This window comes from Micromonospora sp. LZ34 (assembly GCF_052981855.1).
The window spans coordinates 1-55,029 of record NZ_JBRIQN010000012.1; the positions used below are offsets into that span (position 1 = coordinate 1).

The 55,029-nt window shown below is 73.8% G+C and carries 54 protein-coding genes, 1 pseudogene and 1 riboswitch (1 of these 56 only partly in view); of the genes and pseudogenes, 25 read left to right on the forward strand and 30 right to left on the reverse strand.

Features of this window, described 5'->3' with window-relative positions; all coding sequences use genetic code 11:
• The 3 genes from ACVCAH_RS15320 to ACVCAH_RS15330 all read left to right on the forward strand — a co-directional run.
• A partial coding sequence (locus ACVCAH_RS15320; protein WP_447136793.1) for a hypothetical protein occupies nt 1-811 on the forward strand: 811 nt, incomplete at its 5' end.
• Between the two features lie 440 nt (nt 812-1,251).
• Nucleotides 1,252-1,635, forward strand: a complete 384-nt coding sequence (locus ACVCAH_RS15325) for a hypothetical protein (RefSeq protein ID WP_447136794.1) — start codon at nt 1,252-1,254, stop codon at nt 1,633-1,635.
• A gap of 219 nt (nt 1,636-1,854) precedes the next feature.
• A complete protein-coding gene (locus ACVCAH_RS15330; RefSeq protein WP_447136795.1) occupies nt 1,855-2,163 on the forward strand; it encodes a hypothetical protein in 309 nt (102 codons plus the stop codon).
• A gap of 323 nt (nt 2,164-2,486) precedes the next feature.
• On the opposite strand, the gene ACVCAH_RS15335 is transcribed toward ACVCAH_RS15330, so the two are convergent.
• From ACVCAH_RS15335 to ACVCAH_RS15345, 3 genes are all read right to left on the reverse strand, one after another.
• A complete protein-coding gene (locus ACVCAH_RS15335) occupies nt 2,487-3,497 on the reverse strand; it encodes a CU044_5270 family protein (protein ID WP_447136796.1) in 1,011 nt (336 codons plus the stop codon).
• Entirely contained in the window at nt 3,494-4,114 is a 621-nt protein-coding gene (locus ACVCAH_RS15340; RefSeq protein ID WP_447136797.1) for an RNA polymerase sigma factor, read from the reverse strand. Before ACVCAH_RS15340 ends, ACVCAH_RS15335 begins: the two co-directional genes overlap by 4 nt.
• 178 nt (nt 4,115-4,292) lie before the next feature.
• On the reverse strand, nt 4,293-5,210 hold the full coding sequence (locus tag ACVCAH_RS15345; RefSeq protein WP_447136798.1) for a DMT family transporter: 918 nt from the start codon (nt 5,208-5,210) through the stop codon (nt 4,293-4,295).
• A gap of 118 nt (nt 5,211-5,328) precedes the next feature.
• Between ACVCAH_RS15345 and ACVCAH_RS15350 the strand changes: the two genes are divergently transcribed.
• Together ACVCAH_RS15350 and ACVCAH_RS15355 are read left to right on the forward strand one after the other, a co-directional pair.
• Nucleotides 5,329-6,267 (forward strand): LysR family transcriptional regulator, encoded by a 939-nt coding sequence (locus ACVCAH_RS15350; protein ID WP_447136799.1) that lies wholly within the window; start codon nt 5,329-5,331, stop codon nt 6,265-6,267.
• A 169-nt stretch (nt 6,268-6,436) separates the two neighbouring features.
• Nucleotides 6,437-6,973 carry a DinB family protein gene (locus ACVCAH_RS15355; RefSeq protein ID WP_447136800.1) on the forward strand — a complete coding sequence of 179 codons (537 nt, stop codon included), beginning with the start codon at nt 6,437-6,439 and terminating at the stop codon, nt 6,971-6,973.
• Between the two features lie 18 nt (nt 6,974-6,991).
• On the opposite strand, the gene ACVCAH_RS15360 is transcribed toward ACVCAH_RS15355, so the two are convergent.
• Nucleotides 6,992-7,423 (reverse strand): GNAT family N-acetyltransferase, encoded by a 432-nt coding sequence (locus tag ACVCAH_RS15360; protein WP_447136801.1) that lies wholly within the window; start codon nt 7,421-7,423, stop codon nt 6,992-6,994.
• Nucleotides 7,424-7,588: 165 nt separating this feature from the next.
• Between ACVCAH_RS15360 and ACVCAH_RS15365 the strand changes: the two genes are divergently transcribed.
• From ACVCAH_RS15365 to ACVCAH_RS15375, 3 genes are all read left to right on the forward strand, one after another.
• On the forward strand, nt 7,589-7,993 hold the full coding sequence (locus tag ACVCAH_RS15365; protein WP_447136951.1) for a Fur family transcriptional regulator: 405 nt from the start codon (nt 7,589-7,591) through the stop codon (nt 7,991-7,993).
• A gap of 30 nt (nt 7,994-8,023) precedes the next feature.
• Nucleotides 8,024-10,255 carry a catalase/peroxidase HPI gene (gene katG, locus ACVCAH_RS15370; RefSeq protein ID WP_447136802.1) on the forward strand — a complete coding sequence of 744 codons (2,232 nt, stop codon included), beginning with the start codon at nt 8,024-8,026 and terminating at the stop codon, nt 10,253-10,255.
• A gap of 132 nt (nt 10,256-10,387) precedes the next feature.
• Nucleotides 10,388-11,182 (forward strand): class I SAM-dependent methyltransferase, encoded by a 795-nt coding sequence (locus tag ACVCAH_RS15375; protein WP_447136803.1) that lies wholly within the window; start codon nt 10,388-10,390, stop codon nt 11,180-11,182.
• A gap of 122 nt (nt 11,183-11,304) precedes the next feature.
• On the opposite strand, the gene ACVCAH_RS15380 is transcribed toward ACVCAH_RS15375, so the two are convergent.
• On the reverse strand, nt 11,305-12,540 hold the full coding sequence (locus ACVCAH_RS15380; protein WP_447136804.1) for a hypothetical protein: 1,236 nt from the start codon (nt 12,538-12,540) through the stop codon (nt 11,305-11,307).
• Nucleotides 12,541-13,035: 495 nt separating this feature from the next.
• On the opposite strand from ACVCAH_RS15380, the gene ACVCAH_RS15385 reads away from it, so the two are divergent.
• Nucleotides 13,036-13,317, forward strand: coding sequence for a hypothetical protein (locus tag ACVCAH_RS15385; RefSeq protein ID WP_447136805.1), 282 nt, complete (start codon nt 13,036-13,038; stop codon nt 13,315-13,317).
• A complete protein-coding gene (locus tag ACVCAH_RS15390; protein ID WP_447136806.1) occupies nt 13,305-14,342 on the forward strand; it encodes a hypothetical protein in 1,038 nt (345 codons plus the stop codon). The genes ACVCAH_RS15385 and ACVCAH_RS15390 overlap by 13 nt, the downstream gene beginning before the upstream one ends.
• Before the next feature lie 145 nt (nt 14,343-14,487).
• On the opposite strand, the gene ACVCAH_RS15395 is transcribed toward ACVCAH_RS15390, so the two are convergent.
• From ACVCAH_RS15395 to ACVCAH_RS15405, 3 genes are all read right to left on the reverse strand, one after another.
• Complete coding sequence (locus ACVCAH_RS15395) at nt 14,488-15,030, reverse strand: hypothetical protein (RefSeq protein WP_447136807.1); 543 nt, start codon at nt 15,028-15,030, stop codon at nt 14,488-14,490.
• A gap of 81 nt (nt 15,031-15,111) precedes the next feature.
• Nucleotides 15,112-15,642, reverse strand: a complete 531-nt coding sequence (locus tag ACVCAH_RS15400; protein ID WP_447136808.1) for an SRPBCC family protein — start codon at nt 15,640-15,642, stop codon at nt 15,112-15,114.
• Nucleotides 15,642-15,953 carry an ArsR/SmtB family transcription factor gene (locus ACVCAH_RS15405; RefSeq protein WP_447136809.1) on the reverse strand — a complete coding sequence of 104 codons (312 nt, stop codon included), beginning with the start codon at nt 15,951-15,953 and terminating at the stop codon, nt 15,642-15,644. Before ACVCAH_RS15405 ends, ACVCAH_RS15400 begins: the two co-directional genes overlap by 1 nt.
• An 87-nt stretch (nt 15,954-16,040) precedes the next feature.
• On the opposite strand from ACVCAH_RS15405, the gene ACVCAH_RS15410 reads away from it, so the two are divergent.
• A complete protein-coding gene (locus tag ACVCAH_RS15410; RefSeq protein ID WP_447136810.1) occupies nt 16,041-16,970 on the forward strand; it encodes an LLM class F420-dependent oxidoreductase in 930 nt (309 codons plus the stop codon).
• Nucleotides 16,971-16,980: 10 nt separating this feature from the next.
• On the opposite strand, the gene ACVCAH_RS15415 is transcribed toward ACVCAH_RS15410, so the two are convergent.
• Entirely contained in the window at nt 16,981-17,379 is a 399-nt protein-coding gene (locus ACVCAH_RS15415) for a hypothetical protein (RefSeq protein WP_447136811.1), read from the reverse strand.
• A 79-nt stretch (nt 17,380-17,458) separates the two neighbouring features.
• Here ACVCAH_RS15415 and ACVCAH_RS15420 point away from each other — a divergent pair, with 79 nt between their 5' ends.
• Together ACVCAH_RS15420 and ACVCAH_RS15425 are read left to right on the forward strand one after the other, a co-directional pair.
• Complete coding sequence (locus ACVCAH_RS15420; protein ID WP_447136812.1) at nt 17,459-18,247, forward strand: hypothetical protein; 789 nt, start codon at nt 17,459-17,461, stop codon at nt 18,245-18,247.
• 14 nt (nt 18,248-18,261) lie between these two features.
• Entirely contained in the window at nt 18,262-19,494 is a 1,233-nt protein-coding gene (locus ACVCAH_RS15425; RefSeq protein ID WP_447136952.1) for an FAD-binding protein, read from the forward strand.
• Nucleotides 19,495-19,580: 86 nt separating this feature from the next.
• Here the strand turns inward: ACVCAH_RS15425 and ACVCAH_RS15430 are convergent, their stop codons facing one another.
• Complete coding sequence (locus ACVCAH_RS15430; protein WP_447136813.1) at nt 19,581-20,717, reverse strand: site-2 protease family protein; 1,137 nt, start codon at nt 20,715-20,717, stop codon at nt 19,581-19,583.
• 156 nt (nt 20,718-20,873) lie between these two features.
• Complete coding sequence (locus ACVCAH_RS15435) at nt 20,874-21,740, reverse strand: SDR family oxidoreductase (RefSeq protein WP_447136814.1); 867 nt, start codon at nt 21,738-21,740, stop codon at nt 20,874-20,876.
• 119 nt (nt 21,741-21,859) lie between these two features.
• Between ACVCAH_RS15435 and ACVCAH_RS15440 the strand changes: the two genes are divergently transcribed.
• The gene (locus ACVCAH_RS15440) at nt 21,860-22,477 is read left to right on the forward strand and encodes a TetR/AcrR family transcriptional regulator (protein WP_447136815.1); all 618 of its coding nucleotides are present in this window, start codon (nt 21,860-21,862) and stop codon (nt 22,475-22,477) included.
• A gap of 57 nt (nt 22,478-22,534) precedes the next feature.
• On the opposite strand, the gene ACVCAH_RS15445 is transcribed toward ACVCAH_RS15440, so the two are convergent.
• The 3 genes from ACVCAH_RS15445 to ACVCAH_RS15455 all read right to left on the reverse strand — a co-directional run bounded on the left by ACVCAH_RS15445 (nt 22,535) and on the right by ACVCAH_RS15455 (nt 25,914).
• Nucleotides 22,535-23,389: an alpha/beta hydrolase gene (locus ACVCAH_RS15445; protein ID WP_447136816.1), complete on the reverse strand. Its 855-nt coding sequence runs from the start codon at nt 23,387-23,389 to the stop codon at nt 22,535-22,537.
• A 73-nt stretch (nt 23,390-23,462) separates the two neighbouring features.
• Nucleotides 23,463-24,392, reverse strand: coding sequence for a L,D-transpeptidase family protein (locus ACVCAH_RS15450; protein WP_447136817.1), 930 nt, complete (start codon nt 24,390-24,392; stop codon nt 23,463-23,465).
• Nucleotides 24,393-24,465: 73 nt separating this feature from the next.
• Complete coding sequence (locus ACVCAH_RS15455; RefSeq protein ID WP_447136818.1) at nt 24,466-25,914, reverse strand: alpha-amylase family glycosyl hydrolase; 1,449 nt, start codon at nt 25,912-25,914, stop codon at nt 24,466-24,468.
• Between the two features lie 266 nt (nt 25,915-26,180).
• On the opposite strand from ACVCAH_RS15455, the gene ACVCAH_RS15460 reads away from it, so the two are divergent.
• From ACVCAH_RS15460 to ACVCAH_RS15475, 4 genes are read left to right on the forward strand one after another with little or no spacing between them, the layout of a single operon-like run.
• The gene (locus ACVCAH_RS15460) at nt 26,181-27,821 is read left to right on the forward strand and encodes a hypothetical protein (RefSeq protein ID WP_447136819.1); all 1,641 of its coding nucleotides are present in this window, start codon (nt 26,181-26,183) and stop codon (nt 27,819-27,821) included.
• Complete coding sequence (locus tag ACVCAH_RS15465) at nt 27,818-29,284, forward strand: NADH-ubiquinone oxidoreductase-F iron-sulfur binding region domain-containing protein (protein WP_447136820.1); 1,467 nt, start codon at nt 27,818-27,820, stop codon at nt 29,282-29,284. Before ACVCAH_RS15460 ends, ACVCAH_RS15465 begins: the two co-directional genes overlap by 4 nt.
• A 19-nt stretch (nt 29,285-29,303) precedes the next feature.
• The gene (locus tag ACVCAH_RS15470; RefSeq protein ID WP_447136821.1) at nt 29,304-29,915 is read left to right on the forward strand and encodes a redoxin domain-containing protein; all 612 of its coding nucleotides are present in this window, start codon (nt 29,304-29,306) and stop codon (nt 29,913-29,915) included.
• Complete coding sequence (locus tag ACVCAH_RS15475; protein ID WP_447136953.1) at nt 29,915-30,772, forward strand: cytochrome c biogenesis CcdA family protein; 858 nt, start codon at nt 29,915-29,917, stop codon at nt 30,770-30,772. The genes ACVCAH_RS15470 and ACVCAH_RS15475 overlap by 1 nt, the downstream gene beginning before the upstream one ends.
• Before the next feature lie 268 nt (nt 30,773-31,040).
• On the opposite strand, the gene serS is transcribed toward ACVCAH_RS15475, so the two are convergent.
• The 5 genes from serS to ACVCAH_RS15500 form a co-directional block, all read right to left on the reverse strand.
• Complete coding sequence (gene serS, locus ACVCAH_RS15480; RefSeq protein ID WP_447136822.1) at nt 31,041-32,327, reverse strand: serine--tRNA ligase; 1,287 nt, start codon at nt 32,325-32,327, stop codon at nt 31,041-31,043.
• A gap of 89 nt (nt 32,328-32,416) precedes the next feature.
• Nucleotides 32,417-33,493 (reverse strand): DNA polymerase III subunit beta family protein, encoded by a 1,077-nt coding sequence (locus ACVCAH_RS15485; RefSeq protein WP_447136954.1) that lies wholly within the window; start codon nt 33,491-33,493, stop codon nt 32,417-32,419.
• A 47-nt stretch (nt 33,494-33,540) separates the two neighbouring features.
• Nucleotides 33,541-34,734, reverse strand: coding sequence for a saccharopine dehydrogenase family protein (locus ACVCAH_RS15490; RefSeq protein WP_447136823.1), 1,194 nt, complete (start codon nt 34,732-34,734; stop codon nt 33,541-33,543).
• Nucleotides 34,735-34,848: 114 nt separating this feature from the next.
• Nucleotides 34,849-35,997 carry an alcohol dehydrogenase catalytic domain-containing protein gene (locus ACVCAH_RS15495; protein ID WP_447136824.1) on the reverse strand — a complete coding sequence of 383 codons (1,149 nt, stop codon included), beginning with the start codon at nt 35,995-35,997 and terminating at the stop codon, nt 34,849-34,851.
• On the reverse strand, nt 35,994-36,434 hold the full coding sequence (locus tag ACVCAH_RS15500; RefSeq protein ID WP_447136955.1) for a hypothetical protein: 441 nt from the start codon (nt 36,432-36,434) through the stop codon (nt 35,994-35,996). The genes ACVCAH_RS15495 and ACVCAH_RS15500 overlap by 4 nt, the downstream gene beginning before the upstream one ends.
• A gap of 148 nt (nt 36,435-36,582) precedes the next feature.
• On the opposite strand from ACVCAH_RS15500, the pseudogene ACVCAH_RS15505 reads away from it, so the two are divergent.
• Nucleotides 36,583-39,506, forward strand: a pseudogene (locus tag ACVCAH_RS15505) (LuxR C-terminal-related transcriptional regulator).
• Between the two features lie 89 nt (nt 39,507-39,595).
• Here ACVCAH_RS15505 and ACVCAH_RS15510 read toward each other — a convergent pair.
• Together ACVCAH_RS15510 and ACVCAH_RS15515 are read right to left on the reverse strand one after the other, a co-directional pair.
• The gene (locus ACVCAH_RS15510) at nt 39,596-40,144 is read right to left on the reverse strand and encodes a DsbA family protein (protein ID WP_447136825.1); all 549 of its coding nucleotides are present in this window, start codon (nt 40,142-40,144) and stop codon (nt 39,596-39,598) included.
• A gap of 189 nt (nt 40,145-40,333) precedes the next feature.
• A complete protein-coding gene (locus ACVCAH_RS15515) occupies nt 40,334-41,020 on the reverse strand; it encodes a BON domain-containing protein (protein WP_447136826.1) in 687 nt (228 codons plus the stop codon).
• A gap of 281 nt (nt 41,021-41,301) precedes the next feature.
• Here ACVCAH_RS15515 and ACVCAH_RS15520 point away from each other — a divergent pair, with 281 nt between their 5' ends.
• From ACVCAH_RS15520 to ACVCAH_RS15535, 4 genes are all read left to right on the forward strand, one after another.
• Nucleotides 41,302-41,940, forward strand: coding sequence for a maleylpyruvate isomerase N-terminal domain-containing protein (locus ACVCAH_RS15520; RefSeq protein WP_447136827.1), 639 nt, complete (start codon nt 41,302-41,304; stop codon nt 41,938-41,940).
• A gap of 124 nt (nt 41,941-42,064) precedes the next feature.
• Nucleotides 42,065-43,024 (forward strand): LysR family transcriptional regulator, encoded by a 960-nt coding sequence (locus tag ACVCAH_RS15525; protein WP_447136828.1) that lies wholly within the window; start codon nt 42,065-42,067, stop codon nt 43,022-43,024.
• A gap of 75 nt (nt 43,025-43,099) precedes the next feature.
• Complete coding sequence (locus ACVCAH_RS15530; protein WP_447136829.1) at nt 43,100-44,365, forward strand: MFS transporter; 1,266 nt, start codon at nt 43,100-43,102, stop codon at nt 44,363-44,365.
• 27 nt (nt 44,366-44,392) lie between these two features.
• Complete coding sequence (locus ACVCAH_RS15535; RefSeq protein ID WP_447136830.1) at nt 44,393-44,926, forward strand: MarR family winged helix-turn-helix transcriptional regulator; 534 nt, start codon at nt 44,393-44,395, stop codon at nt 44,924-44,926.
• 144 nt (nt 44,927-45,070) lie between these two features.
• Here the strand turns inward: ACVCAH_RS15535 and ACVCAH_RS15540 are convergent, their stop codons facing one another.
• The gene (locus tag ACVCAH_RS15540) at nt 45,071-45,472 is read right to left on the reverse strand and encodes a hypothetical protein (RefSeq protein WP_447136831.1); all 402 of its coding nucleotides are present in this window, start codon (nt 45,470-45,472) and stop codon (nt 45,071-45,073) included.
• Between the two features lie 154 nt (nt 45,473-45,626).
• Nucleotides 45,627-45,773, reverse strand: coding sequence for a hypothetical protein (locus tag ACVCAH_RS15545; protein WP_447136832.1), 147 nt, complete (start codon nt 45,771-45,773; stop codon nt 45,627-45,629).
• Between the two features lie 366 nt (nt 45,774-46,139).
• On the opposite strand from ACVCAH_RS15545, the gene ACVCAH_RS15550 reads away from it, so the two are divergent.
• On the forward strand, nt 46,140-46,502 hold the full coding sequence (locus ACVCAH_RS15550; protein WP_447136833.1) for an STAS domain-containing protein: 363 nt from the start codon (nt 46,140-46,142) through the stop codon (nt 46,500-46,502).
• A 105-nt stretch (nt 46,503-46,607) separates the two neighbouring features.
• Here the strand turns inward: ACVCAH_RS15550 and surE are convergent, their stop codons facing one another.
• Together surE and ACVCAH_RS15560 are read right to left on the reverse strand one after the other, a co-directional pair.
• Nucleotides 46,608-47,444, reverse strand: coding sequence for a 5'/3'-nucleotidase SurE (surE, locus tag ACVCAH_RS15555; protein WP_447136834.1), 837 nt, complete (start codon nt 47,442-47,444; stop codon nt 46,608-46,610).
• Entirely contained in the window at nt 47,441-48,418 is a 978-nt protein-coding gene (locus ACVCAH_RS15560; RefSeq protein WP_447136835.1) for a 1-phosphofructokinase family hexose kinase, read from the reverse strand. Before ACVCAH_RS15560 ends, surE begins: the two co-directional genes overlap by 4 nt.
• Nucleotides 48,419-48,598: 180 nt before the next feature.
• Between ACVCAH_RS15560 and ACVCAH_RS15565 the strand changes: the two genes are divergently transcribed.
• Nucleotides 48,599-49,066 carry an SRPBCC family protein gene (locus ACVCAH_RS15565; RefSeq protein ID WP_447136836.1) on the forward strand — a complete coding sequence of 156 codons (468 nt, stop codon included), beginning with the start codon at nt 48,599-48,601 and terminating at the stop codon, nt 49,064-49,066.
• Between the two features lie 31 nt (nt 49,067-49,097).
• On the opposite strand, the gene ACVCAH_RS15570 is transcribed toward ACVCAH_RS15565, so the two are convergent.
• The 5 genes from ACVCAH_RS15570 to ACVCAH_RS15590 form a co-directional block, all read right to left on the reverse strand.
• Nucleotides 49,098-49,604, reverse strand: coding sequence for a hypothetical protein (locus ACVCAH_RS15570; RefSeq protein ID WP_447136837.1), 507 nt, complete (start codon nt 49,602-49,604; stop codon nt 49,098-49,100).
• A gap of 147 nt (nt 49,605-49,751) precedes the next feature.
• Complete coding sequence (locus tag ACVCAH_RS15575) at nt 49,752-50,822, reverse strand: coiled-coil domain-containing protein (RefSeq protein ID WP_447136838.1); 1,071 nt, start codon at nt 50,820-50,822, stop codon at nt 49,752-49,754.
• A gap of 4 nt (nt 50,823-50,826) precedes the next feature.
• Nucleotides 50,827-50,958, reverse strand: a riboswitch (cyclic di-AMP (ydaO/yuaA leader).
• Between the two features lie 153 nt (nt 50,959-51,111).
• The gene (locus ACVCAH_RS15580; RefSeq protein WP_447136839.1) at nt 51,112-52,029 is read right to left on the reverse strand and encodes a cation diffusion facilitator family transporter; all 918 of its coding nucleotides are present in this window, start codon (nt 52,027-52,029) and stop codon (nt 51,112-51,114) included.
• A gap of 108 nt (nt 52,030-52,137) precedes the next feature.
• Complete coding sequence (locus tag ACVCAH_RS15585; RefSeq protein WP_447136840.1) at nt 52,138-54,255, reverse strand: HelD family protein; 2,118 nt, start codon at nt 54,253-54,255, stop codon at nt 52,138-52,140.
• Nucleotides 54,256-54,397: 142 nt separating this feature from the next.
• Nucleotides 54,398-55,029 carry the 3' portion of an alpha/beta fold hydrolase gene (locus ACVCAH_RS15590; protein WP_447136841.1) on the reverse strand. It continues 295 nt past the right edge of the window, so only the last 632 of its 927 coding nucleotides appear in the window; its start codon lies beyond the right edge, outside the window; its stop codon occupies nt 54,398-54,400.

Here is a 55,029-nt window from a genome sequence, read left to right on the forward strand (position 1 = left end):
TGGATCAACAACCCGGCCCGGCAAGAACAACCCACCCGCTAACGACAACCTGTCTCAGGTTGACTTGACAACTACCGACATGCCCGACGACGGCGGGCTGGACGTGCTGGTCACTTCGGATCTCGGCGGGTCGGCTGTCCGGATCGCCGGGTTGGGCGAGTTCTACGGGCCGGGGTTGTGCTGGGAAGAACTGTGGGCGCTGGCGAACATGCCCGATCCCGTGCTGAGCCGCGAGCAGCGCCTGTTGCTGGCGTTGCCGTTCATGGGCGACGGAGCGGTGCCGGCTGATGCCCGTACGGTCGTTGCGGCGGCATTGCGGTCCGTGGGTGCGACGGGCAATGTCGACACGCTCGTCAGTGATCTCGTGGATCCGGCGGAGGGGTGGGGCGCCGGGATGTGGGTGATCCGGCACGGCGTACGGATGTGTCTGGCCCGGCACGCGCTGCGGCACATGCAGGACACGTCGCTGAACGAGTTGCGGGAGGTCGACCTGGCGTTCGGTGCTCGGTTCGCTCGAAGTCGGTCGGGTAGCCGGGAGTACCGGCCGCGCTCGGCGGGCCGAACGGTGCCGCGATGGCGGTTCGAGGTGGTCGAGGCCCGGGCGGACGGTGTGGGTCTGCGGCTACTGGGCCGCCTCGACGGTGAGATCCGAGACGGGGAACCGGCGCGGCTGGTGGACGGTGTCGCCGAGGTACCGATCACCGCGGTTCGAGTCGGGGAGGACCCGGCGACCCGGATTCTGTTCCTGACGATGGACGCGGAAGTGCCCCCGCCGGCGGCAGGCGCGCAGCTGCTTCCTGCGGACGGATAGCGCGCCGGGCCCCACAGTCTTCATGTTGGGGTGGGGCCTGGCTGCGCCGTTTTCGGGAGCCCGCTCATTATGAGCGGGCTCCCCGGAGCCTGGCCCGACTCGAACGGTCTGCCGCCCCTGCGTTCAGTGACGCGCGGCACCGGCGCCGGGCGTTGGGCAGGCCGGCCTCCAAGCGTAGTGCGCCCGGGCCCAACGCAGGGGTGTCCGCTCATGCCGCGAATCAAGGCGGCCCGCAAGCGGGCCGCGGCGGCCGGCCCCGGCCTGCTGGCGACCTCCGGCCGGCATCGGCCGGGCCGGCCGGCCACGCTGGCGGACGACAGGCCTCTGAAGACCTCGGGGCTCCGCCCCGAGCCTCGGCCCTCCTCAGAGATCCGCCTTCCCACCCATTCACCGCAGAGCCGCTGCGCGACATGTCGTTGCCGGCTGGCACAGTCCGGCGCATGAGTTATGACTTGGCGGTGTGGGAAGGTGACAGGCCCGCTGACAACGCCGCAGCGCTTACCACCTTCAAGGCGCTGTACGAGAGGTATATCGGTGACGGCCAGATTCGGCCGACGCCGCGTATCCGAGCCTACGTCGAGGCCCTTCTTGAGCGGTGGATCGACCTCACTGAGGATGACGACGAGGAGCGGAGTCCATGGTCGACGGGGCCACTGATCAAGGAGGCATCGGGACCGATCATCTACTTCCCGATGGTGTACAGCCGCTGTGAGGAAGTGTCGGCCGGTGCCGCACGAATTGCGGCTGAGCATGGCCTGGTCTGCTTCGACCCGCAGCTAGGTCTGCTTCGACCCGCAGCTAGGTCTGCTTCGACCCGCTCCTGAGGAGCTGTAGGTCGCCTTCACGGACCACATGTTGAGGGTCCCGGGCATGGCTGTACAGCTATCCGTACAGCCAAGCCGGCCGACCTAACCGAGTTTGAGGCCGACCGGAGGTGACAGGACGAGCAGCTTAACGGCGGTTACCGACGTTGGTCGAGAGCAGTCTTGATCTTTTGCAAGGTACGGCCACATATCATCGGTGATCCGTGCCAAGGAGGTCGGATGGAGACATGGCGCTTCGTGGCCGCTGTCATGATGAGTCTGACCATGGGCCTCATCGGTGTCGCCCTGGCCGCCAACTTTCGAGGCGTGACGGAGTGGCACGTGCGCCGGTCGATGGCCACCGCGAGCGTGCTACGGCGAGTTCCGCCGTGGCGCTGGCTTCCGGATGCCCAGTACGACAAGCGTCTGGCGCGTTTCGTTCTGCTGGAACGGGCGATTGGCGTGATCTTCGCAGCGGCCGGGGTCATGATCTTGATCGTTCTCGTCTACGGGGTCCTGTCCGGTGAGCCGATGCCGTCGAGCCGATGAGGAAGCCGCGGGCGTCCGGATCTGCCAGACGAGCGGTCCGCATCTAGTCCGCAAGAGGTAAACGGACAGCGGGGGAGCACTGTGAGATGTCGAGAGGCGTTTCCTTTGCTTCGCCCCCTGGGCGCCCCGGCCGTCAGGGCGGGCAATTTGATCTCATACTCCCTCGGTCGCGGGGTCGAGTCCCGCCCGCCCCACCTCGGACAGCCCCTGGTCAGCCATGCTGACGACGACCCGGACGAACCACGTCACGCTGGTCCGCCCGGATACGAGTGAAGGGCCCACCCCTGTTGTCAGGAAAGGGCCCCACACTCAATCAACGTTCGTCAGTTGGTCTGGCCGGGCGCGTCCACGATCTTGCCCGTGACCCGGATCAGCTCGACCTCGACGTCACCCTCCTTCAGCCTGACCCCCTCAGGCGTCGTATGGTCCTTGACCACGACGGTCCGACTTCCGAGGAACTCGTGGGTGGTCGGATCGAGCAGGATGTCCTCGTGCCGCCACCCGTCCTGGACCATGCCGACCGCGATCGCCGGGCGTCCGTCGAAGTCAACCGTCCCGGTGGACTGGGTGACACCGGGGATCAGGGCCAGCGCCCGCAGCAGCGTCGCCTTCAGACTGGGCGGGAGCACGTTGTCCCGCAGCATCGAGTTGATCACGGAGTACGAGAGGCCGTCGCGTCGGGCTTTGTCGCCCTTGCCGGACGGTACCTGGGCCCGCAGCCAGTCGAGTAGCGCCTGCGGATCGGCAGGCAGCCCGGCCAACGTCGGGTAGTCCTGGGGCGGCATGGAACGCGCTGCCTCCAGGGACTCCGCGCTGACCTCGAGCTTGCCGTCAACCATCATGGCGCTCTGCCGGCCGTCCGCGCGTACCCACGACCGGGTCGTCTCCCTCATGGCCTGACCCTTGTCCTCGGCGACCTTGCCGCGGACGATCTTCAGCTCGACGTACGTCCACTGATCGGAACGCGGCGGTGTGAACGTCTCCTTCTCGGCGTGCATGGCGGCCAGTTCGAAGGTCTGGGCGATCGACCCGCCCGCTGCGTAGGGTCGCTGCGCCGGCTGCGTCCCCGCTGGCGGGTTCCCCTGGCCGAGGCCACCGACCGCGACCACGCCGGCCACCAGGGCGGCGGCCCCGAGGGTGGCGAAGCCGGACCGCCAGGCCCAGCCCGGCAGGCGCCAGCCGCGCGCCTTGACCTGCTCCGGCCGGTTCGGCACGGTGACCTCGCGTTCCGCGATCCGGGCCAGCAGCGCCGCCCGGGCCCGGCCCTGAGCAGCCGGCGACGGTGGCTCGACCTCGCTCCAACTCTCCCGCAGCGCGGTGATGTCGTCGATCACTGGGAATCCTCTCCGGTTGCCGTGGGGTCGGCGCCACCCAGCGCCGCCTGTAACCTCTTGCGCGCCCGATGGAGCCGGGACCGGACGGTGCCGGCGGGAATCTCCAGCGCCCGGGCGACCTCCTCGCAGGTCAGGTCCGCCCAGGCGATGAGGAGCACCACCTCCCGGTCGGCTGGCGCGATCTCCTCCAGCGCCGCCGCCAGCCGTCCGCGCACCGCCTGCGCGTCCAGCCGTACGGCGACCCGGTCGGCCGGGCCGTCGACGCTGTCCGTGTCGGCCGTGGTGACCTGGTCCGCCCGGGCCAGTGCCCGGTACCGCCGCGCCTCGGTCCGCTGGTGGCCGGCGATCAGGTTCGACGCGATACCGAACAGCCAGGGCCGGGCGCTGTGGTGTGTGGTGTCGTACCGCTGCCAGTTGTGGAACGCGACCAGAAACGTCTCCGCCGCCACGTCGTCGGCCAGGTCACGGCCCAGTCGTCGGGTCGCGTAGCCATGGATCGCCGGGTAGTAGCGGTCGAAGATGATGGCGAACAGCTCCGGATCCACGTGCATCCGGCTGATGATCTCGACGTCTGTCTGCCCAGTGGCGGTGTACACGTCTCGTGTCACCACACCCATGAGTCCTCCTTCTGTCCGCACACCCCCCGTACGCGGCCGAGGGCTCATCCCTACTTCGCCGATAGCCGCGGGAGCGTTCGCGGGAGAACTCGCCGCTGCCGGTCGTGGCTCTGGCGGTCCGCTGTTTTCCCTGCTGGACAGTGTCGAGTGCAGGTGGTGGCGGATGGGTAGCTCGACCTCAGAATCCGTCCCGTGCCGGTTGCAGTGCCTTGTGGTGGACGGGGTCGGGCCCCTGCCGTGGGTCCTGGCGCTTGGCCGGTCGGACCTGCAGGACCGCGACGGAGGCTAGCACCAGGACCCCGCCGGCGAGCTGGACGGCGCTCAGGGACTCGCCGAGGATGAGCGCGGCAAGTGCGGTGGTGACCACGGGTTCGAAGGTGGACAGGATGGCGGCGGTCGACGGGCCGGTCCGCTTAAGGCCCGCGAAGAAGGTGAGCATCGCCAGGACGGTGGAGACGACGGCGATGCAGGCCAGCCAGAACCAGCCCGGCAACCTGAAGTCGAGATCGACCCCACCGGTGAACAGGGCGCGTGCGCCGAGGGTGCCGGCGGCGCCGGTCATCACCAGCGCGGACAGCACCACCGGCGGCAGCCGGTGCACGACGGTGTCGGCGACGAGGATGTAGACGGTGTAGGTGATCGCGGCGCCGAAGGCCAGCAGCGCCCCGAGGGGATGGAAGCTCACGCTGCCGGCGCCGAGGAGGACGAGCAGCGTTCCGCAGGACGCGGCCACCAGCGCTGCGCAGCGCCCGGGTGTCAGCCGGTCCCGGCCCAGCAGCACCGCCGCCACGGTGACCAGGACGGGGTAGGTGTAGAGGATCAGGGACAACAGCGACGCATCCATCAGCTGCAGGGCCGAGAAGTACAGACTGGCCTGAGCGGCGTACCCGACGGCGCCCAGGCCGACGGCAGTGGCCACCACGAAGCGGCGCGCAGTCGCTGGACGGCCGGCCGGTGGTGTCGGTTCTCCCCGACGTAGCTCCTTGCGGACGAGCAGGAGTATCCCCAGCAGCGCGGCTGCCAGGCTGAAGCGCACCAGGAGCAGCGTCCCCGGCGAGACGCCCGCCTGGTAGGCGAGCTTCCCGAAGATCGCCATGGCGCCGAAGCACGCTGCGGAGACAAGACACAGTGCCGCACCCATGCGGTCCAGCATCGGCTACCTGATTCAACAGGTCCAGTGACGATACGTGGAGCTGACTCGTTACCATTCCTGCATGGTCGCGCTGGATCTTCGCCGCCTCCGCTTTCTTCGGGAGTTCGAGGAGCGGGGCACCCTGGCCGCGGTCGCCGCAGCTCTCGGCTACAGCCCATCCGCGATCTCCCAGCAGCTGACCCTGCTCGAGAAAGAGGCCGGTACCCGGTTGTTCGAGAAGGCCGGGCGGGGCGTGCGGCTGACCGATGCCGGGCAGGTCCTGGCCCAGCACGCGCGAGTGTTGCTGGCGGCGGCCGAGGCGGCAGAAGCGGATCTGGCCGCCCTGAGCGGTGAGGTCCGCGGCACCGTGCGGGCCGGCGGCCTGCAATCGGCGGCCCGCCGCCTGTTGGTGCCGGCCGTGGCCCGCATGATGGTCGACCACCCACGGATACGCGCGGAGATCTCCGAACTCGAACTGGAGCAGGCGCTACCGGACCTGCGGATGGGCGCGGCCGACCTGGTGATCGGCGACGAGTACGACGGTCATCCCCGGCCCCGGCCAGCAGGACTACGCTTCGCGCTCCTGCTCGAGGAGCCGCTGAAGGTGGTGTTGCCTGCGACCCACCCGCTGGCCAGGCCTGGAGGACCTGTCCCGGTCGCCATGCTGCGATCCGACGTCTGGGTCGCCTCCGACGAGGGGACCGGCCATCACGCGATGGTGGTCGGGACCTGCCGGTCCCTCGGCGGGTACGAGCCCGACCTGCGGCACCGCTCCAGCGACGCCGACGTACAACTCGAACTCGTCCGCGTCGCGGCAGCCGTCGCGTTGCTGCCGGCATTGACCCTGCCGGCCGATGATCCCGCTCTCGCTGTCCGTGACGTCGCCGAAGCCACCCTCCGGCGCCGCCTGGTCGTGGTCACCCGCGACAGCCCGCCGGCCCCCGCACTGACGGCCTTCCTGGCGGCCGTGACGGACCAGGCGCACCAGCTCAACCGGCCACGATCCGAGCCGACTGCCTAGACCCCTACCGCGAGCGTGTGCACAGCTGACAGCCAGGCACAATTCGGCGTTGCCGATCACCATCACCAACTACCGGGACTTGTTCGGAAACTCCGCAAGCGGCCCGGGATGTGGCTCATCCGAGCAGACACGACACCGGTGTCGGCTCCCGTCGGTAGAGTCGCCGGCCATGACTGACGTCGATGAGCAGAGCCGGCCGGGACCTCCCGTCGCGGGCGATGAGACCGCCACCCTCCTGGGTGCCCTGGAGCGCTCGCGCTCGTACCTGGCCTGGAAGTGCGGCGGACTGGACGCGGACGGCATGAGAGCGACGGTCGGCGCCTCGTCGATGACTCTGGGCGGGCTGCTCAAGCACCTGGCCGCCGTCGAGGAGGACCAGTTCTCCCGGAAGCTGCACGGGCGACAGTTCGGGCCCCCGTGGGACACGGTGGACTGGGACGCCGACCCGGACTGGGAGTGGCACTCGGCCGCCGAGGACACGCCGGAGCAGCTCATGACCCTCTGGCAGGACGCCGTGGCCCGCTCGCGGACTCTGGTCGCCGAGGCGCTGGCCGATGGCGGCCTGGACCGCCTGGCCCGGTTCACCTGGCCCGACGGTCGCACACCCAACCTGCGACGGCTCCTGATCGACATGATCGAGGAGTACGCGCGGCACGTAGGGCACGCCGACCTCATCCGGGAGTCGGTCGACGGGCTCACCGGGTAAGATCCCCCGGACTGAAGCTCAGGGCACCGGTAGCGGCTTGACCCACCGCGACCATTCGGTTTGGCGCCCGTAGCCGCAGGTCCGCCAGGCCTGGTGGGCCAGGGTGTTGTCGTCGAGCACCATCGCGTCAGCGCGGGTGCCGCCCAGTTGCCGGAACCTTTCCTCCGCCGCCTCGACCAGGAGGCGGCCGATGCCCTGCCTGCGGCGCTGCGGTGCCACCGCCAGTCGGTAGAGGTGGCAGCGCCATCCGTCCCACCCGGCGATGACCGTGCCCACCAGGTCGGTGCCGTCCAGCGCGAGGATGAGCGCTTCGGGGTCGCGTGCGATGAGTGTCTCGACGGCCCGTGCGCTGTCAGCCGGACGGTGTGCGTCCTCGGCAGCCACGCGCCAGAACGCGAGCACGGCCGGGATCTCGGCGACGGTTGCGGGCCGCAAGCTCAGTACGGGCACCCGGAGATGCTACGGGACCGCCACCCGGCCGGTCTGCCACGGAGTCTGGAGCGTTCGCGGCGGCGAATGATCTGATTCGGTCTCCCGTGATCAAATATAATCTTGACTGATTCCAGAAAGCGCGCCAGACTACGCGGCGTGGCCACGCCCCTGGACTTCCAGCGGATGCTGCGCGGGGCCGCGTTGCGCGTGACCCGTGCCCGGGTGGCGGTGCTGAACGCGGTGCAGGCGCATCCGCACGCCGACACGCACTCGATCATCGCTGCCGTGCGCGTGGATCTCCCCGAGGTGTCCCACCAGACCGTGTACGACGCGCTGCACGCGCTCACGGCCGCCGGGCTGGTGCGGCGCATCGAGCCGCCCGGCTCGGTGGCTCGCTACGAGTTGCGGGTCGGGGACAACCACCACCACGTCGTGTGCCGGTCGTGCGGTCGCATCGTCGACGTCGACTGCGCCGTCGGCGAGGCGCCCTGCCTGACCGCGTCCGACGACAGCGGCTTCTCGATCGACGAGGCCGAGGTCGTCTACCGGGGCGTGTGCCCCGACTGTTCCACCCCTGGCAGTTCCTGATCCCCCTGATCCACGTACGGAAGGAACCGGATGTCCGACAACCACGATGCCGTCGTCCACGACGCGGAGGCGGGTAGCGAGTCCCGCTGCCCGGTCGCGCACGGAAGCGCCCCGCACCCGACCCAGGGCGGTGGCAACCGCGGCTGGTGGCCGAACCGGCTGAACCTGAAGATCCTCGCCAAGAACCCCGCCGTGGCCAACCCCCTTGGTGACGAGTTCGACTACGCCGAGGCGTTCAAGACCCTCGACCTCGCCGCCGTGAAGCAGGACATCGCGGAGGTCCTGACGACCTCGCAGGACTGGTGGCCGGCCGACTACGGCCACTACGGCCCGTTCATGATCCGGATGGCGTGGCACAGCGCGGGGACCTACCGGATCAGCGACGGCCGCGGCGGCGCCGGCGCCGGGCAGCAGCGCTTCGCGCCGCTGAACAGCTGGCCCGACAACGGGAACCTCGACAAGGCTCGCCGCCTGCTCTGGCCGGTCAAGAAGAAGTACGGCCAGAAGCTCTCGTGGGCCGACCTGATGATCCTCGCCGGCAACGTCGCGTTGGAGTCGATGGGCTTCAAGACCTTCGGCTTCGCCGGTGGCCGTCCGGACGTCTGGGAGCCCGACGAGGACGTCTACTGGGGTCCCGAGACCACGTGGCTCGGCGACGAGCGCTACACCGGCGACCGGGAGCTGGAGAACCCGCTCGCGGCGGTCCAGATGGGCCTCATCTACGTCAACCCGGAGGGCCCGAACGGCAACCCGGACCCGATCGCCTCGGCCCGGGACATCCGCGAAACGTTCCGCCGCATGGCGATGAACGACGAGGAGACCGTCGCGCTGATCGCCGGCGGTCACACGTTCGGCAAGACCCACGGTGCGGGCACCACCGACCACGTCGGTCCCGAGCCCGAGGGCGCCCCGCTCGAGGAGCAGGGCCTGGGCTGGAAGAACAGCTTCGGTACCGGCAAGGGCGCGGACACGATCACCAGCGGGCTCGAGGGTGCGTGGACCGACACCCCGACCACGTGGGACAACAGCTTCTTCGAGATCCTGTTCGGGTACGAGTGGGAGCTGAGCAAGAGCCCGGCCGGTGCGCACCAGTGGAAGCCGAAGGGCGGCGCGGGTGCCGGCACCGTCCCCGACGCGCACGACCCGTCGAAGAGCCACGCCCCGACGATGCTGACGACGGACCTGGCGCTCCGGATCGACCCGGTCTACGAGCAGATCTCGCGGCGCTTCCTCGAGCACCCGGACGAGTTCGCGGACGCCTTCGCCCGGGCCTGGTTCAAGCTGACCCACCGCGACATGGGGCCGATCGGCCGCTACCTCGGCCCGGAGGTCCCGGCCGAGACGCTGATCTGGCAGGACCCGGTCCCGCCGGTGACGCACGAGCTGATCGACGCCGACGACGTCGCCACCCTCAAGGGTCAGATCCTCGCCTCGGGGCTGTCGGTGTCCGAGCTGGTCTCCACCGCGTGGGCGTCGGCGTCCACGTTCCGTGGCAGCGACAAGCGCGGCGGCGCCAACGGGGCGCGCATCCGCCTCGAGCCGCACAACGGTTGGGAGGTCAACAACCCCGACGAGCTGGCGAGGGTGCTGCGCACCCTGGAGGGGATCCAGGCGGCGTTCAACGCCTCCCAGACCGGCGGGAAGCAGGTCTCGCTCGCCGACCTGATCGTGCTCGCCGGTGACGCCGGCGTCGAGCAGGCCGCCCGGAACGCCGGGGTCGAGGTCGAGGTCCCCTTCACGCCGGGGCGTACCGACGCGTCGCAGGAGCAGACCGACGTGGAGTCGTTCGCCGCGATGGAGCCGACCGCGGACGGGTTCCGCAACTACCTCGGCAAGGGCAACCGCCTGCCGGCCGAGTTCCTCCTGCTCGACAAGGCGAACCTGCTGACCCTGAGCGCGCCCGAGATGACGGTCCTCGCCGGCGGTCTCCGCGTCCTGGGTGCCAACTACCAGCAGTCGCCGCTGGGCGTGTTCACCACGACCCCGGGGGCGCTGACCAACGACTTCTTCGTCAACCTGCTCGACGTGGGCACGACGTGGACGGCGACGTCCGAGGACGCGAACACCTTCGAGGCTCGTGACCCCGCCACGGGCGAGGTCAGGTGGACCGGCAGCCGCGTCGACCTCCTCTTCGGCTCGAACTCGGAGCTGCGCGCGCTCGCGGAGGTCTACGCCAGCGACGACGCGCGCGAGAAGTTCGTGCGCGACTTCGTGGCGGCGTGGGTCAAGGTGATGAACCTCGACCGGTTCGACCTCGCCTGATCCCGTGGTCCAGGCCGGCCCGCGCGGGCCGGCCTGGACGCCCGAGGGCACGCGGCCCGGCCGAGGTTTCCGGTGACCCTGACCGTCCTGACAGGAGCACGCGGGGCATCGGTGGGGGCGTATGGTTCGCACATGACGCACCAGGTCTGGGCCGACGGTGAGGCGTACGAGGCGTACGTGGGGCGGTGGAGTCGCCTCGTCGCGGCGGAGTTCCTGCGCTGGCTGGCCGTGCCACCCGGTCAGCGTTGGCTGGACGTGGGGTGCGGCACCGGCGCGCTGACGTCGACGGTGCTGGCGCTGGCCGACCCGAAGCAGGTCACCGGCATCGATACCTCCGAAGGGTTCGTCGCGCACGCCCGTACCCGGGTCGGCGACTCACGGGCGGAGTTCTACCTCGGCGACGCCCGGTCACTGCCGGTGCCTGACCACGATGTCGACGTTGTCGTCAGCGGGCTGGCGCTGAACTTCGTGCCCGACCCGGCGCGTGCCGTGGCCGAGTTCGCCCGGGTCGTCCGGCCGGGCGGCGTGGCCGCCGCGTACGTCTGGGACTACGCCGGGGGCATGGCGATGATGCGCCACTTCTGGGACGCGGCCGTCCAACTCGACCCGGCGGTCGCCGAACTGGACGAGGCCCGCCGGTTTCCCCTCTGCGCCCCGGATCCGCTGTGCGCACTGTGGATCGACGCGGGACTGCAAGCGGTGTCGGCCCGGCCCGTCGAGGTGCCGACGACCTTCGCCGACTTCGACGACCTGTGGGCCCCGTTCCTCGGCGGTCAGGGCGCCGCTCCGGCCTACCTGATGTCCCAGCCCGAGCGGCGCCGGGCCGCCCTGCGCGACCTGCTGGCCGCCCGGGTGCCGACCGAACCGGACGGCTCGATCCGGCTCACCGCCCGGGCCTGGGCCGTCCGGGGAACGGCAGCCGACTGACCTTCGGGGCCCATCGGAACTGACGGCGATCCGGCTGTCCAGTCCCGGACTCAGCCACCCGAGCCGTCGGCATCCTCCGCCAGCCAGCGCACGTGTCTCGACCGTGCACGCGGAGCCGCGCGTCACTGGTCGATGAGTTTGGTCAGTTCCTCGCGCAGCGGCCAGGACTCGTCGGCCATGCACTCCACCAGACAGGCCAGGCTGAACGCCAGCGGCCAGGAGGCGGCGTGCCGGCTCTCGACCGGCAACAGGTCGAGCGGGGCGTCGCGGTTCCACTCGGCGGTGCCGGCCAGGCGTACGACCGTCACCTCTCCCACGTACGGGCGCTCGGTCCAGCGCACGATCCGGCCGAGCACCTGCTCCGCGCTGACGTTGAGCAGGGTGACCGCGCCGAACTCGGGGTTCGCGCCGCGGCTGAGCCACCGCCCGACGCCGAGGACCTCGCTCTGCCGGATCTCACCCGGCTGGAGGTTGCACTCCTCCAGCAGTTCGCGGACGGCGCCGTTGAGTATGACGTCCCTGAGGTTCGCCGCTGGCGTGCCCGGGGGCACGTCGCGCGGTTCCAGGGCGCCGGAGCCGGAGGGCGCAACGAGGCCGGGGCTGCTGACGTTGTCGCTGGTCTGCGCGACGAGGAGGAGTTGACCGTCGGTGGTGAACGCGAGCGTCGAGACGCCGACGGCGTTCGCGAGCCGGCTGTCCCGGTAGCCGCGGAGCCGACCGCGGTGGTCCAGCAGCAGATCACGCCCGCGCAGCGCCGGCGCCGTGCGGCCGACCTCGTAGACGTCGTACTGGGCGAGCAGGTTGCTGCAGAAGAAGTCGAAGTAGCGCGCCCGGTGCAGGGTGACCGGGGTGTCGGCCGCGCCGGTCGGCAGTTCGTCGGCCAGGCCCAGGATGGCGGAGTTGTGCATCGAGGCCGTCCTGGCGTGGCGGGCGAGGAAGTCGAACGACCAGCGTCTGAGGTCGCGGCTGAGGACGTGGTCGGCCTCGGCCACCCGGTAGGCGATCGGCGCGCTCCGCAGCCGCGCGCTCTCCCCGGTCAGCACGACCCCGATGTTGCGGCCGCTCTCCAGCACCCGTCCGGTGCCCGCCACCTGCTCGGCGATGTCGCGGTAGTCGTCGCTGCCGCGGCGCTGGAAACGGATCTGCCGGGCACGCATCCGGTTACGGTGGATCTCCAGCGCCGCCACGAGGAGCCCGGCCGCACCCGCCGTGACGCTGATCGCCTTCGGCGGGTTGCTGGTGGCGGTCGCCGCCCCCAGCGCGGCCAGCAGCGTGCCGACGGTGGTGAGCCGGTACCGCCAGAGGGCGCGACGCCAGATGCCCGCGGTGGTGTTGACCCTTCTCGCCGTCCTGAGCACTCGGCACCGTCCCCGGTCGAACCTGACGTGGCCGCCCGAATGGTAGCGGCGCCCCGCAGCGCCCCGATCCGGCCGATCACCCAGAGTCGATCTGTCCGATAGCTGACAGGACGCCGGGGGGCCCCGCGCAGCACTGTTGTAGCAGGTGAGAGGCGTAAGGATGGCGGGCCACATCCCATTCCTCCGGCCCGGCGGGGACAGCATCGTCCCCGCCGACCCGCCATCACCGAGCCCGGCCCCGCCGTGGCTCCGGCGTAACGCTGCGCCGGCCCGCCCACGTACGTCGAGGCCGCGCCCGGTGGAGACCGTCCCGGGCGCCCGGGACGGCGTCCCACCCTCCGACACCGACGTCGCGACATCCGGCAGCCGTACGCCGACCGCGCCGACGCGGCCGCGCGCGGCCCGACCCGGGTCCCGCAGCACAGGAGAGCCCGCCGGACCGCGACCGGTCACGAGTCGGCCGGTCCGGCACCGAGCAAGAGAGGAGGGGCCCGCATGGCCGCTCCCACCGCGACCGCAACCCTGAACGCGTCGACGTACTCGCCCGGCGACCAGATGACCCTCACCGTCGTTTACTCCGACGCCGACACCCGGCCGCTGACCGTCACCATCGTGGTCACCGACGCGCAGGGCAACAGCAGCGCCCCGGCGCGGGTCACCGCCGTCATCGATCCGCTCACCGTCACCGTCGCCGACGACTCCGGCCGCACCTGGACCCGGGTCTCGGACAACGGGTCGGTGGCCGTCTACCGGGCGGTGGCGTTATGCCCCGGGTGACCGTGACGGTGCGTGACTCGGGCGGGCGCACCGCTACCGCGACCGCCGCCTACTCCGTCGCCGCGCCGGTGCTCGGCGGCTACTACCTGTCCGGCGGGGCCGACCCGACGGCGGACATGGCGGGCGGCAACTTCCGCTCGCTCACCCAGTACCGCAGCTTCGCCGACGGCTACACGTTCCCCGGCTACAACCGGCCCTGGCTGACCAGCCTCGGCAAGTCGGCGATCCAGATCACCATGGTGCTGGAGTTGAAGCACTACGGCGCGCCGAACACCGGGCCGCAGACCTTCACCGTGGACGGCGTGAGCTACACCGTCCCGGCGCCCGCGATGACCATCCAGCAGCAACCGGGCACGACGTGGCCCAAGGCGTACGGCTACGGCCAGGTCCTCGCCGGGCAGTGCGACGGGCTCTTCGCCCGCGCGCTGGCGCAGTACCGGACGCTGGGCTTCGGGGTGAACATCCAGCTCGCCTCGGAGTTGGACACCGACCACGAGTACGGCACCACCGAGGCGGGCAGGGCGTACACCTGGGCGGAGTCGGACGCCCGGGCGGTACAGGCGATGACGTACATCGTGAACTGGTTCAAGGCGCGCTCGCTGCCGGCCGGCACCACCTTCTCGATCGGGGTGGGTGGCTTCGACCGGCCCTGCTTCCAGCGCACTCACCCGGAGGCGCTGATGGCGAAGCTCGACTTCCTCCAGTGGAACGTCTACGCCACCGCGCCCACCCACACCGCGCTGGCCCGCTTCCGCCGCACCAAGGACTGGGCGGTCGCCGACCTCGGCCCGGTCGCGCTCTCCCGCCCGGTGATCATCGCCGAGTGGGGGGTGCGGGTGGCGGAGATCCCGGACCAGGCGAAGTGGATCGGGACCGTGCCGGCGGCGATCGCCGCGTTCAACGCCGAGCGCGGGCCGCGGATCGTCCGGACCAACTACTTCAACTCCGGGTGGGGCACCCTGTCGCCCAAGACGGCCGGGCTGGCCGCGCTGCGGGCCGCGTACGCCACCCGGCCGTACGTCTGAGGCGAGCCGGCGGTGTCGGGCACCGGTCGCGGCCGGGCACCGCCGGGGTGGCTCGCCGCCGGTCAGCTCGGCGCCCGGCCGAGCAGCCGGGTGAGGGCGGCCAGTGGAGACGTGCGGCAGGCTGGACTTGTCGGAGCGCACCGGCTCACTCGCCGAAGCGGTCGAACTGCTCGGCATGGTAGGCGTCGGTGAACCAGTCCCGGACCCGAGGGCGGGTGGCCAGGACGATCAGCGCCACCATGGTGACCGCCTTCGCCCAGTGAATCGCCTGGGCCCACCACGGAAGCGGCTGGACCAGCGCGATGGCGAAGCCGAGCAGCCCGAACACCGAGACGACGATGACCGCCCGGTGAGCGGCGTGCCGGCCCGAGCGCAGCCGACGGATCATGAAAACGTAGGCCAGCGCGACGAGCAGCAGGGGCAGGACCAGCCCCCACACCGACCGCCGGAGGACCTCGCGAGCGGAGGCCAGGTCCGTGCCCGCCGGTAGGTCCAGGTGGGACAGTGGGTAGTCCAGGAGCTGCTCCTGGAAGACGACCACCAGAGTGGTCAGCAGGGCGGTCAGCCCCAGGTTGAGCAGCATCAGCGTGATCATGTGGTGGACCAGCCCCGGCGGCCGTTCCTCGACCGGCTGGCCGGTCGGATCCTGCCGCAGGTTGGTGCGGGGCTGCGGATCAGTCGTCGTCATCGGCGGCATCACACCACAGCCGGCCGCCACCGCGCCGCCCCATGCTGATCGTGCCGTCCGCTCCTGGGCCGGACGGGCGCGTCAGGCGTTACCGAGGCGGGCGGCGTACGCGTCGCGCAGCTCGGCCCAGCCGAACTCCTTCGCCTCGGCGCCCCGGATCGGGCCGACCGGGTCGCCGTCGAGCAGGTGCTCGGCCACGTCCAGGCAGAGGTGCCAGCCGGCCGCCACCATCGGCGCGACGCCGCGCTCGGTGACGGTGTGCCGCAGGGTGAGTTGGGTGCCGGTGGCGGTGGGCGTCAACTCCCAGCGGAGCAGGTCGTCGCCCCAGGTGTACTCCAGCAGGTGGGGCGGTTCTGCCCGGCGTACCGTCGCCGGAAGGTCCTCGGCGGTGTCGCCGTCGACCATGGTGAGCACGGCGGCGCCGGGGGAGCCGAGGTCGCGGTCGGCGAGGAACGGCGCCCACTCGCGCAGCCGCCCCGGCTCGGTCAGCGCCGCCCACACCGCCTCCGGCGGGTGGCGCAGATCGCGGACGAAGACCAACGTGGCGCCGGTGTCGGCCGGCTCGCAGCCGACCTCGGCGGGCGGGCTGGGGCGGAAGCTGTCGCGTTGCATCACTGCTCCTGACTGTCGAGGTGTCGTTCCAGGGCGTCCAGGTGGGTCTCCCACAGCTGCCGGTAGGGGGCGAGCCAGTCGTCGACGGCCTGGAACGGGCGGACGTCGACCCGGTAGATGCGCTGCCGGGCCGCGGTGCGGCAGGTGACGAAGCCGGCGTCGCGGAGCACCCGCAGGTGCTTGGAGACGGCCGGTTGGCTGACCCCGAGGGTGTCCACCAGCTCGCCGACGCTGGACTCGGCCCGGCGGAGCTGGTCGAGGATGCGGCGCCGGGTCGGCTCGGCGAGGACGGTGAACGCGTCTACGGACACGCGACGAATATGCCCTTCCGGTTATATGACTGTCAAGGCATACGAGTGTCGGCGGCGGCGGCCGGACCGGCTCCCTATGCTCGGGTCATGGAACTGCGGATCTTCACCGAACCCCAGCAGGGCGCCAGCTACGACGACCTGCTCGCCGTGGCCCGCTGCGCGGAGGAAACCGGCTACGGCGCGTTCTTCCGTTCCGACCACTACCTGAAGATGGGCTCGGTGAGCGGGGAGCCCGGCCCGACCGACGCCTGGACCACCCTGGCCGGCCTGGCCCGCGACACCCGCCGGATTCGGCTCGGCACGCTGATGACCGCCGCCACCTTCCGGTTGCCCGGCCCGCTGGCGATCACCGTCGCGCAGGTGGACCAGATGAGCGGCGGCCGGGTCGAGCTGGGCATCGGCGCCGGCTGGTTCGCCGAGGAGCACGCCGCGTACGGCATCCCGTTCCCGTCGGTCGGGGAGCGGTTCGACCGGCTGGAGGAGCAGCTCGCGGTCATCACCGGGCTGTGGGAGACCCCGCCGGGCAGGACGTTCGACTTCCCCGGGAAGTACTACCCGGTGAGCGACTCGCCGGCGCTGCCGAAGCCGGTGCAGCGGCCGCGCCCGCCGATCCTGCTCGGCGGCATGGGCCCGAAGCGCACGCCGCTGCTGGCCGCCCGGTACGCCGACGAGTTCAACCTGCCGTTCGTCTCCGTCGAGGACACCGCCGCCCAGATCGAGCGGGTGCGCGCGGCCTGCGCCGAGGTGGGGCGGGACCCGGCGGAGCTGCGCTGGTCCAACGCCCTGGTGCTGTGCTGCGGGCGGGACGACGCCGAGGTGGCCCGCCGGGCCGCGGCGATCGGCCGGGAGCCGGACGAGCTGCGTGCCAACGGTCTCGCCGGCACCCCCGCCGAGGTGGTGGACAAGATCGGCCGGTACTCGGCGGCCGGCAGCCAGCGGATCTACCTCCAGGTGCTCGACCTGGCCGACCTGGACCACCTGGAGCTGGTCGCCTCCGAGGTGCTGCGGCAGGTCTGAGCCGCCCCGGTCAGCGGGCCGGGCCCGGGTCGCGCAGCACGGTGTCCAGCCGGCCGTCGCGGTCCCGGTCGAGGTAGGTGACGTCCGGCAGCCCGTCGCCGTCCAGGTCGATCTGGACCACATCGGCGACGCCGTCGCCGTCCAGGTCGGTGACCACCTCGACGGAGCCGTCCAGGTGCCGGGTGACGATCGAGCGCGACCCGGTCCGCGGCGGCGGGCCGGGACTGGGCACGGGCGTGGGCGCCGGCGGCGGCGCGGGCGTCGGCTTCGGCCCCGGGCTGGTCCCGTCCGGCCGCCGGTACGCCCCGACCGGCGCGCTCGCCGGCTCGACGCCGCTGCCGGTCGGGTCGATCTCCTCCTCCGACGGGAAGACGTCGCCGCGCGGGGCGGGATCACGGTAGGTGCTCATCGGCGTAGGGTTCCCCGGCGACGCCGGTGGTAACCGCTGCCCGATCGTCCGGTGCTGGCCCGCGCCCCGGCGACGGATGATGCAGAACGGAAATCACGAACGGGGGTACGACGTGGAACTGCACCGCAACCGGGGGGCGTTGGTGCTGCCCCTAGTCTGCGTCCTGGGAGGCGCGGCGCTGCTGGTGTTCGCCCGCGACGGTGCCGTGCTGCACCGGGTGGTCGGCGGGGGTGCCGTGCTGCTCGGCGGCATGGTGCTGGTCAGCCTGCTGCGCCCGTTCCGGTTCGCCATCGGCGCCGACGGGCTCACCGTCCGGCTGCCGAAGCTGCGCCGGCTGATCCGCTGGGACGAGATCGAGGCGCTGGCCCTGGACCAGCCGCCGGCCGAGCAGGGGCGGCCCGCCTCACCACGGCTGCTGCTGGTGCCCGCCCCGGGCACGGAGCTCGCCCTGCCCGCCACCGCACACCACCCGCGCGACGGCCGGTCCGCGGTGGAACTGCTCGACCTCGACCGGGTCCGGGAGAAGCCCGCCGAGATCGCGGCGGCCCTGGCCCGGCACGCCGGGGACCGCTTCGTCGACGTGCTCGGGCTGCGCCGGGAGGCCTTCGGCGTTCCCGACTTCACCATCGGGCTGCGCGGCTACCAGCCGGACCGGGTCGACGCGCTGATCCGGCGCGGCCAGGACGCCCTGGTCTGGGGCGGCACGCTGGAACGGCAGGCGGCCCGCTCGGAGATCGAGCAGGTCCGGGCCGAGGGCCTGCCCGTCGCCGGTCGCGGCTACAGCACGATCCAGGTCGACGAGGCCCTGGCCGCGCTGAGCGGCGCACTGACCGCCGGCCCGTCCACCGACCGGCGGCCGACCCCGTGATTCCGACCGACGGGGTGCCGCGCCGGAACTGGGCGGGCAACGTCCGCTACGCCGCCCGCGGCTACCACCGGCCCGGCTCGCTCGACGAGCTGCGTCGGCTGGTGGCCGGCAGCGACCGGATCCGGGTGGTCGGCACCGGCCACTCCTTCAACCGGCTCGGCGACACCACCGGCGACCTGGTCTCGCTGGCCGGCCTGCCGCCGACCGTACGACTCGACCCCGAGCGGCGGACCGTGACCGTTTCGGCGGCCCTGCGCTACGGGGACCTGGCCGCCCGGCTGCACGAGCAGGGGTACGCGCTGGCCAACCTCGCCTCGCTGCCGCACATCTCGGTGGCCGGCGCGGTCGCCACCGGCACCCACGGCTCGGGCCCGGCGATCGGCAACCTGGCCACCGCCGTCGCCGGGCTGGACCTGGTCACCGCCGAGGGCGACCTGCTGACCGTGGACCGGGCGAGCGACAGCTTCGCCGGGATGGTGGTCGGGCTGGGTGCGCTCGGCGTCGTCACCCACCTCACCCTGGACGTGGTGCCCACCTTCGACCTCCGCCAGTACGTCCGGCTCGACCTGCCTCGGGAGGCGCTGGACGAGGCGTTCGACTCGGCGTACAGCGTCAGCGTTTTCACCGACTGGCGGTCGCCGCGGCTGCGCGAGGTCTGGCGCAAGCAGCGCGCCGAGCAGCCGCCGCCCCCGGCGGACTGGCTCGGCACGACGGCGGCCGACCGGCCCCGCCACCCGGTGCCCGGCATGCCGGCGGAGAACTGCACCCCGCAGCTCGGCGTGCCCGGCCCGTGGCACGAGCGGCTGCCGCACTTCCGGCTCGGCTTCACCCCGAGCAGCGGGGAGGAGTTGCAGTCGGAGTACCACCTGCCGCGCGCGGCGGCGGCCGGGGCGCTGGCCGCGCTGGACGAGGTGGCGCACCTGATCGCCCCGGTGCTCCAGGTCTGCGAGCTGCGGACGGTGGCCGCCGACGACCTGTGGCTCAGCCCGAACCACGGCCGGGACAGCCTCGCCGTGCACTTCACCTGGATCGCCGACGCGGCGGCGGTGCTGCCGGTGGTGGCCGCCGTGGAGGAGCGGCTCGCGCCATTCGCGCCCCGCCCGCACTGGGGCAAGGTGTTCGAGCTGGCACCGGACGCGGTCGCCGCCGTCTACCCCCGGTACGCCGACTTCACCGCCCTGCTCACCCGCCTCGACCCGACCGGCACGTTCCGCACCGACCTCCTGGACCGCTACTTCCCCCGCTGAGCGGGCTCCCGTGATCGTCTGCTGCTGCGCGGGTCGGCAGCGGACCGGCGGCGCTGCGGAGCGACAGACGATCAAGACGGGATGGATCAGCGGCGGGCCACGTCTTCGCGCATGCTGCCGCGCTGCACCGCCCGGCTGATGTCGCTGGGGGAGACGATGCCGACCAGGCGACCCTCGGTGACCACCAGCGCCCGGCCGTCGGCGCACTCGTTGAGCCGGGGGAGCAGGTCGTTGAGCTGCTCGTCGGGGGAGGCGAGGACCAGTTCGTCGGCTCGGCAGGAGACCTCGCCCAGCGTGGTGGCGGCCCGCCGGTCGGCCGGGATGCCGCGTACCCGGTCGAGGGTGACCAGCCCGACCGGCCGGCCCTCCTCGGTCAGTGGCAGCGCCGAGTGCCGGTACGCGAAGAGGTAGTGGTCCACGAAGTCGGCCACCGTCATCTCCCCGGACGCGGTCTGCGGCTGCGGGGTCATCACGTCGGCCACCCGGATCCCGCGCAGCGCGGTGCCCAGCCGGGCCTGCCGCTCCTCCATGCCGGCCGCGCCGATCAGGAACCAGCCGATCAGGGCCAGCCAGAGCCCGCCGAAGCCGACGCCGGCCAGGAACTGCCACAACCCCAGGCCGATCAGCAGCGCGCCGAGCACCCAGCCGGCCCGGGCGGCCACCACTGACGCCTTCGTCCGGTCGCCGGTGGCCTTCCAGACCGCCGCGCGCAGCAGCCGCCCGCCGTCGAGCGGCGCGGCCGGCAGCACGTTGAACACGGCCAGCAGCACGTTGATCCCGGCCAGCCAGGCCATCACGCCGAGCAGCAGGCCCTCCTGCCCGGCCAGCACGAGCAGGATGGCGATGGCGCCGAAGAAGAGCCCGATCAGCAGGCTGACCAGCGGGCCGACCCCGGAGATGCGCAGCTCCGCGCCGGGGTCCTTCGCCTCGCCCTTCAGCTCGGCCACCCCGCCAAAGAGCCAGAGGGTGATGCCCTGGACCGCGAGCCCGTTGCGCTTGGCGACGATCGCGTGGGACACCTCGTGGGCGAGCAGGCCGAGGAAGAAGACCACCGCGGCGGCCAGCCCGGCCAGCACGTACGCGGCTACCGGCTCGTCGGGGTAGGCCCGGGGGAACTGGTTGGCCGACAGCCCCCAGGCGATCAGCAGGAAGATGACCAGGACGCTCCAGTTGACCCCGACGGGTACACCCGCGATCCGGCCAAGCCGGAAGCTCGCCCTCATGCGTCGGTCATACCCCCGCAAGCCGTCCCCATGCCAGAAACCGGACCCGGGCGGCCCAACACCTAACGGCGCTCGGCGGGGCCGGCCTGGTCCCTACCGTCGCGCACGAGCCGGTGACCGGGCAGGGCCACCGACTCGGTGCGCGGCGACCACCGGTCAGGTCAGCTGGGCGCGCGGGTCCGGGACCGCCTTCTCGGCGGCGCGGCTCACCTCTTCCCAGGCGGCCCAGGTCGCCATCCGCCGCTTCGAGATGTCGAAGGCGACGTCGTAGACCATGCTGCCGAGCAGGAGCCGCAGCGGCGGGTCGTCGCTGGCGACCAGCTTCATCAGCGCCTCGGCGGCCAGCCGCGGCTCGCTGTCGACCGACCCCTCCGCCCACTGCTGTGCCAATTCCTCGCGCAGCGGGTCGTAGGCGGGGTTCGGGGCCGTCGGCGTACTGCTGGTGTAGAGGTCGGTCCAGTAGCCGCCCGGCTGGACGATGGTGACCTTGACGCCGAACCGGGCGGCCTCGGCCGCCAGCGCCTCACTCATGCCCTCCAGCGCGAACTTGCTCGCGCTGTAGAGCCCCGTGCTGGGGAAGCCGCCGAGCGCCCCGATGCTGGAGATCTGCACGAGGTGCCCGCCGTTCTGGGCCCGCAGGTGCGGCAGCACGGCCTGGCTGACCCAGAGCCCGCCGAAGAAGTTGAGGTCCAGTTGGGCGCGGGCCTGCTCCTCGGTGAACTCCTCCACCATGCCGGCGAAGAGTGCCCCGGCGTTGTTCACGACGATGTCGAGCCGGCCGAAGTGCCGGACCGCCTCGGAAACGGCGTCGAAGACCGCCGAGCGGTCGGTGACGTCGAGGCGCAGTGCCAGCAGGCGGTCCGGGTGTCGGGCGGCGAGGTCGTCGAGCGGCGAGACGTCGCGGGCCGCGCCGACGACCCGGTCGCCGGCGGCGAGCGCCGCCTCGGTGAACGCGCGGCCCAGGCCACGGCTGGCGCCGGTGATGAACCAGACCCGGGATGCGGCGGTGCCTGAGGCCTCCATGGGAAACTCCCTTCGTTCCGAGACGAACCGTCTCGTCTCGGTTGCGAGGATGACGATACCCCGCCGCGCCGCATTGTCAAGACGGACCGTCTCGTCTCTTCTCCTGCTAGATTCGGTCCGTGCCCACGCAGAAGGTCGCACCCGACTCGAGCCGTCGCAGCGAGGCGGCGCGGCGCGCCATCCTCGCCGCCGCCCTCGACCTCGTCAGCGAGCTGGGGTACGCGAAGCTCAGCATCGAGGGCATCGCCTCCGCCGCCGGCGTGGGCAAGCAGACGATCTACCGCTGGTGGCCGTCGAAGGGTGCCCTGCTCTTCGACGCCTTCCTCGCGCTCACCACCGAGGGGCAGGACGGCGGCGGGGCCCTACCCGACACCGGCGACCTGGCGACCGACCTGAAGGCGGTGCTGCGGTCCACCGTCGAGGAACTCAACGACCCCCGCTACGACCAGCCGATGCGCGCCCTGCACACGGAGATCGTCCACGATCCCGCCCTGGCCGCCGCCTACGCGGAGCGGCTCGACGGGCCCATGCGGGAGCTGAAGAAGGAGCGCCTGCGCGCCGCCCGGCGCGCGGGGCAACTGGCCGAGGACGTCGACCTCGACGTGGCCGTCGACCTGCTGTTCGGCCCGATCCTGAACCGGTGGCTCCAGCGCACCGGCCCGCTCACTCCCGAGTACGCCGACCAGGTGGTGGACACCGCGCTGCGCGGCCTCCGGCCCGCGCCGCCCGCCCGGTAGCGCGCCGCCGGCGACCGCGACCTGCCGGAGATCCCGCTGCCCGTCGTCACCGCCCGATCACGGGCGGGGGGTCTCGCTGGCGACGGTCTGCTCGCGGGGCAGCGCGGCGGCCCGCAGCGCCCAGTCCAGCGCGTAGTCGGCGACCTCCTCCCAGCCCGGCTGCCCCACGGTGAAGTGCGACCGGCCCGCGAACTCGTGGTAGGCGGTCAGCGCCCGGGACTTCTGGTACAGCGCCGCGTTGGTGCGCACCACGCCGGGCGGCACCACGTGGTCGGCCCCGCCGGCGATCAGCAGCAGCGGCGCCCGGTCGGTGCGGCCGGTGTCCACCCGCGCCGCCGAGTTCGGGTCGAGGTTGGCGAACGCCCCCTCGAAGAGCACGCGCCCGGCGCCGGGCACCGCGTACCGCTGCCAGGCCCGGTCGGAGTCCTCCTGGCTGAGGGTGTTGCCGAAGGCGTAGTGGAAGTCGTCCGGCGTGAACGGCACCGCCCGGTGCCGGTTGGCCGGGTTGCGCAGGATCGAGAAGCCGGAGCGCAGCGTGCTCAGCGGCAGCTTGACCACCCCCTTCACCGGGGCGGGGTGGATGCCGACCGCCGCCGCGCCGAGGCCCCGGTCGACCAGTACCTGGGTGATCAGCCCGCCGAACGAGTGCCCCATGATGACCGGTCTGGTGGGCAGCGCCCGGATGAGCCGGTCGTAGTGGTCGGCGATCTCGGCGATGTTCTGCTGGGCGATCGGGGTGGAATCCTCCCGCAGCCGTTCGACCTCGCCCTGCATGCCGGGCCAGGCCGGGGTCAGCACCCGCAGCCCCCGGGCGGCGTACCGGGCGGCCCACCGTTCCCAACTGCGCGGGGTCATCCAGAGGCCGTGGATGAGCACGACCGTGTCGACCGGTCCCTGCGGCGCACTGGCCATGGCGTCCCTCCCGGGTGTCGCGGCGTCCGGACCGGCGGTTACCCGCCTGCTCGGGCGGGAATCCGCCGACCGGTCACGCGGTCGGCGGTGGGGCGGGCAGCTCGTCGACCACCACGACCTCGGTGCCGGTACGGACCTCCGCCAGCAGTTCCCGCTGGGCGCTGCGGGTCACCCGGATGCAGCCGTTGGTGGTGTTCTCGCCCAGTTCGCCGTCGTGGTACCAGCTGTGCAGGCCGATGTGTGCGCCGCGCAGGCCCGCCGGCACCGAGTCCGGATCGTCCGGCACCGAGCCGAGGGCGAAGATGTCCACGCCGCCGTACACGTCCTGCGGCGGTGGGGTGCGGCCGAGGATGAAGGTGCGACCCAGCGGCGTCTCCTGGCCGCGCTGGCCGAGGCTGACCTCCCAGGACCGGATCGGCCGGCCGGCGCGGAACCAGGTGAGCCGGTGCGGCCGGCGCTCGACCACGATCTGGTCGCGCAGGGTGACGGTGGTGAAGCCGCCGGGCGGCAGCCAGGCGAGCTTGCGGTTGGCCGACGGGAGCAGCACCGCGGTCCAGCCGGCGCGGCGCTGGGCGATCGGCATGGTCAGCTCGACACCGTTGATGGTCGGGGCGAGGAAGGCCAGCGGCCGGCCGCCCGGCGCGTGGTAGGCGGCGATCCGGCGGGTCGGGTGCAGCCCTTCGGTCAGCGGGGTCGTGTCCATGGTGTCGGGGTCGGTGGGGAAACCGGCGGGCGCGCGGTCGTAGTCGACCACCGGCAGGTCGGCCGGCGCCGGCGCGGCGACCGGCACGGTCTCCTCCGGCGTCGGGCTCGGCTCCGGGCTGCTCGGCTCCGGGCTGCTCGGATCCGGCTGATCCGGCGCCGCCTGCTCGACCGGGGGCGGCGCTGGCGACGGGGTCAGCGCCCAGCCGGTGGCCCCGGCCGTCGCCAGCAGCGCGCACGCCCCCACGGCCGTGGCCGACCGGCGGAGCCAGCGGTACGAGGTGATTCGGTCAAACGGCACAAACAGACTGTAACCGCAGGACCCCCGCCCGGCCGGGAAATCCGGCCGGACGGGGGTGCCTGAGAGGTGCGGGTCAGCTCAGGCGGGCGCCGACGTGGATGGCGACCGCGTCGTGGGCGGGGATGTGGGCGGCGAACCAGCCGTTGCCGTCCACGGTGATCACCGGCCCCGAGCAGGTGCCGTTGGCGAAGGTGCCGTGGATGACGTCGCAGTAGCGGCCGGCCGGCAGCCCGGCGTGGTAGGAGCGGCCGGTGATCGCGTGGTCCTCGTCGTTGACCGTCAGGTAGCCCTTGCCGCTACGGCTGAACGCGATGTGGTTGTTGCCGTTGTCGTACCAGTTGGCGACCCCGGCGCCCTCGGTGGCGTTGCGGAAGCCGACCATGTTGGCGATCACCGGCCAGCGGTGCTCGCACTCCCAGCCGGAGTAACAGGCCACGTCGAGCGTCCGGCCGGAGCCGTCCTGCGGCGGACCCTGGTCGCGCTGGCTGAAGGTGTAGCTGGACATCACCGTCGGCGAGCCGTACGGCCAGGCCAGCATGAACGCGTTGGCCAGCGCGTAGATGCCCCGGTCGCGGTAGGTCAGCACCCCGCCGACGTCGCGCTGGGTGTCGTGGTTGTCGACGAAGACGGCCGCCACGCCGGTGGGCAGGTGCCCCCAGCCCTCGCCCAAGTTGCGCAGGTAGGCGAGCCGTTCGGAGCGGAACACCCGGGCCAGGTCCTTGCCGTAGCGGAACTCGTGCACGTCGCCGTTGCCGGTGTACTCGGTCGGCTGGATCGGCTCCCCGGCGCCGTGGATCACCTCCTGCACCAGGTACGCCGGCCGGGAGAGCCGGCTGCGGATCGCCGCGATGTCGGCGGCCGGCATGTGCTTGCTGGCGTCCAGCCGGAAGCCGTCGACGCCGAGCGAGAGCAGGTCGTTGAGGTAACCGGCGAGCCGGCCCCGGACGTGGTCCGACTCCGTCTTCAGGTCGGCGAGGTTGACCAGCTCGCAGTTCTGCACCTCCCACCGGTCGCCGTAGTTGGCGATGTCGTCGCCGCCGTTGCGGCCGCAGTGGTGGAAGTCCTGGTGCTGGTAGATGCCCGGGTAGTCGTAGTGCCCGTACGACGAGCCGGCCCAGCCGGTGCCGGCGTTGTCCTGCCCGGACATGTGGTTGACGACCGCGTCGACGATCACCTTGACGCCGGCCGCGTGGCAGGCGTCCACCATGGCCTTGAACTGGGCGCGGGTGCCCTTGCGGGACTCGACCCGGTAGCTGACCGGCTGGTACGCCAGCCACCACTGGGATCCGCGGACGTGTTCCTGCGGCGGGGAGACCTGGACCCAGCCGTAGCCCTTCGGGCCCAGCGTGGTCCGGCACTCGTTGGCCACCGAGGTCCAGTTCCACTCGAAGAGCTGGACGATCACCTTCTTGGCGCCGGCCGGAGCCGCGACGGCCGGGGGTGCCGTCACGGTGGTCGGGACGAGCATGCTCGCGATCACACCGAGGGCGAGCAGCGCCGAGTGCCATCGACGTCGATGCATCGGAACTCCTGACGGGGGTGCGGGGGACGGGGTGGTGGTGCGGGGGAGGGTCCCTCAGCTGCCGGAATCTTGCAATTGAAGCTGAAAGATTTCGGAAAGATTACAAGCGGGTTGCAGCGGCTGTCAACGTATGGAAATTGGTAACTGCCTCGTGGCGCGCCGTCCCGGGTGGACGCCGTTACACGCGCCCGGCCGCCGGACGGTTCGACATCGGGCCGGAATTTTCCCCGGGCCGGTGATCCGACTGAGCCGTCACTCCGTACTCGATGGGGGAGCAGGGTCGGCCGGCGGTGCGCCGCCGCGAGACGATCGAGGAGCAGATGGCCCGGGTCAAGCAGAACCAGAAACCGGCCACCGTCCGGACCACCAGCACCAGCCGGGGCGTCCGCACCCGGTCCCGGTCCGCGGTGGCCGTGCTGACCGTGTCCGCGATCGCCGCGCTGTGGGCGGGAACGATGCTCACCGGCGCCGGTCAGACGGCGTACGCGTACGGCTTCTTCTTCACCGAGTTCTTCGCCGGGGTGATCGCCCTGGTGGCGATGAGCCTCACCGTGATGCTGGGACTGCTCGCCACCGACCGGCTGGTGCTGCTGATCCGGCACCGGGTGCTGTTGCAGTCCGCGCACCGGGCCACCGGCATCCTCGCCGTCGCCGGGCTCTTCTTCCACGTGCTGACCAAGGTGGCCACCGGGCGGGCAGCCGGCACCGACGCCATCGTGCCGTTCGTCGGAGGCGGGGGACTCTACGTCGGCCTCGGCACGGTGGCCGGGCTGCTCATGGTGAGCGTGCTCTGGACCGGCATCGTCCGGGCCCGGTTCGCCGGGGTCGGTCCGAAGTGGCTGTGGCGGACGCTGCACTCCGCCGCGTACGTCTCCTGGCCGTTCGCCATCCTGCACGGGCTCAACGCCGGCCGGCCGGCAGCGCCCTGGGTGATGTTCAGCTACCTCGCCTGCCTGCTGCTGGTCGTGCTGGCGCTGCTGGTGCGGGTCTCGGTGACCGTCGGCCGGCGCAGCCGGGAGCGGCACCAGGCCGCCGCGCGGAACGAGGCGCTGGTCGCCCGGCCGGCCGAGGACGGCACGGGCCGTTCGCTGCTCGGCGGCCGGTCACGCCGCCGCCCCGACGGCGACGAGCGGCGCGACGGCCGTTCCGGCCGGGAGAGCAGCTGGGCGGAGACCACCCTCGCCGGCTCGTGGACCGCGCCCGGCGCCACCCGGCGGGACCCCGAGCGGTTCACCGTGCCGGTGGTGCCCGAGCCGGGCTCGCTGCGTGAGCCGGTCCGCCCCGCGCGCCGCCGGCGCGACGAGGAGTCGGCGCCGGCCGCCCGGCGGCGCCGCACCGAGGAGCGGGTACCGGTGGCTCGCCGCCGCGAGGAGGAGGAGCCGCCCGCGCGCCGGCGCCGGCGGGAGGAGCCGGTCCCGAACGTCCGGCGCCGCCGTGATGACGAGGAGGTCGGACGCTCCGCCCGCCGGTCCCGGGTGGACGCCGACGCCGGCACCCGGTACTCCGCGCCGCCCCGGCGCCGGGCCGACGAGCCCGAGGAGCCGTGGGACAGCCCGCGCCGCTGGGAGACCGCCGAGCCGATTTCGGCCGGCCCGGTCTCCGCCGGCCCGGTCTCTGCCGGTCCGATCTCGGGTGGGTGGGTCTCGGGCAGCCCGATCTCGGCGGCGCCGCGCAGCGGCGGTGGCCGGCACAGCGCCGAGGACGACGTGCCGGAGGAGCCGGACTACTGGCGGCCGCCGGCCCGGTACGTCCCGGAGGAGGTCCCGGCCGACGACACCCCGACCCTGGTCGACCTGGCCTCCCGGCGGGCCCGCCGGGAGGCCAAGGAGAGCCGCCGCCGGCGCCGGGCCAGCGCCGACGCGGTGGACGGGGCGTACTGGGCCGGGCTGCGGGGTGAGGCGAAGTGATGCGGACGACCGTGCCCCCGGTGGCCTGTGTCGGCGAGCCCCGGCTCACCGCCGGCTTCGCCGATTTCGGCCGGCTCGACCTGCTCGCCCACGAGGAGGTGCACGGGCCGATCGGGCCGATGGAACCGGCCAACCTGCTGCGGCTCGCCGAGGGCATCCAGCTCAAGGGCAAGGGCGGCGCGGGCTTCCCGTTCGCCAAGAAGCTCCGCGCGGTGCTGGAGTCCTGCGAGCGGCAGGACCTCACCGCGGTGGTGGTGGTCAACGCCACCGAGGGCGAGCCGGCCAGCTGGAAGGACAAGGTGCTGCTCACCCGGGCCCCGCACCTCATCCTCGACGGCGCCGCGCTGGCCGCGTACGCGCTGGACGCCGACGAGATCGTCATCGGGATCGCCGACGACGGGGTGGGCCGGGAGTCGCTGACCGAGGCGTTGCAGGAGCGCCGGATGCCGGTGCCGACCAGCATCGTCACCGTGCCGCACCGGTTCATCTCCGGCGAGGGCGGCGCGCTGGTCAACGGGATCAACGGCCTGCCGCACATCCCGCCCGGCACCAAGAAGCGCTCCAGCGACTCCGGCGTCGGCGGGCTGCCCACCCTGCTCTCCAACGCCGAGACGTACGCCCAGCTCGCGATCGCGGCCCGGCTCGGACCGTACGAGTACGCGGCGCTCGGCACCGACGACGAGCCGGGCACCGTGCTGCTGACCGTCACCGGCGCGGCGAAGCGGCCGGCGGTGGTGGAGTGCGCCGCCGGCACCCCGCTGCGGGAGATCCTCGACCTCTGCGAGGTGCCGGACGGTCCGGGCATCCTGATGGGCGGCTACCACGGCAAGTGGATCACCCCGGAGGCCGCCGACCGGGCGGAGATCTCCCGCACGGGGCTGGCCGCGGTGGGCGGCACCCTCGGCGCCGGCATCGTCGTCCCGCTCGGCGCGGACACCTGCCCGCTCGGCGAGGCCGCCCAGGTGGTCCGCTACCTGGCCGGCGAGTCCGCGGGGCAGTGCGGCCCGTGCAAGATGGGCCTGCCCGACCTGGCCCGCGCGGTCGACCTGGCGGTCGCCGGCAGCGCCCCGGTGGAGGTGGTCCGGGCGGCCGCCGGTGACGTGAAGGGGCGCGGGGCGTGCAGCCACCCGGACGGTACGGCCCGGTTCGCCCTCTCCGCGATGGAGGTCTTCGCCGAGGACCTGCGGCTGCACACCACCGGCGACGGTTGCGGCCGGCGGGTCAAGGGTGTGCTGGGGTTGCCCGGGGCGCCCGACCCGAACCCGCAGCGGCTCACCCTCGACTGGTCGCGGTGCGACGGGCACGGGCTCTGCGCCCACGTGGTGCCCGACTTCATCCGGCTGGACGGCAACGGGTACCCCGCCTTCCCGCCCACCCCCGTGCCCACCTGGCTGCGCGACGGCGCGCTCAAGGCGGTCAAGGTCTGCCCCGAGCTGGCCCTGCGGCTGGCCAAGGCCGAGTAGCCACCCGAAGGGAGACCCGATGCGGACGCTGTGCCGGTCGGTCATGTCCGGGCGGTCACCCCGCCACAGCGCGCCTCGGGCGGCCGGCGCCGTCCTCCTGGTGGCCGTGCTGCTGGGCGCGGCGTCCTGCGCCGGCGGGGCGGACCCGGCCGGCCCGGCCGAGGCGGCCGCGGCCACCGGCGGGAGGGAGCCGTCGCCCACCGGGTCGGTGTCGGCGCCGGCGCGGGTCCCCGACACCCTGGCCTTCACCGCGACCACGCTGGACGGCACAGCGTTCTCCGGCGGGGCGCTGGCCGGCCGGCCGGTGGTGCTCTGGTTCTGGGCGCCGTGGTGCGCTACCTGCGCCAGCCAGGCCTGGACGGTCGCCGAGGTGGCCCCGAAGTACCGGGACACCGTGCCCATCGTCGGCGTGGCCGGGCTCGGCGAGCAGCGCGCCATGAGGGACTTCGTGACCGAGTTCGAGCTGGCCGGGACGCCGCAGCTGGACGACCGGGCCGGCGCGCTGTGGCGCCGCTTCGAGGTCGTCGAGCAGAGCACCTTCGTGATCATCGACCGGGACGGCAAGGTCGTGCACCAGGGCTTCCTCGACGGCGAGGACCTCATTCGGCGGGTCGCCGCGCTGGCCGGGTGATGGCGACCCCGCTGCTGCTCGCGCTGACCGCGGGCATGCTCGGCGCGGTCAACCCGTGCGGCTTCGCGCTGCTGCCGGCGTACCTGTCGCTGCTGGTGGCCGGGGCCCCGGACACCCGGGGCGCGGTCGGCCGCGCGCTGACCGCCGCCGCCGCGCTGACCCTGGGGTACGTGCTGGTCTTCGGCGCGTTCGGGCTGGCGCTGGTCCCGCTCGCCGGCTGGCTGCGCCCCCGGCTGCCGTGGCTCACCGTCGGGCTGGGACTGCTGCTGGTGGCCCTCGGCTGCTGGCTGCTCGCCGGCCGGCGGCTGCCCACCCTCCGCCCGCTGGCCCGGGCGCCCCGACTGACCCGGTCCTGGGCCGCCATGACGCTGTTCGGCATGGCGTACGCGGTGGCGTCGCTGGGCTGCGCGATCGCGCCGTTCCTGGCCATCGTGGTGACCAGCCTCCAGGCCGGGTCCACGCCGCGCGGGCTGGCGCTCTTCGGAGCGTACGCCCTCGGGATGGGCCTGGTGGTCGCGGTGGCCGCGCTCGGCGTGGCGCTGCTGCGCGGCCACCTGGTGGCCCGGCTGCGCGCGGCCGGCGCGCTGGTGCCCCGGCTCAGCGGCCTGGTGCTGCTGCTCGCCGGCGGCTACGTCGCCTGGTACGGCTGGTACGAGGTGCGCCTCGCCGCCGGCCGCCGGGACGCCTTCGGCGACCCCGTGGTGGTGGCTGCCGGCCGGGTGCAGCAGGCCCTGGTCGCCGCGCTGGACGCGGCCGGGCCGGCGGTGCTCGTGGTGGCGCTGGTCGTGCTGGCCCTGGCCGGCGCGAGGCGTCGCCGGGCCGGCCGGCCGCCGGCGGTCGACAGCCGAGCCGAGTAGCCGTCGCCCGGCAGCCCGCCCACCGTGCCGCCGGACGGGGCCGTCAGGGGGCGTCGGTGGGTATCGTCACTCTCTCCGCTGTGTTCCTGCCGGCCTTCGACTGGCGAGCGACATTCCAGAGCGTCATATTCATGCCGCAGCGGAATGTCCGGAGACCGGCACACCGCGGTCGGCGTGCGACACGCCGAGCTCCCCCGATCGCTCCTCGGTGCCGAACGGCCGGACGGTGGGCCGGGAGGCCCGACCCACCGCCGGCGTCAGCGCAAGCTCAGCGGACCGGGGTGAGGCGGTCGGTGCCCAGCCGGTCGCGGAGCACCTCGGGAACCAGCACCGAGCCGTCGGGCTGCTGGAACTGCTCCAGGATGGCCGGGAAGAGCCGGCTGGTGGCCAGGGCCGAGCCGTTGAGGGTGTGCACGAAGCGGGTCTGCTTGCCGCCCGGCTCCCGGTAGCGGATGGCCGCCCTGCGGGCCTGGTAGTCGCCGGCCCAGGAGACCGAGGAGACCTCCTTGTACTTGCCGGTGCTCGGCATCCACACCTCGATGTCGAGGGTCTTCTTCATCGAGGCGCTGGCGTCGCCGGCCGCGAGCAGGCTGGTCTGGTGGTGCAGGCCCAGCTTCTCGACCAGGCTCTCCACGTGGCCGACCATCGCCGTGAGCGCGGCGTCGGCCTGCTCGGGCAGGGTGAACTGGAAGATCTCCACCTTGTTGAACTGGTGGCCGCGCACGGTGCCGCGCTCGTCGGAGTGCGAGCCGGCCGCCTCGCGCCGGTAGCACGGGGTGTAGGCGAACGCCTTCAGCGGCAGCTTCGCGGTCTCCAGGATCTCGTCCTGGTACGCGCCGAGGATCGCCGTCTCCGCGGTGGGCAGCAGGAACTGCCCGCGCGGGGCGGACTGCCGGTCCAGGTGGTAGACGTCGTCGTAGAACTTCGGGAACTGCCCGGCGGCGAAGCCGGCGCTGTCCAGCAGCAGGTGCGGCGGGAGCAGGAACTCGTAGCCGGCCGTGATGTTCTGCTCGATCAGCCAGTTGAGCAGCGCCCACTCCAGCCGCGCGCCCAGGCCGGTGTACATCCAGAAGCCGGAACCGCCGAGCTTGACGCCGCGCTCGTGGTCGACCAGGCCGAGCGCGCGGCTCAGCTCCACGTGGTCGCGGACCTTCTCGATGGCCGGCGGCTCGCCGAAGGTCTTGACGACCCGGTTGGCCTCCTTGCCGCCCGGCACGACGTCGTCGGCGGGCAGGTTCGGCAGCTCGCTCATCCGGTCGCGCAGCCGGGCCTGCACCTCGTCCAGCTCGGCCTCCAGCTCGGCGAGCTGCTTGCGGCCGGCCTCCGGGGCGGCGACCTCCGGCTCACGGCCGGCCCGCTTCGCCTCCGCGTACGCCCGGGCCTCGGCCTTGCGGCGCTGGCGCTCGCCGTCGATCTCCGTGATCAGGCTGCGCCGCTGCTGGTCCAACCGCTGGATCTCGTCCAGCGCGCGGGTCACCTCGGCCGGGTCCAGCCGCTTGGCCAGCGCGGACGCCACCGCGTCCCGATCCTTCCGGATCAACTCCATGTCGAGCATGCTGCTCCGTACGCCTCCGTCCGGACGTCAGGTGGACCTCCAGATGCTACCGTCGCGGCCCCGCGCCCCCCGGCCGGGACCGGCGAGGGTCAGAGCCGGATCGGCATCAGGATGGAGAACGCGTCGGCGTCGTCCGGCCGGCGGAAGGCCAGCGGGGCGATCGGGCCGTCCAGCTCCAGCAGCAGCTGCCCCCGGCCGCCGGCGTCCAGCGCGTCGAGCAGGTAGCCGCCGTTGACCCCGATCCGGAACGCGTCCGGGTCGTCGGTCAGCTCGTCGGCGCCGAGCAGGCGCAGCCCGCCCCGGTCGTCCACGCCGAGCACCGTCACGGTCAGCTCGGCACCGTCGTGCTCGCGGCGCACCGTCGGGGCGTCCCCGTCGGTGAGCGCGGCCCGCAGGGCGGCCACGTCGACGGTCAGCCGGTGCGCCGGCGCGTCGTCCCGGGACGGCCGCACCAACCGGCCGTAGTCCGGGAACTCGTACGGCAGGGCGCTCGCCGCGACACTCCGGCCGGCCACGGAGACCGAGATCGTCCCGGCGTCGACGGTCAGCCACGCCTCGGGGGTGACCCCCGCACCGGTGTCCAGCAGCGCGCGGATCTCGTCGACCAGGCCGACCGGGGCGAGCACCCGCACCGGCGGGCCGTCCACCCGGCCCGGCACCCGGGCGACCGCCAGCCGGTGCCGGTCGGTGGCGACCAGCCGGACCCCGTCCGACTCGAGGTCGAACAGCACGCCGGCCAGCACCGGCAGCTCGGGGTCGTCGCCGACGGCGAAGCGGACGGCGTCGACGGCGGCGGCCAGGTCGGCGCGGGACAGGACGAGACGGGTGGGCACGGTTTTCTCCTCGGGATCGATCAGCGCGCGGATCCGGGAGAGCTCGCGGCGGGCGTCGGCGAGCCCGTCCTCCAGCCGGCGCAGGTGCGCGTCCAGCAGCCGGTGCACCGCGGCCGGCTCGGAGCGCAGCGCCAGGGCGATCTCGGCCACCGGCATGCCGACCCGGCGCAGCCCGGCCACCAGCCGGGCCGGCGCGACCTGGTCGTCGGTGTACCAGCGGTAGCCGGTGACCGGGTCGACCAGCGCCGGGACCAACACCCCGGCCGAGTCGTAGAACCGCAGGGCGCTCACCGTCAGGCCGCTGGCCCGGGCCAGTTCGCCGATGCTGCGCAGGTCGCTCTCCACGGCCGGTGATCCTGTCGTCTCAACCAGGTCGAGGGTCAAGCCGCCGCCGCGCCGGGGGCGTCCAGCACGCGGAAGGTCAGCCCCGCCCGGGTCAGCCGGGCCAGCAGCGCGTCGCCCATGGCGGCCACCGGGGTGAGCTGGCCGGCGGCCGGCGGCAGGTCGTCCAGCGCCAGGCAGAGCGCCGACTCGGCGAGCATCTTGGCGGTCTCGTCGTAGCCCGGGTCGCCGCCGGTCACCTCGGTCAGCACCCGCCGGCCGCCCCCGGTGCCGACGAACCGGACCCGGAACCAGGACTTCGCCCGCTGCTGCGGCGTCGGCCCCTGGCCGGAGGCCAGCCGGCCGAGCAGCCAGCGCCGGGTCGGCGGCAGCTTCACCAGGGCGACCATGGCGCCCAGCCCGGCCGCGCCGGCCAGCACCGTGGGCAGCCGCTTCACCGCGGCGAAGTGCCGGTAGCGGAAGTCCGGGCCGTACTCCGGGCGGGCCGCGGCCGAGCGGCGGACCACCTGCGGGTCGATGGTGGGCAGCGGCACGGTCCAGACCCGCAGCTCCTTCGACCGGGCGAGCCGGCCGGGCACCGCGCGGACCCGGCGGTCCGCCGGCCGCGGTTCGACCGCCCGGCGCTCCCGCGCCGCCCGGGACGCCTGGGCGGTACGGGAGAACGCGGTGAGCGCCGAGTGGTACGTGCCCGCGGAGAACCGGCCGCTGACCCGGACGTAGCCGTCCACGGTGATCGGCCCGTCGGCGGGCAGCTGCTTGACGGTGTACCAGACGCCCAGGTCGTGCGGGACGGAGTCGAACCCGCAGGCGTGCACCAACCGGGCCCCGGTGCGGACCGCCTCGGCGTGGTGGCGCAGGTACATCGAGTCGACGAACTCCGGCTCGCCGGTGATGTCCAGGTAGTCGGTGCCGGCCCGGGCGCAGGCGGCGACCAGCGGCTCGCCGTGGTGCACGTACGGGCCGACCGTGCTGGCCACCACCCGGGCGCTCTCCGCCACCGCGCGCAGCGACTCCGGGTCGGTGACGTCGGCGGCGAGCAGCGGCAGCGTGGCCAGCGCCGGGTCGATGGCGGCGAGCCGGTCGCGGACCGCGGCCAGCTTGTCGGGGTTGCGCCCGGCCAGCGCCCAGCGCAGCGCCGGCGGCGCGTGCCGGGCCAGGTATTCCGCGGTCAGCCCCCCGGTGAACCCGGTCGCCCCGAACAACACCACGTCGTACGTCCGCTCCGCATCCACCCCCCGATCCTCCCACCCGCCCCGCCCGTCCGCGCACCCCGCCCGATCGCGTTGATCATGAGTTGGCGTCGCCGTCCGTCCCTTTTGTCGCCGCCAACCTCATGATCAACAGGCTTACGGGGTAGGGTGGAGGACGGGGCGGAGGCAGCCCTCGGCGCGGGTGCGGAGCAGGGTGTAGGCCTCGGCGGCGTGGTCCAGCGGGAGGTGGTGGGTGGCCAGGTACTCGGTGCGCAGCTCGTCGCGGGCCATCCGGTCCAGCAGCATCGGGATGTAGCGCTGCCCGTGCTGCCGGGCGCCGCGCACGGTCAGCCCCTTGGCCGTCACCGCGCCGAGCGGAAACGTGTCGACGACGCCCGGGTACGCCCCGAGCACGAAGACCGTGCCGCCCTTGCGGCAGGCGTGCACCGCCTCGCGTACCGCCACCGGTCGCGGCGCCGCACCGGTGAGGCGGTCGCCCAGCGAGCGGGTCCCGTCGGCCGTGCCGACCGCCTCGACGCACACGTCCGGGCCCCGGCCGCCGCTGCGCTCCCGCAGCTCGGCGGCGACGTCGACGCGCTGGTAGTCGAGCGTCTCGGCGCCGGCGTGCCGCTCGGCCGCCCGCAACCGGTCCGGGTGCCGGTCGACGACGACCACCCGTTCCGCGCCGAGCAGCCGCGCCGCCCGCGCGGCGACCTGGCCGACCGCGCCGGCGCCCCAGACCGCCACCACGTCACCGGGGCGGACCCCGCCGAGCTCGGCGCCCATCCACCCGGCCGGCCCGGCGTCCGAGGCGAACAGGGCCCGGTCATCGGTGACCGCCTGCGGTACGGCGAACGCCCCGACGTCGGCGTACGGCACCCGGACGTACTCGGCGTGGCTGCCGGCGAACCCGCCCTGTGCCCGGGGCTGGCCGAAGCAGCCCGCCACGGGATGCCCCCAGGCCGCCTCGCCCGCGGCCGGGTCGGTGCTGCCGTTGTCGCAGCAGGAGTGCAGCTCGCGGCGGCAGTACCAGCAGCTGCCGCAGGACACCGAGGAGCAGACCACCACGCGGTCGCCGACCCGGTGCCGGCGTACCTCGGGGCCGACCTCGACCACCTCGCCGACGAACTCGTGGCCGGGGACCTCCCCGACGGCCGGCCCCCGCCCGGCGAGCAGCGGCAGGTCCGCGCCGCACACGGCGCTCCGCCGGACCCGGACGATCGCGTCGTGCCCGTTGCGCAGCTCCGGGTCGGGCACCTGCCGCACCGCCAGCTCGTCGGCGCCGACCCAGCAGAGCGCCCTCATTCCGGCGCCACCGCCGGACGGTCGACGGCGCCGCGGTCGGACCGCAGCACCTCGCCGGTCTCGGCGAGCTGCTTGACCTGCCGCAGCGCCTGCCGGACCAGCCGCCCCGGATCGTCCCCGACCAGGTGGGCGGCGAGCCCCGGCGGCGGCCCGGCGCCCGGACGCGGCCGGGCGGCGAGTTCGGTGCCCCGGTCGCCGGGGGCGGGACGTACCCGTACCTGCACCGCGCCGCCGAGCCGGCGCAGCGGCTCCGGCCACCGGCCGTCGGGGAGCACCTGGCCGGGTGGGCGGTCCACGGTCACCACCTGCCAGCGGGCGGGCCGCCGGTCGTCCCGGTCGGGCCAGCCGCCGGGACGCGGGGCGGCCAGCGCGCGTACCGCCGCCGCGCCGGCCGCCGCCGCGCCGAGGGCGACGCCGCCGCCGGCCAGCCGTGCGATCGGTCCCACCTGCCCCGCACCCCCTGTCCCGCCGGTCACCGCGGCCACTCCCGCCGCATCCGTGACGGGCGGCCGGTCACGCGCGGCCGGCCGCCCGCGTACGCCCAGGATGGGCCGGGAACGGGTGAAGCCGGCTCCTCCGGAAGGGGTGAACCGGCCCCGGCCGGGTAACCGGCCGCCGCAGGACCGGGGGAGTGGACGCGTCCGTGGGGGTGGGGCCGGATGCCGGAGGACCAGAGCCGAGCCGTGGTCGGATCGGCGGTGCGGGGCTCGGCCGGGACGCCGCTGCTGGCGTCCCGGCTGCGTCCCCCCGCGCTGCCCGACCCGGTGCTGCTGCGTCCCCGCCTGCTGCACGCGCTGGACGAGGGCACCGCCGGTCCGGTGACCCTGGTCTCCGCGCCCGCCGGCTGGGGCAAGACCACGCTGCTCGCCTCCTGGTGCCGGGCGGCCGGTGACGCCGGCCCGGACCGGGCGGAGGGCGGCCCGGTGACCGCGGCGGCCGAGGGGGCGCGGGAGACCCTGCCGCCGGGCGCGCCGCCGGGGGACTTCGGCGCGGCGGGGGACGGCGAGCCGGACGGGGAACCGCCCCGGGCGGCGTGGGTGTCGGTGGAGGCCGGCGACGACGGCGATCGACTCTGGTCCTACCTGGCGGCGGCGCTGCGCGCGGCCACCGGCCCGGGCGGCGACGCGCCGGAACCCCCGGTGCCCGACCGGCCGCCCCGCCCCGACCAGCTCGAACTGCTGGCCGCGGCGCTCGCCGCCCGGGACCGGCCGGTGCTGCTGGTGGTGGACGACCTGCACCGGATCGCCGATCCGGCCGCGCTGACCGGGCTGGAGTTCCTGCTCCGCCACGCCGGGGAGCGGCTGCGCCTGGTGGTCGGGGCGCGGGCCGGGGTGCCGCTGGCCGTGCACCGGTGGCGCCTGGCCGGGGAGCTGACCGAGCTCGGTTCGGACGAGCTGGCCTTCACCGGCGACGAGGTGGCCGACCTGCTCACCACGCACGGGGTGGCGCTGCCGGCGGCCGGGGTGCGCCGGCTGCGCGAGCGGACCGGCGGCTGGCCGGCGGCGCTCCGGTTCGCCGCGCTGGCGCTGCGCGGACAGCCGGACCCGGCCCGCTGGGTGGAGCAGTTCGGCGGCGACCAGCCGGACGTCGCCGGCTACCTGCGCGAGGAGGTGCTCGCCGGGCTGGAACCCGAGGCCCGGGAGGTGCTGCGGCGGACCGCCGTGGCGGACGCGGTCTGCGCCGGCCTGGCCGACGCGCTCACCGGCCGGGCCGACACCGAGCCGACGCTGGCGGGCCTGGCCGGCGCGGGCGGGCCGCTGCGCCGGGACGACAGCCGCCCGCCGTGGTACCGCTGCCACCCCCTGCTGGCCGACCTGCTGCACGCCGAACTGGCCCGGCTGCCCGCCGACGAGCTGCGGGAGCTGCACCGGCGGGCGGCCGGCTGGTACGCCGACAACGGCCGGCCGGCCGACGGACTCCGGCACGCGCTGGCCGCTCGCGACTGGGACCATGCCACCGAGCTGTTCGTGGACCGCTGGCCGGAGCTGGCCCCGTACGACCGGGAACCGCCGGCCGGGCCGGTGCCGGCCGAACCGCCGGCGGAGGCGGTGGCCCGCGACCCGGAGCTGGCGCTGGCCTGTGCCGCCGAGCGGGCGCACGCCGGGGACGCGGCGGCCGCCGCGGAGCGGCTGCGGCTCGCCGCCCAGCACGCGCCGGCGCTGCCCGCCCCGCGCCGGGATCGGTTCCTGCGCCTGGTCGCCGCGCTGGAGCTGGCCCTGGCCCGACTGGCCGGCGACCACCGGGAGGTACGCGCCGCTGCGGCCCGGCTGCTCGCCACCCGGACCGACACCGGGATGCCCGGTGCGGCGCCCCGGGGCGACGCCGCCGAGGACGCCGACGTGCGGGCGGTGGCCGACACCGCCCTCGGCCTGGTGGACCTGGCCGAGGGGGACCTACTGCCGGCCGCGACCGGCTTCGAGCGGGCGCTGGCGGCGGCCCGGGAGGCGGGACGGCTGCGCACCGAGCTGGTCTGCGCCAGCCGGTCGGCGCTGCTGCACGCGGTGCGGGGCGAGCTGCGGGCGGCCGAGGAGGCCGCCCGGACGGCGCTGGCCCTGCCGCCCTGCCAGGGCTGGTCCTGCCGGCTCGACTGTGGACACGGGTACCTGGCGCTGGCGCTGGTGGCGCTGCACCGCGACCAGCCCGAGGAGGCCGAGGCGAACCTGGGGCTCGCCGCCCCGGCGACGGACGAGCCGACTGTGGCGGCGGTGGCCGCGCTGTGCCGCGCGTACCTGCGGCGGGACGCCGATGACCCGGGCGCCGGGCTGCGCCTGCTGGTGGAGGCCCGGGAGCGACTGGCCGACCGTCCCCGGGCCGCGGAGCTGACGCACTGGCTGCTGGCCGCCGAGGCGGACCTGCGCGGCGACCGGGGCGACCTGGCCACCGCCCGCGAGCTGCTGGCCGACCGGGTACGCGAGCCGGCCGAGCCGGTGCCGGCGCTGGCCGTGGCGCTGGCCCGGGTCGAGCTGCGCGCCGACGACCCGCGTGCCGCCGGGCGCCTGCTGCCGGACTGGCAGGCGCCGCAGGCGTCCGACTGGCCGCTGCCGGTACGCCTCGACGCCGCCGTGCTCGACGCGGTGCTGGCCCGACGGGCCGGGGACGAGCGGCGGGCCGGCCGGCTCCTGGAGGCGGCGCTCGACCTGGCCGGGCCGGACGGCCACCGGCGGGTGTTCACCCGCGCCGAGCCCGGCGTGCGGGACCTGCTCGCCGCCCACCTCGACGCCGGCACCGCGCACTGGCCGACGGTCAGCGACCTGGTCCGGGGCGCCGACGAGCCGAGCGGGCGGGCGCCGGCCGAACCGGCCGCGGCGAGCCTGGACGAGCCGCTGACCGAGCGGGAGCTGACCATCCTGCGTTACCTGCAGAGCATCCTGTCCAACGTGGAGATCGCCAGCGAGTTGTCCCTGTCGGTCAACACGGTGAAGACCCACGTCCGCAACATCTACCGCAAGCTCGACGCGACCCGCCGCCGCGAGGCGGTGCGCCGCGCCCGAGAGCTCCGCCTGATCTGACCCTGCTCCGCTCACGTCGACCAGGAACTCCGCGTCAACCGGAGGGTTGCCGGTGACGCGGAGCTCCCGGTCGACAGGAGGGGAGTGGCTCAGGGGTTGGCGGCCGCGTCGACGGCCGCGAGCAGGTCGGCGAGGTCGTAGCCGCCGTCGTGGCGGACCTCGTTGACGAAGAGGGTGGGCGTGGCGTTGACGCCGCTGCGGATGCCGCTGACGAAGTCCGTCCGCACCCGGTCGCCGTGCGCCTGCCGCTCCACCTCGGCGCGAACCTCGTCGGTCGGCAGGCCGAGCTGCTCGATGCCGAGTGACAGGTGCACCGGGTCGAGCTGGTCCTGGTGCTCGTAGAGCCAGTCGTGCATGGCCCAGAACTGCCCGCGCCGGCCGGCCGCCTCGGTCGCCTCGGCGGCGCTCTCCGCGTACGGGTGCATGTTGGCGATGGGGAAGTGCCGGTAGACCAGCCGGACCGTGTCCGCCCGCTGGCGGAGCAGGTCGGCCAGGTTCCGGTACGCGGCCCCGCAGAACCGGCACTGGAAGTCGGCGTACTCGACGATGGTCACCGGTGCGTCCACCGGTCCACGGACGTGGTCGTGCTCGGTCACCGGGGTGCGCAGCCGGGCGGTGACCTGAAGCGGCGTGGTCATCCAACCCCCCGATCGCCGGCGGACCCGCGCGCGCCGCGCCCGGGTCGGATCAGCCCGTTCGGCTCAGTCATGGCTCCCACGCTCGCCGCTCGGCGGGTGAGGGCGGCTCACCCGGGGCGGGTGGTTCCCGCTGGCCGGCGGACGCCCCGGCACCGCCCCGCCTGGACCCCGGGTGGCGGACCGGCCGGTTTAGCCCAGCACGGGGGCCACCGCGATGCGGTTCTGCACCTCCCGGATGCCCGGCGCCGACCAGACGATCCGCTCCACCTCGGCGCGTTCGGGGATGGAGTGGACCAGCCCGCCGAGCAGCACCGTGTCGCCGTGCACCCGGACGGTGATCCGCTCCGCCTCGGTCGCCCGGTTGCGGGCCAGCGCGTCGACGATCCGCTCGGCCAGCACGTGCCCGTCCGGCCGGACGTCCGGGCGGACGGTGATCCCGTTGCTGACCCCGCGTACGCCGGTGAGCCGGGCGACCGCGCGTTCGGCGGCCCGGCGCTGGTACTCCCACTCCACCTCGCCGTGCAGGGTCACCCAGCCGTTGGAGACGGTGACGTCGAGCCTGTCGAGCGGTACGAAGGCGTCCCACTCCAGCGCGTGGCCGGCCGCCGCGGCGAGGTCGGGGTCGGCCCGCTCGGCGCCGGTGCCGATCTGCACCATCAGGTCGTTGGCGACCGCGCGGACCCGGGTGACCCGGTGCGCCGCCCGTTCGGCGGCCCACTTCTTGGCGTAGCTGTCCACCCGGCCGGTGAGCGTGACCACGCCCTCTGAGACGGTCACGCCGATCTCGTGCGGCTGCACCCGGGGCTCCCAGGTCAACTCGTCGAGGACGGCGGACTGGATGTCCTGGTCGGTACGGGTGATCGTGGTGATCGCCATCTGTCACTCCTCCCGGAATGCGGGCTACGTACGTCACGCCGTCCCCGATCCTGCTGCCGACCGGGATGAGGCCCCCTCACCCGACCCGGGCGATCCGAGAACGTGTGTTTCCCCACCCGATGGATCCCCATCAGCGATGGGAGCGCTTCCGCCCCGGACCCCGGTCGCCCGCCCGGCTGTGGCGCGTACTCCGGTCCGCCGGGGCTGCCTGAGGGGTCCGGCGCCCCGGCGGGCCGGGCCCTAGGCTCGGTGGCCGAGAACCGAGGGGAAGGGGATCCACCGTGAGTCCGATCAGGACGGCCTACCTGACCGCTGCGCGTTCGGCCGTCGCGCTGCTCGCCGAGCCCGCCGTCGCGGCCCGCTGGGACGAGCCGAGCGCGCTGGCCGAGTTCGGTGTCGGCGGGCTGGCGGGCCACCTCGCCAGCCAACTGTTCCAGGTCACCACGGTGCTCGCCGAGCCGGTGCCCGCGGGCGAGCCGGTCGGCCTGCTCGACCACTACGCCCCGGCGAGGTGGATCGGGACGCCGCTGGACGACGAGATCAATGTCGGCATCCGGCGGGCCGGCGAGAGCATCGCGGCGGACGGGCCGGCGGGGCTGGTCGACCGGGCCACCGGCACGCTGCACGAGCTGGCCGGGGCGCTGCCGGCGGAACCGGCGGACCGGGTGGTGCACCTGGCCCGGGGGCCCTGGTCGCTCACCCTGGACGACTACCTCACCACCCGGCTGATGGAGATCGCGGTGCACTCCGACGACCTCGCGGTCAGCGTCGGCGTACCCACCCCGGACCTGCCTGCCGAGGTGCTCGACCCGGTGCTGTCCCTGCTGGCCCGACTCGCCGTACGCCGGCACGGGCAGCCGGCGGTGCTGCGGGCGCTCAGCCGGGCCGAGCGGGCGCCGGCCGACATCACCGCCTTCTAGGCGAGGCAGCCGCCGCTTGGCGGCGGGTGACCTTCGCCGGTCCCGGATGGCAGTCGCCCGGCCGCCGTCCGGAAGGCGGGTTATGGTCGGTTGTGATCAACGGGTCGACATTCGGCGCGGACTAGTGGCAACGGACCTCGACATCCGGCTGTTGCGGTACTTCGTCGCCGTAGCGGAAGAGCTGCACTTCAATCGGGCCGCGCAGCGGCTGTTCGTTGCGCAGCAGGCGGTGAGCCGCGACATCCGGCGGTTGGAGGCGCGGCTCGGGGTGACGTTGGTCGACCGCAGCACCCGGCGGGTCGCGCTGACACCGGCGGGGGAGCGACTGCTTCGACGTGCCCGCCAACTGCTCGCTCTGCATGACGAGACGGTACGTGAGGTGGCCGCAGGCATGACGGCTCTGCTGGTCAACGTGGTGGGCCAGAAACTGACGCCGGCACGCCTGCTCGCGGCTGCTCGGGAAGCGGCGCCAGACCTGGAGTTCGCGGCGACGTTCCACAGCGAGCTCGAGGCGACTCTGCCGCTGCTGCGGTCGCACCAGCTACACGTTTCCTTCGGCCGTTTCGACGGGCCGTCCGGCCGCTCCGAGCCGGAGATCGCGCACCGATTGATCCGGCTGGAACCGCTCGCCCTGCTGCTGCCCGACGATCACCCGCTCGCCGCTGGCGGGACCGTCGCCACCGGCGACCTGCGCGGGGTTCCGCTGTGCCTGCACGCGGGGAACCAGGTCTCGCCGGAGTGGTTCGACGTCGGCAGACAGTTGGCCCAGGCCTGCGGCGCGACGCTGGAAAGCGATCACCCTCCGGTGCACGGGGTCGATGAGGTCGACCACCGGCTACGCCGGCACGGCACACCGATGCTGACGCTGGTCACCCAGCCGCCGGTGCCGGGCGCCGTGCTGCTCCCGCTGACCAAGCCGGTGCCGCTCTACCCGTGGAACATGCTCTGGCGCCGTGACCTGCGCCATCCCGGCCTGGATGTGCTTGGTGAAGTGGCTGAGCGGGCCGCACGTGAGCACGGATGGCTCGACCCGCCCGATGGCGCCTGGCTACCCGAGCCGGAGGCCCGGCTGCTCCGGCGCTGATTGACAACCCCAACGCGTCAATCGTGTGCCAACAGGTGTTGGACCGGGGCGGCGATGGCCAATGATCGTGGAGCCGTGACACTCCTGCGCAACCGGCCGTTCCTACGCCTGTGGACCGCCCAATCGATATCCGATCTGGGCTCGTATCTGTCGCTTGTCGCGCTGCCGCTGGTCGCCATCGCCCAACTTGACGCCTCGGCTACCCAGATGGGGCTGCTGGTCGGTGCCGGTATGGCGCCGATGGCGTTCGCGTGGCCGTTCTTCGGCGTGCTCGTCGACCGCGTCGACCGGCGCCGCGTCATCGTCGCCACCTACCTCGGGCGTGCCCTGCTGTACGCCTGGATCCCGGCCGCCGCCCTGCTCGATGTGCTCACGATCACCCAGTTGATCGTCGTGTACTTCCTCGCCAACCTGCTGCAGGTGGCTTTCGACGTTGCCTACCCCACGCTGGTGCCGTCCCTGGTAAAGGCACCCGACCTGCTGGAGGCCAACAGCAAGTTGGAAGTCACTCGATCTGCCGCGATGATCGTCGGCCCGGCGGCCGCCGGCCTCCTCGTGCAGATCCTGCGACCCGCCGGCACAGTTGCCCTCGACGCCGCCTCCTATGCGCTGGCCGGCCTGCTGGTCCTCGCCATCGAACCACCGTTGCGCGGCGCCGCCAGGTCGGCCGCGCCGCCGCGCCGCGGGGTCGTCGGCGAGATGACGGAGGGCATCACCGCCGTGTTCGGTAACGCCCTGCTCCGCCCGATGGCGCTCTCCTCCGGGCTGATGAACGCCGGCTACGCACTCCGGACCGCCCTGTTCGTCATGTTCGTCGTGAAGCAGCTCGGCTTCACCGCCGGCGAACTCGGTCTCATCCTCGCCGCAGCCGGACCCGGCGCACTGCTCGGCGCCCTGCTCGCGCGCCGCGCCGCGCAGGTGCTCGGCTTCGGACGCACCATGATCGTCTCAGCCTTCCTCGCCGGGGCTCCCCGTCCTGCTCGTACCCGTCGTACCTGCTCGCGGACCGATCAGTCTGACGGTGCTGATCCTCAGTGCGTTGACGGTCGGCTTCGGCGTGCAGATCTACAACGTCACCCTCGTCGCCGGCCGGCAGGCAATGACGCCCGACCACCTTCTCGGCCGGACCAACGCCACATTCCGCTGGGCGGCCTGGGCGGCGACACCATTCGCGGCCGGTGCCGGCGGGCTACTCAGCCACCTGTTGGGCGTCCGCGGTGCCATCGCGGTGGCCGCCGGCGTTCTCCTGTTACCGACCATCTGCCTGCTGGCCTCCCCCATCCGCCGCACCGTCACCCTGCCCGCGTTGTCCTCCACCCACGGCCCGGAACGGCCCACTGACCGCTCGCGGCCGGCGAAGCTGCCGGCATGACCGACCTTGATCTCAAGTCTCCTTCAAGTTTTACCGTGGTATCTGTTCGAGCCGATCAAGAGGGGAACACCAGCGTGGTTCTGAAGGAGTACTCCCAGGAGGCGCTTGCCTCCCAGCCCATCGGCTACTGGAGCGGCGAGGCGTACCGCAGGGTGGTCGGACGTATCCGGGCGGAGCTGGCCGTGGAAGATCTCACGCAGCCGCATTGGTGGACGCTCAACCATGTCGCTGGCGCCCCCGGTAGGTGGAGCCGCGGGGACCTCGCCGAACGGCTGGTCCCGTTCGACGACCTTGGGATCGATTTCGACGTTGTGTTCGACGATCTGATCGCCCGCGGATGGATGAGGGAAGACGCCGGAACTCTGACGCTGACCGACTCCGGGCAGGCCGGTCGGCTCCGTGCGAAGGACCGCAACGCGCGAGCTCACGAGCAGATGCATGACGGCATCGAAGCCACCGAGTATGCGGCAGCGCTCAATGTGCTACGCCGCATGATCGCAAATCTGGGCGGTAACAGCGATCTCCCCTAGCCCGGCCGACCGGCGCACCGGCGAGCCCGATCGACCGTGCGATGACGTGGCCGGTGGCGCGGCTGGGCCGGCGCCGGACACGGGGCGGGCCCCGGTCGGCCGGTGGTCGACCGGGGCCCGTGGAGTGCCCGTGCCGGCGGGCGGTCAGCCGTCCAGGTTGACGGGGGAGTTCGGCCGGTCCACGTCGACGAAGTCGATGTCGTCCATGGCCCGGTCCCGGCTGCCGGCCGCCCGGGCGGCGGTGCCGGCGGCCCAGCCGATCGCCGCGCCGGCCAGGGCGGCGGCGATCAGCAGCGACCAGGGCAGCGCCGGCCGGCGGCCGGCGAGCGCGTCGAAGGCGAGGGTCGCCCGACGCCGCGCCTCGTCCGCCGCGGAACCCATCAGTTCGCCGGCGCCGTCGGTGAGGCCGGAGCCGCGGCGGGCCGACCGGGCGGTGTCCCGGACGCTCTCCCCGGCGGAACTGACGGCGGAGACGAGGTGCTGCCAGGCATGGTCCGCGATCCGCTCGGGTTTGCTGCGGCGGTCCAGCAGGTTGGTTCCGAACATCGTGGTTACCTCCTCGGGGTGCCGAAGTCGGCCGGCCACTTCGGACTCCGGCGTCTGTCCGGCGCGTTACGGTTCGCCTTCATCCGCCAGTGCCCCGCCCGTGGCCGGTGCAAACCCGCGCCGGCGACGGGCCGGATTCCGATCCGGGCGCCGGTCAGCGCAGCACGACCACTGCCGCCACGCCGCGGGCGAAGTCCTCGTCGTCGTCATCGTCGTCATCGCCGCCGCCACCGAACCCACAGGCCAGTACGAGGGCCAGCAGCGCGCCGACCCCGGCCAACGCGGCAAGTCTCCTGAGCATCGATCGTCCTCTCCGTCGCAGTGGCCAACCTCCCCGCCGACTCTAGGCGCGGCGGGCAAGGGCCGGGGTGCAAGCGGGGGCGGTCCGGCGGGTCGGGATCCCCGCGACGGCGCGGGTGGCACGCCCGGGACGACTGCGTTCGGCCGGGGTGGCCTTGGCCCGTTACCCTGGGACGGCGACGCGTGGTCGTGCGCTGATCGTTGGGGAAATAGAATACGAAAAGTCCGGATAAGGGCGATTTTCCGTGCCCGGATCCGCGAATTGCTCATCCCGAGGGGTGGCGACCGAGGCCGTGAGAGGAATACTCTCGGTCGCGGCCCGCGTACTGATGAGGCGCCCGTCGGACGGGCGAGTGGAGGTGCTCGCGTGAGCCTGTCGATCGTGAAGTCGGTTCTGCCCGGTGGTGTCATCGAGATCGCCCCGCGGGGCGAGATCGACGTCGACACCGCGTACGAGGTGCGCGAGGCGATCGCCGAGGTGCTGGCCAAGGGGCACCCGACCCGCATCGAGCTCAACATGCGCCTGGTCACCTTCATCGACTCGGTCGGCATCAGCGCGATGGTCGCCGGCTTCCAGACCGCCGAGGTCAGTGGCGTCAAGCTGGTCGTCACCGAGCCCAGCCGGTTCGTGCACCGCCAGCTCTGGGTCACCGGCCTGCTCGGCCTCTTCGGCGCACCGGAGCCCTACTACGCGGGCGCTCCCGCCCCGGAGGTCCTCCCCGGCGCCTGACCGTCGAGCCTCGGCACCCGGCCCGACCGCCGGCCGCCGGCACCCCGACTGGGCGCTAGCCGCCGACATCCGGCCGGCCACGCGAGGGCAGATCGGACGACGACGTCAGCCGGTCGGCTCGGCGTCGCCGAGGCCGGAGAGGTCCACGTCGGTCACCTCGGTGACCGCCCGGATCGCCGTCACCGAGGCGTACCCGTCGGCGAGCAGCGCCAGGTCGGTGCCGGGCTGTACCGCCTGCCCCGGCTCCGCCAGCGAGGTCCGCACGTACCCGTGGCCGGACTCGGCCACCGTCATCTGCACCTGGCCGAAGCTGGCCAGCGACCCGCGGCGCACCCCGCGCAGCCGGTCGGGCGGCAGGTCCGGCGCGTTCACGTTGAGCACGCTCTCCACCGGTCCGGCGGTCAGCCGGGGGAGCAGGTCCAGGGCGACCCGGGCCGCGGTCGCCCAGTGCCGCTCGGCGTCACGTACCCGGGCGGCGGCGGCCACCGCGGCGCCCCCGCTGGCGGCGGTCGCCTCCCCGGCGGAGAGCACGTCGAGCGAGACGGCCATCGCCCGGCAGCCGTTCGCGGCGGCGGTGAACGCGGCGCCGACGGTGCCCGAGTGCAACACGGCGCGGCCGGCGTTGGCGCCCCGGTTGATGCCGGAGAGCACCACCGACGGCGGCGCGCCGAACGCGCCGTGCACGGCGATCAGCGCGATGAACCCGGGGGAGCCGCCGACCCCGAAGGCCGGCACCCCGGGCAGCTCCGGCAACGGATGGTCGCGGACCACGACGTGTCCTTCGCGTTCCACCGCGGTCATCGCGGCGCTGGTGCCGCTCGCCTCCTCCAGCGGGGCGGCGACCACCACGTCCAGCCCCCGGTCCATCGCCGCCCGGGCCAGCGCCTGGATGCCGGGCGCGGCGATCCCGTCGTCGTTGGTCACCAGCACCCGCATCGTCATCGCTCGGCCGCCCGCTCGGCCAGCTCGTCCGGGGTGGTCCGCTCCTGCGGCCGGCTGCCGGCCGGCACCAGCCGCACCCGGTCGACCAGGCCGGTGATCGAGTCCAGCCGGCCGGTGCCCAGGCCGTGCCGGGTGACGTTCAGCGCGCCGGCCGCCGCCCCGGTACGGATCGCGGTCCGCACGTCGCCGCCCCGGGCCACCACGGCGGCCACCCCGGCGGTCATCGAGTCGCCGGCGCCGCTCGGGTCGGCGGCCTGCAGCCGGGGCATCTCCACCTCGAACACCTCGCCGTCGACCAGGGCGAGGGCGGGCTGGTCGGCCCGGCTCACCACCACGTTCTCGGCGCCGCCGGCGTGCAGGTCGTACATCGCCCGGGTGAGCTGCTCCTCGTCGTCACCGGCGGCCCGGCCGTCGGCGATCAGTTCCTCGTGGCTGACCTTCAGGAAGAACACGCCGCTGTCCAGCACCGCGGCGAGGTGGTCGCCGGCCAGGTCGACCACCACCCGGCCGCCGTTGGCGCCGAGGTCGGCGGCGAAGCGCCGGTAGAGCTCGGCCGGCACGAGCGACGGCTCGTTCGGACCGCTCAGCACGCTCACCGGCGCGCGCAGCCCCTCGCCGAGCGCCAGGTTGTAGAGCTCGTCCAGCTCGTGGCGGCTCAGCGGCTGCCCGGGCACGTCCACGACCTCCCGGCGGGCGCCGTCGCGGCGGTCGTGCACGTACCCGCCGCTGCCCGAGTCGCGGACCACCACCTTGAGGTCGACCCCCTCGCTGACCAGCAGCGGCTCCAGCACCTGGCCGATCTCACCGCCCAACGCGGTGCAGAGCACCACGTCCACGCCGAGCGACATCACCATCCGGGCCTGCCAGACCCCCTGCCCGCCCGGGTGCAGGTGCAGCTCCGGCTGGTCGCTCGGCTGCTCGACGGTCACCGTCAGCCGGGGCGTGGGCGCGAAGACCATCACGTGTCCGCTCATCGGTGGCATCCCGGCATGGTTCCGTCCTCCCTGGCCCGACACGGCGGGTGATCCCTCACCAGCTGACCGTAGCCGCGGCGCCGGCCGTCGTCCGCCGGTCCGGCCGGTGCGGGTCGGGGCGTTGCCAGGCGGACCCGGCGTGGGCGACGATCGTCCGACCAGTGACGGTGGGGAGACGGCGTGCTCAGGCAGGATTCCTTCAGCTACACCGTCCAGGCCCGCTGCCCGGTGGCGGAGGCGGCGGCGCTGCTCGCCGACCCGACCCGGCAGGCGGAGCTGCATCCGCTGATCGTCCGGGTCCGCCGGCTGCGGACCCGGCCCGGGGCCCGGGCCAGCTACGCGATCACCGACCGGCTGGCCGCCGGGCCGCTGCGGTTCCCGGTCACCTACCGGGCGGACGTCCTGGTCGACACCACCGACGAGATCGTCACGGTGGCACGGCAGTGGCCGGCCACGACCGTGCGCAACCGCACCCGGCTGCGGGCCGAGCCGGACGGGGTCCGGATTGACGTGGAGATCACCCTGACCGCGCCCGCGCCGCTGTTCCGGTACGCCTTCGGCCAGGCCCGCTCCGCCCACCTCGGGCTGGCCGCCCGGCTGGGCGCGGTGCTCGACCGCGGCCCGGCCGACCCGCCGCCCGTCGGCTGAGCGGTGCACCCGGTCCGCCGCCGCGGCCGGATCAGCGGGCCGCCGCCGCGGTCGGGCGGCGCGCGGCCGTGCGGGCCCGCCGCAGCCGGCCCCACGGCTTGTACGTGGAGAGCACGGTCGCGACGATCAGCAGGCCGGTCGACACGGACGGGGCGACCACCAGGTCGATCCGCTCCCGCACCGGGAACGCCGCGCCGGCCTCCCCGGCGTGCCGCAGCGTCGGGGTGAGCACGAACAGCACCAGCGCGGTCATCACGGTGGTGAGCAGGAACTTGACCAGCACCCAGCGGTGCCGCAGCAGACCCCACGGGGTGAGCAGGGCGCTGGCCACGCCGACCAGCCAGACGGCCACGCTCAGCGGGGCGAAGAGCACGGCGCCGACCAGCGCGGAGATCGGGTAGACGGCGGCCGGGTCGGCGCCGCGCAGCACGGCGACGCCGAGGGTCAGCAGGACCAGGTCGACGCCGAGCCAGCCGAGCGAGGTGACCAGGTGCAGGGTGAGCAGGGCCTTGCGGGCGGGAGGCGGGAGACGGCTCATACCCGACGATGCTGCCGCCGCGCCGGGCCCGGGTCGTCGGGCCGGCGACGACACCCGCGATACGTCCGGGGGCGTAGCCCGGGGCGTGCCGGCGCCGCGTCCGGCGTACCCGGTGACCCGCCGGGGCGGATCACCGGGGGCCGGGCGTCAGTACACCGACAGGTGCACGTGGTTGGTGTGGTCGCTGGACGGGTCGCCGCCCGCCCCGCTGTACGACTTCCACCCGCTGCTGGGCAGCCAGATCTGCCGGTACCAGATCACGTAGAGCACGGCGAGCCGGTCGGAGTTCCGGATGAAGAACGCGGCCAGGTTGTTGCCGTACGTCTTGTCCCCGCCGGTGGCGTCCCCGCCGAAGCCGCTCTTCTGCGCCGCGAAGTCGCAGGCCCGGCCCTTCGGATGCTCGCCCGAGCCGCCGGAGCGGTAGCAGGAGACGTACCGGGTGAAGCCGGCCGCCTTGGCCTGGTTGAGCGCGTGCAGGGTGCGCGGGGTGATGCAGCCGTTGGCCGGGGTCGGGTCGTTGACGCTGCACGACTCGGCCGGCCAGGAGCCGTCGGAGTTGCGCGGGGCCGGCTTGGCCGTCGCGGTGGAGGTGCCCCGGTTGGAGCTGTCCCCGCCGGAGGCCTTCGCGTTGGCCACGGTCAGCGCCCGCTCGGCCTGCTCCTTGCGCTTGGCCATCAGCGTGACCTGCTTGCGCTGCTCGCGGATCTCGCCGTCCAGGGCGAGCTTGGTCCGGTTGGCCTCGTCGCGGGTCTCCTGGAGGTCGCGCAGCACCCGGTCCTCGTTGGCCGCGACCGCGTCGAGCGCGGCGGCGCGGTCCATGAAGCCGTCCGGGGAACTGCTGTTGAGCAGCGCGGACGCCACGCCGAGCCGCCCGGTGCGGTACGCCACGCCGGCGATCTCGCCGACCTTGCTGCTGCGTTCGGTCAGCTCGCGCTCGGTGGACTGGAGCTGGACGGCGAGTTGCTGCTGCCGCTTGACCGACTTGTCCAGCGCGGTCTTGGCGTCCAGGTAGCCCTTGCTGGCCGCCTCCAGCTGGGCGCGCAGGGCGGGGGTGCCGCCCTCCTCGTCCTGCCCGGGTGCGGCGGCGAGCAGGCCGGTGGTCGGTGGGGCGGCGCCGGCCGGTGCGGCGGGCGCGATGGCGACGCCGAGAGCGAGGGTGATGACGATCAGTGCCGCCATCCGGGCGGCGGTGCGTCGTACAGGTGCCACTACTGGCATACACGTGTCCTTCCGTCAGCCGCCGACCGGGTTAGCTGACGGGTTCGGGACGGAAGATCCCTACCGCTGACGCGGATGCACCCCAGGAACATGGTTCCCCGGCTCGCCCCTGCGGGCGATTAGGCGGCGGCCACCGCCGGCACCGGTGCGTGCCGCCGGGCGGAGGCCGGGACCGAGCCTACCGGTGCCCGTGTGACCAGTGCAGCGGAAGTGACTGACGGTGCGCACGTGGTCACCAAAAAATCGGGCATAGCGTCACAATACACACCCAGATTTAAGGTTGTGCTCATTACCACTCAACCGACCCGCAGACCCCAGGGGACGCACCCGGCTCGATCTGCAACGTCGCGTGCTCGATCCGGAAGTCCTGCTGCAGCGCCGTTCGGGCGTCCGCGAGCACCCTGCCGACCTCCGCGCCGGGCGCCATGGTCAGGTGCGCCGAGGCCACCTCCATGCCCGAGGTCAGCGTCCAGACGTGCAGGTCGTGGACGCCGGCCACGCCGGGCACCGCGGCCAGCCGGTCGTGCACCGCGGTGACCTGGAGGTGCTCGGGGGCGGCCTGCACCAGGATGCGCAGCGCGGCCCGCCCGAGCCGCCAGGTGCGGGGCAGGATGAACAGGCCGATGGCGACGGCCACCAGCGGGTCGGCCCACCACCAGTCGGTCAGGGCGATCAGCAGCGCCGCCCCGATCACGCCGAGCGAGCCGAGCAGGTCGCCGAGCACCTCCAGGTACGCCCCCTGCAGGTTGATGCTCTCCCGGGCACCGGAGCGGAGCAGCGCGAAGGCGGCCACGTTGGCGAGCAGGCCGAGGACGGCCACCGCCAGCATCGGGCCGGCCAGCACCTCCGGCGGATGGCCGAACCGGCGGACGGCCTCGACCACCACGTAGACGGCGACGCCGGAGAGCAGCACGGCGTTGGCCAGCGCGGCCAGCACCTCGAGCCGGTAGAGCCCGAAGGTGCGTTGCGGGTCGCCGGCCGTACGCCGGGAGGCGGTGATCGCGGCGAGAGCCATGCCGATGCCGAGCACGTCGGTGAACATGTGCCCGGCGTCGGAGAGCAGCGCCAGCGAGCCGGTGCGGAAGGCGGCCACCGCCTCCACCACCATCAGCGCGGTGAGCAGGCCGAACGCGGCCCAGAGCCGGCCCCGGTGGTGGTGGGCGGCGTGCGCCGCCGACCCGTGCTGGTGGTCATGACCTGCACCCACGCGAACACCCTCCGCCGCCCGTCCGGACCCGGTCAAATATATGCTCACATAGCTATGTATGCAACTGTCGGCCCGGCCGGCACGCCCGCGGGCGGGTCGCCCCGGCCCTCAGCCGGTCGGGTCGATGGTGGTCAGCCGCTGGGTCGCCCGGGAGAGCGCCACGTAGAGCGTGCGTACCCCGGAGCCCGGATCGGCCCGGACCTCGCTCGGCGCGACCAGCACCACCCCGTCGTACTCCATGCCCTTGGCCTCCAGGCTGGTCACCACCTGGAGCCGGGGAGCGCCCAGCCCACCCAGCCAGCCCGCGACCTCGGCCCGGCGCGGCACCGGCGTGATCACGCCGACCGTCCCCTCCACCTCCGCGAGCAGCGCGGAGGCCGCCTCCAGGACGGCGGTCTCCAGCTCCGCCGGCGGCACCACCAGCTCGACCGGGTCGACGCCGGTGGACCGGACCGCGGTGGGCAGCGGCAGGTCCGGGTAGAGCCGGCGGATCTCGGCCGCCGCCACCGCGAAGATCTCCGCCGAGTTGCGGTAGTTGGTGGTGAGCGTGAACTGGTGCCGCTTGCGCCGGCCGAGCGCCTGGTCCCGGGCCCGGGTCAGCTCCTCCGGGTCGCCGGTCCACGCGGTCTGCGCCGGGTCGCCGACCACCGTCCAGGACGCCAGCCGGCCGCGCCGGCCGATCATGCGCCACTGCATCGGCGAGACGTCCTGCGACTCGTCGACCACCACGTGGGCGTACTCCCGGTAGTCCTCCGGGCGCTGCCGGGCGGCCTCGCGGGCGGCCCGCTGCCGGTCGGCGAAGGTGCTCAGCTCGCGCACCCCGCCAACCAGCTGGAACGGGTCCCGCTTGGGTCGGGCCGGGCGCACCGGCTTGCCGAGCAGCGCGTCCAGCTCGTCGAGGAGCGCGACGTCGGCGACGGTCAGCCCCTCGGTCTCCAGCGTCCGGTACGCGGCCGTCAGCAGCCGGATCTCGCGGCCGGAGAGGATGCCACCGGCGTACCGGCGCAGCCGTTCCTCCTCGGCCAGCCAGCCGAGCACGTGCCGCGGGTGCAGCCGGGGCCACCAGGCCTTGAGGAACTCCCGGAACTCGGGGCGGTCGGCCAGCTCGTCCTCGAAGGCGCGCTGTTCGGGCAGCCGGCCGATGTGCAGCCGGCGGGCCTGCGCCCAGAGCGCGGCGAAGATGCCGTCGAAGCCGGCCCGGCGCACCTCGTTGCGGCGGGCGCCCCTGGGCAGCGCGCGGTCCCGGATCGCGTCCAGCTCGGCCCGCTCCAGCCGGAGCAGTTCGCCCCGGTAGAGCAGCCGCAGCTCGGCCGGGCCGTCCGGCACCGCGTCCCGGACCGCCCGCTCCAGCACCCGGCGCATCCGCAGCGAGCCCTTCACCGCCGCCACCTCCGGCGGGTCGGTGCGGGTGGTGCTCATCCCGGGAAAGAGGCTGCCCAGCGAGCGCAGGGTGGCGGTGTCCTCGCCGAGCGACGGCAGCACCGAGGCGATGTACTCCACGAAGACCGTGGACGGGCCGACCACCAGGATCCCGCCGCCGGCGTACCGGCTGCGGTCGGAGTAGAGCAGGTACGCGGCGCGGTGCAGAGCGACCGCCGTCTTGCCGGTGCCGGGGCCGCCGGAGACCACCGTCACCCCGGAGCCGGGGGAGCGGATCGCCTCATCCTGCTCCCGCTGGATGGTGGCCACGATGTCGCGCATCCCCCGGCCGGTGGCCTTGGACAGCGTGGCGAGCAGCGCCCCGTCGCCGACCACCGCCAGGTCGGCCGGCGCGGCGCCCGGATCGAGCAGGTCGTCCTCGATCCGGGTCACCCGCTCACCGGACGACTGGATCATGCGACGCCGCACCACGTTCAGCGGCTGCGCCGGGGTGGCCTGGTAGAACGCGGCGGCGGCCGGCGCCCGCCAGTCGACCACCAGCGTGGCGGCGTTCTCGTCCCGGATACCGAGCCGCCCGACGTGCAGCACCTGCCGGTCGCGCAGGTCGAGCCGGCCGAAGACCAGTCCCTCGTGCTCGGCGTCCAGGACGTGCCGGCGCTGCGCGGCGTGGAAGACCATCGCGTCCCGTTCGACCAGCGCGCCGAAGTTGCCCACCCGGGCGAGCCGGTAGCCCTCCTGCTCGGCGCGGACCGCGGACCGGCGCAGCTCGGCCAGTCGGGCGTACACCCGGTCGAGATGCCGCTGTTCGACGGCGATCTCCTGTTCCAGGGTGGTCTGGTCGGTCAACGCTCGAACTCCTCCGACGGCGGTGGGGCGGCCGCGCCGGGCGCGGGGCCGCGCGCCGGGGCTGACCGGGTGAGGGTACGGCAGCGCCGCGACCGGCGGCGGAGGCCCGCGCGATCCGTGACCCCGGTGACCCCGGCCGGGCTCAGCCGACCGGCCCCGCCGACGCCGCCGGCCGGGCGGTGACCTGACGGAGTACCCCGACCAGGGCGGCGTTGACCTCCTCGGGCCGTTCCATCATCAGCATGTGGCCGGCGCCGGGGCAGACGGTCAGCTCGGTGGCGGGCAGCGCCGCGGCGATCGACTCGGCGCACGGCGGCGGGGTGAGCCGGTCCCGGTCGCCCACCAGCGCGGCGGCCGGCAGGTCGCCGAGCGCGGCGAGGGTCTCCAGCCGGTGCTGCGCCCCGATCGAGGCGCGGAAGCCGCCGATCGAGCGCAGCGACGCGCGGGCCACCGCCGAGGTGACCAGGCGGATGTCGGACGGGTCGCAGCGGTCGCCGAAGAGCATCCAGCGGATGCTGGGGCGCAGCGCGCGCAGCAGCGCCCGGGGCGGCCGCCAGGACCCGCAGCGGGCCAGCACCCCGGCCCCGGTGGTCTCGGCCAGCCGGATCAGCCGGGCGATCCGGGGGGAAAGGCCGTAGGCGGTGTGCGTGTGCCCCTCGGCGGTGGTAGAGACGAAGACCAGCCCGGCGGTGCGGGCGGCGAAGTGCGCCGGGTGCCGGTGGGCGTACTCCATGATCGTCATGCCGCCCATCGAGTGCCCGACCAGCACCACCG

Bases quoted from the DNA above. Each gene is read 5' to 3' on its own strand.
- ACVCAH_RS15515 (WP_447136826.1), bottom strand. From the start codon at position 41,020: ATGGCGATCACCACGATCACCCGTACCGACCAGGACATCCAGTCCGCC.
- ACVCAH_RS15470 (WP_447136821.1), top strand. From the start codon at position 29,304: ATGCGGACGCTGTGCCGGTCGGTCATGTCCGGGCGGTCACCCCGCCAC.
- ACVCAH_RS15475 (WP_447136953.1), top strand. From the start codon at position 29,915: ATGGCGACCCCGCTGCTGCTCGCGCTGACCGCGGGCATGCTCGGCGCG.
- ACVCAH_RS15575 (WP_447136838.1), bottom strand. From the start codon at position 50,822: ATGCCAGTAGTGGCACCTGTACGACGCACCGCCGCCCGGATGGCGGCA.
- ACVCAH_RS15540 (WP_447136831.1), bottom strand. From the start codon at position 45,472: ATGTTCGGAACCAACCTGCTGGACCGCCGCAGCAAACCCGAGCGGATC.
- serS (WP_447136822.1), bottom strand. From the start codon at position 32,327: ATGCTCGACATGGAGTTGATCCGGAAGGATCGGGACGCGGTGGCGTCC.
- ACVCAH_RS15325 (WP_447136794.1), top strand. From the start codon at position 1,252: ATGAGTTATGACTTGGCGGTGTGGGAAGGTGACAGGCCCGCTGACAAC.
- ACVCAH_RS15375 (WP_447136803.1), top strand. From the start codon at position 10,388: ATGACGCACCAGGTCTGGGCCGACGGTGAGGCGTACGAGGCGTACGTG.
- ACVCAH_RS15495 (WP_447136824.1), bottom strand. From the start codon at position 35,997: ATGAGGGCGCTCTGCTGGGTCGGCGCCGACGAGCTGGCGGTGCGGCAG.
- ACVCAH_RS15415 (WP_447136811.1), bottom strand. From the start codon at position 17,379: ATGAGCACCTACCGTGATCCCGCCCCGCGCGGCGACGTCTTCCCGTCG.
- ACVCAH_RS15430 (WP_447136813.1), bottom strand. From the start codon at position 20,717: ATGAGGGCGAGCTTCCGGCTTGGCCGGATCGCGGGTGTACCCGTCGGG.
- ACVCAH_RS15350 (WP_447136799.1), top strand. From the start codon at position 5,329: ATGGTCGCGCTGGATCTTCGCCGCCTCCGCTTTCTTCGGGAGTTCGAG.
- katG (WP_447136802.1), top strand. From the start codon at position 8,024: ATGTCCGACAACCACGATGCCGTCGTCCACGACGCGGAGGCGGGTAGC.
- ACVCAH_RS15445 (WP_447136816.1), bottom strand. From the start codon at position 23,389: ATGGCCAGTGCGCCGCAGGGACCGGTCGACACGGTCGTGCTCATCCAC.
- ACVCAH_RS15510 (WP_447136825.1), bottom strand. From the start codon at position 40,144: ATGACCACGCCGCTTCAGGTCACCGCCCGGCTGCGCACCCCGGTGACC.
- ACVCAH_RS15395 (WP_447136807.1), bottom strand. From the start codon at position 15,030: ATGACGACGACTGATCCGCAGCCCCGCACCAACCTGCGGCAGGATCCG.
- ACVCAH_RS15455 (WP_447136818.1), bottom strand. From the start codon at position 25,914: ATGCATCGACGTCGATGGCACTCGGCGCTGCTCGCCCTCGGTGTGATC.
- ACVCAH_RS15560 (WP_447136835.1), bottom strand. From the start codon at position 48,418: ATGAGCGGACACGTGATGGTCTTCGCGCCCACGCCCCGGCTGACGGTG.
- surE (WP_447136834.1), bottom strand. From the start codon at position 47,444: ATGACGATGCGGGTGCTGGTGACCAACGACGACGGGATCGCCGCGCCC.
- ACVCAH_RS15400 (WP_447136808.1), bottom strand. From the start codon at position 15,642: ATGCAACGCGACAGCTTCCGCCCCAGCCCGCCCGCCGAGGTCGGCTGC.
- ACVCAH_RS15535 (WP_447136830.1), top strand. From the start codon at position 44,393: ATGACCGACCTTGATCTCAAGTCTCCTTCAAGTTTTACCGTGGTATCT.
- ACVCAH_RS15390 (WP_447136806.1), top strand. From the start codon at position 13,305: ATGCCCCGGGTGACCGTGACGGTGCGTGACTCGGGCGGGCGCACCGCT.
- ACVCAH_RS15340 (WP_447136797.1), bottom strand. From the start codon at position 4,114: ATGGGTGTGGTGACACGAGACGTGTACACCGCCACTGGGCAGACAGAC.
- ACVCAH_RS15545 (WP_447136832.1), bottom strand. From the start codon at position 45,773: ATGCTCAGGAGACTTGCCGCGTTGGCCGGGGTCGGCGCGCTGCTGGCC.
- ACVCAH_RS15570 (WP_447136837.1), bottom strand. From the start codon at position 49,604: ATGAGCCGTCTCCCGCCTCCCGCCCGCAAGGCCCTGCTCACCCTGCAC.
- ACVCAH_RS15385 (WP_447136805.1), top strand. From the start codon at position 13,036: ATGGCCGCTCCCACCGCGACCGCAACCCTGAACGCGTCGACGTACTCG.
- ACVCAH_RS15435 (WP_447136814.1), bottom strand. From the start codon at position 21,740: ATGGAGGCCTCAGGCACCGCCGCATCCCGGGTCTGGTTCATCACCGGC.
- ACVCAH_RS15420 (WP_447136812.1), top strand. From the start codon at position 17,459: ATGCAGAACGGAAATCACGAACGGGGGTACGACGTGGAACTGCACCGC.
- ACVCAH_RS15355 (WP_447136800.1), top strand. From the start codon at position 6,437: ATGACTGACGTCGATGAGCAGAGCCGGCCGGGACCTCCCGTCGCGGGC.
- ACVCAH_RS15345 (WP_447136798.1), bottom strand. From the start codon at position 5,210: ATGGCGATCTTCGGGAAGCTCGCCTACCAGGCGGGCGTCTCGCCGGGG.
- ACVCAH_RS15410 (WP_447136810.1), top strand. From the start codon at position 16,041: ATGGAACTGCGGATCTTCACCGAACCCCAGCAGGGCGCCAGCTACGAC.
- ACVCAH_RS15460 (WP_447136819.1), top strand. From the start codon at position 26,181: ATGGGGGAGCAGGGTCGGCCGGCGGTGCGCCGCCGCGAGACGATCGAG.
- ACVCAH_RS15365 (WP_447136951.1), top strand. From the start codon at position 7,589: ATGCTGCGCGGGGCCGCGTTGCGCGTGACCCGTGCCCGGGTGGCGGTG.
- ACVCAH_RS15330 (WP_447136795.1), top strand. From the start codon at position 1,855: ATGGAGACATGGCGCTTCGTGGCCGCTGTCATGATGAGTCTGACCATG.